The 57,671-nt window shown below is 43.6% G+C and carries 46 protein-coding genes (1 of these 46 running past the window's edge); 16 read left to right on the forward strand and 30 right to left on the reverse strand.

Translation table 11 applies throughout. The features are described from left to right. Nucleotides 1-675 precede the first annotated feature (675 nt). Together secA and AAEZ02_RS00010 are read right to left on the reverse strand one after the other, a co-directional pair. Nucleotides 676-3,396, reverse strand: a complete 2,721-nt coding sequence (gene secA, locus AAEZ02_RS00005; RefSeq protein WP_124012775.1) for a preprotein translocase subunit SecA — start codon at nt 3,394-3,396, stop codon at nt 676-678. Between the two features lie 58 nt (nt 3,397-3,454). After that, a complete protein-coding gene (locus AAEZ02_RS00010; RefSeq protein ID WP_124012776.1) occupies nt 3,455-4,354 on the reverse strand; it encodes a M23 family metallopeptidase in 900 nt (299 codons plus the stop codon). A 27-nt stretch (nt 4,355-4,381) separates the two neighbouring features. On the opposite strand from AAEZ02_RS00010, the gene AAEZ02_RS00015 reads away from it, so the two are divergent. Continuing rightward, nucleotides 4,382-4,834, forward strand: coding sequence for a DUF721 domain-containing protein (locus AAEZ02_RS00015; RefSeq protein WP_101033241.1), 453 nt, complete (start codon nt 4,382-4,384; stop codon nt 4,832-4,834). 4 nt (nt 4,835-4,838) lie between these two features. Here the strand turns inward: AAEZ02_RS00015 and lpxC are convergent, their stop codons facing one another. The 15 genes from lpxC to mraZ form a co-directional block, all read right to left on the reverse strand. Continuing rightward, entirely contained in the window at nt 4,839-5,759 is a 921-nt protein-coding gene (gene lpxC, locus AAEZ02_RS00020) for a UDP-3-O-acyl-N-acetylglucosamine deacetylase (RefSeq protein WP_101033242.1), read from the reverse strand. Between the two features lie 210 nt (nt 5,760-5,969). Further along, complete coding sequence (gene ftsZ / locus AAEZ02_RS00025; protein WP_124012777.1) at nt 5,970-7,148, reverse strand: cell division protein FtsZ; 1,179 nt, start codon at nt 7,146-7,148, stop codon at nt 5,970-5,972. Nucleotides 7,149-7,174: 26 nt separating this feature from the next. After that, on the reverse strand, nt 7,175-8,410 hold the full coding sequence (gene ftsA / locus AAEZ02_RS00030) for a cell division protein FtsA (RefSeq protein ID WP_011639211.1): 1,236 nt from the start codon (nt 8,408-8,410) through the stop codon (nt 7,175-7,177). Further along, complete coding sequence (locus tag AAEZ02_RS00035) at nt 8,407-9,177, reverse strand: cell division protein FtsQ/DivIB (protein WP_124012778.1); 771 nt, start codon at nt 9,175-9,177, stop codon at nt 8,407-8,409. Before AAEZ02_RS00035 ends, ftsA begins: the two co-directional genes overlap by 4 nt. Before the next feature lie 121 nt (nt 9,178-9,298). Next, on the reverse strand, nt 9,299-10,756 hold the full coding sequence (gene murC, locus AAEZ02_RS00040; RefSeq protein WP_124012779.1) for a UDP-N-acetylmuramate--L-alanine ligase: 1,458 nt from the start codon (nt 10,754-10,756) through the stop codon (nt 9,299-9,301). Nucleotide 10,757: 1 nt separating this feature from the next. Further along, on the reverse strand, nt 10,758-11,861 hold the full coding sequence (gene murG, locus AAEZ02_RS00045; protein ID WP_124012780.1) for an undecaprenyldiphospho-muramoylpentapeptide beta-N-acetylglucosaminyltransferase: 1,104 nt from the start codon (nt 11,859-11,861) through the stop codon (nt 10,758-10,760). After that, complete coding sequence (gene ftsW, locus AAEZ02_RS00050; protein ID WP_101033247.1) at nt 11,861-13,075, reverse strand: cell division protein FtsW; 1,215 nt, start codon at nt 13,073-13,075, stop codon at nt 11,861-11,863. Before ftsW ends, murG begins: the two co-directional genes overlap by 1 nt. Continuing rightward, complete coding sequence (gene murD, locus AAEZ02_RS00055) at nt 13,065-14,387, reverse strand: UDP-N-acetylmuramoyl-L-alanine--D-glutamate ligase (protein ID WP_101033248.1); 1,323 nt, start codon at nt 14,385-14,387, stop codon at nt 13,065-13,067. The genes ftsW and murD overlap by 11 nt, the downstream gene beginning before the upstream one ends. Nucleotides 14,388-14,409: 22 nt before the next feature. Beyond that, a complete protein-coding gene (mraY, locus tag AAEZ02_RS00060; protein WP_101033249.1) occupies nt 14,410-15,492 on the reverse strand; it encodes a phospho-N-acetylmuramoyl-pentapeptide-transferase in 1,083 nt (360 codons plus the stop codon). Further along, nucleotides 15,493-16,881 (reverse strand): UDP-N-acetylmuramoyl-tripeptide--D-alanyl-D-alanine ligase, encoded by a 1,389-nt coding sequence (locus AAEZ02_RS00065; protein ID WP_124012781.1) that lies wholly within the window; start codon nt 16,879-16,881, stop codon nt 15,493-15,495. Further along, a complete protein-coding gene (gene murE / locus AAEZ02_RS00070; RefSeq protein ID WP_351078706.1) occupies nt 16,878-18,371 on the reverse strand; it encodes a UDP-N-acetylmuramoyl-L-alanyl-D-glutamate--2,6-diaminopimelate ligase in 1,494 nt (497 codons plus the stop codon). The genes AAEZ02_RS00065 and murE overlap by 4 nt, the downstream gene beginning before the upstream one ends. Then, the gene (locus tag AAEZ02_RS00075; protein ID WP_124012783.1) at nt 18,355-20,094 is read right to left on the reverse strand and encodes a penicillin-binding transpeptidase domain-containing protein; all 1,740 of its coding nucleotides are present in this window, start codon (nt 20,092-20,094) and stop codon (nt 18,355-18,357) included. The genes murE and AAEZ02_RS00075 overlap by 17 nt, the downstream gene beginning before the upstream one ends. Nucleotides 20,095-20,105: 11 nt before the next feature. Then, nucleotides 20,106-20,420, reverse strand: coding sequence for a cell division protein FtsL (gene ftsL / locus AAEZ02_RS00080; protein ID WP_101033253.1), 315 nt, complete (start codon nt 20,418-20,420; stop codon nt 20,106-20,108). 14 nt (nt 20,421-20,434) lie between these two features. Further along, a complete protein-coding gene (gene rsmH, locus AAEZ02_RS00085) occupies nt 20,435-21,376 on the reverse strand; it encodes a 16S rRNA (cytosine(1402)-N(4))-methyltransferase RsmH (RefSeq protein WP_101033254.1) in 942 nt (313 codons plus the stop codon). Between the two features lie 25 nt (nt 21,377-21,401). Beyond that, nucleotides 21,402-21,860, reverse strand: a complete 459-nt coding sequence (gene mraZ / locus AAEZ02_RS00090) for a division/cell wall cluster transcriptional repressor MraZ (RefSeq protein WP_124012785.1) — start codon at nt 21,858-21,860, stop codon at nt 21,402-21,404. A gap of 1,054 nt (nt 21,861-22,914) precedes the next feature. Between mraZ and AAEZ02_RS00095 the strand changes: the two genes are divergently transcribed. Then, nucleotides 22,915-23,235, forward strand: coding sequence for a hypothetical protein (locus AAEZ02_RS00095; RefSeq protein WP_124012786.1), 321 nt, complete (start codon nt 22,915-22,917; stop codon nt 23,233-23,235). Between the two features lie 12 nt (nt 23,236-23,247). Here AAEZ02_RS00095 and glpK read toward each other — a convergent pair whose 3' ends face one another. From glpK to leuA, 6 genes are all read right to left on the reverse strand, one after another. Next, nucleotides 23,248-24,744: a glycerol kinase GlpK gene (gene glpK, locus AAEZ02_RS00100; protein ID WP_351088194.1), complete on the reverse strand. Its 1,497-nt coding sequence runs from the start codon at nt 24,742-24,744 to the stop codon at nt 23,248-23,250. Nucleotides 24,745-25,385: 641 nt separating this feature from the next. Then, on the reverse strand, nt 25,386-26,732 hold the full coding sequence (locus AAEZ02_RS00105) for an outer membrane protein transport protein (RefSeq protein WP_351088196.1): 1,347 nt from the start codon (nt 26,730-26,732) through the stop codon (nt 25,386-25,388). 477 nt (nt 26,733-27,209) lie between these two features. Beyond that, complete coding sequence (gene leuD, locus AAEZ02_RS00110) at nt 27,210-27,815, reverse strand: 3-isopropylmalate dehydratase small subunit (RefSeq protein WP_101033259.1); 606 nt, start codon at nt 27,813-27,815, stop codon at nt 27,210-27,212. 21 nt (nt 27,816-27,836) lie between these two features. After that, complete coding sequence (gene leuC, locus AAEZ02_RS00115; protein ID WP_124013005.1) at nt 27,837-29,237, reverse strand: 3-isopropylmalate dehydratase large subunit; 1,401 nt, start codon at nt 29,235-29,237, stop codon at nt 27,837-27,839. Nucleotides 29,238-29,248: 11 nt separating this feature from the next. Beyond that, a complete protein-coding gene (gene leuB / locus AAEZ02_RS00120) occupies nt 29,249-30,343 on the reverse strand; it encodes a 3-isopropylmalate dehydrogenase (protein ID WP_335688790.1) in 1,095 nt (364 codons plus the stop codon). Then, nucleotides 30,340-31,908, reverse strand: coding sequence for a 2-isopropylmalate synthase (leuA, locus tag AAEZ02_RS00125; RefSeq protein WP_351121510.1), 1,569 nt, complete (start codon nt 31,906-31,908; stop codon nt 30,340-30,342). The genes leuB and leuA overlap by 4 nt, the downstream gene beginning before the upstream one ends. A gap of 534 nt (nt 31,909-32,442) precedes the next feature. Between leuA and AAEZ02_RS00130 the strand changes: the two genes are divergently transcribed. Then, a complete protein-coding gene (locus AAEZ02_RS00130; RefSeq protein WP_351121513.1) occupies nt 32,443-34,284 on the forward strand; it encodes a hypothetical protein in 1,842 nt (613 codons plus the stop codon). A gap of 4 nt (nt 34,285-34,288) precedes the next feature. On the opposite strand, the gene recQ is transcribed toward AAEZ02_RS00130, so the two are convergent. Continuing rightward, a complete protein-coding gene (gene recQ / locus AAEZ02_RS00135; protein ID WP_164839416.1) occupies nt 34,289-36,136 on the reverse strand; it encodes a DNA helicase RecQ in 1,848 nt (615 codons plus the stop codon). 201 nt (nt 36,137-36,337) lie between these two features. Between recQ and AAEZ02_RS00140 the strand changes: the two genes are divergently transcribed. Together AAEZ02_RS00140 and rarD are read left to right on the forward strand one after the other, a co-directional pair. Further along, nucleotides 36,338-36,802: a thioesterase family protein gene (locus AAEZ02_RS00140; RefSeq protein ID WP_351121516.1), complete on the forward strand. Its 465-nt coding sequence runs from the start codon at nt 36,338-36,340 to the stop codon at nt 36,800-36,802. A 125-nt stretch (nt 36,803-36,927) separates the two neighbouring features. Beyond that, nucleotides 36,928-37,836 carry an EamA family transporter RarD gene (rarD, locus tag AAEZ02_RS00145; RefSeq protein ID WP_101033264.1) on the forward strand — a complete coding sequence of 303 codons (909 nt, stop codon included), beginning with the start codon at nt 36,928-36,930 and terminating at the stop codon, nt 37,834-37,836. A gap of 123 nt (nt 37,837-37,959) precedes the next feature. Here the strand turns inward: rarD and argA are convergent, their stop codons facing one another. The 4 genes from argA to radC all read right to left on the reverse strand — a co-directional run bounded on the left by argA (nt 37,960) and on the right by radC (nt 40,973). Then, complete coding sequence (gene argA, locus AAEZ02_RS00150; protein WP_351121520.1) at nt 37,960-39,279, reverse strand: amino-acid N-acetyltransferase; 1,320 nt, start codon at nt 39,277-39,279, stop codon at nt 37,960-37,962. A gap of 478 nt (nt 39,280-39,757) precedes the next feature. Then, complete coding sequence (gene rpmG / locus AAEZ02_RS00155) at nt 39,758-39,931, reverse strand: 50S ribosomal protein L33 (RefSeq protein ID WP_011494790.1); 174 nt, start codon at nt 39,929-39,931, stop codon at nt 39,758-39,760. Nucleotides 39,932-39,937: 6 nt separating this feature from the next. Beyond that, nucleotides 39,938-40,174 (reverse strand): 50S ribosomal protein L28, encoded by a 237-nt coding sequence (gene rpmB / locus AAEZ02_RS00160; protein ID WP_101033266.1) that lies wholly within the window; start codon nt 40,172-40,174, stop codon nt 39,938-39,940. 121 nt (nt 40,175-40,295) lie between these two features. Then, entirely contained in the window at nt 40,296-40,973 is a 678-nt protein-coding gene (gene radC / locus AAEZ02_RS00165) for a RadC family protein (protein WP_101033267.1), read from the reverse strand. A 215-nt stretch (nt 40,974-41,188) separates the two neighbouring features. Here radC and coaBC point away from each other — a divergent pair, with 215 nt between their 5' ends. The 6 genes from coaBC to folE all read left to right on the forward strand — a co-directional run bounded on the left by coaBC (nt 41,189) and on the right by folE (nt 48,642). Next, nucleotides 41,189-42,385: a bifunctional phosphopantothenoylcysteine decarboxylase/phosphopantothenate--cysteine ligase CoaBC gene (coaBC, locus tag AAEZ02_RS00170; RefSeq protein ID WP_124013006.1), complete on the forward strand. Its 1,197-nt coding sequence runs from the start codon at nt 41,189-41,191 to the stop codon at nt 42,383-42,385. Continuing rightward, nucleotides 42,382-42,840 carry a dUTP diphosphatase gene (dut, locus tag AAEZ02_RS00175; RefSeq protein WP_124012793.1) on the forward strand — a complete coding sequence of 153 codons (459 nt, stop codon included), beginning with the start codon at nt 42,382-42,384 and terminating at the stop codon, nt 42,838-42,840. The genes coaBC and dut overlap by 4 nt, the downstream gene beginning before the upstream one ends. 35 nt (nt 42,841-42,875) lie before the next feature. Beyond that, complete coding sequence (slmA, locus tag AAEZ02_RS00180) at nt 42,876-43,469, forward strand: nucleoid occlusion factor SlmA (protein WP_124012794.1); 594 nt, start codon at nt 42,876-42,878, stop codon at nt 43,467-43,469. Between the two features lie 178 nt (nt 43,470-43,647). After that, nucleotides 43,648-45,600, forward strand: coding sequence for an alpha/beta hydrolase family protein (locus AAEZ02_RS00185; protein ID WP_233768642.1), 1,953 nt, complete (start codon nt 43,648-43,650; stop codon nt 45,598-45,600). 261 nt (nt 45,601-45,861) lie between these two features. Beyond that, nucleotides 45,862-47,811, forward strand: coding sequence for an alpha/beta hydrolase family protein (locus tag AAEZ02_RS00190; RefSeq protein WP_351121523.1), 1,950 nt, complete (start codon nt 45,862-45,864; stop codon nt 47,809-47,811). 180 nt (nt 47,812-47,991) lie between these two features. After that, entirely contained in the window at nt 47,992-48,642 is a 651-nt protein-coding gene (gene folE / locus AAEZ02_RS00195) for a GTP cyclohydrolase I FolE (protein ID WP_351121526.1), read from the forward strand. Between the two features lie 107 nt (nt 48,643-48,749). Here folE and pyrE read toward each other — a convergent pair whose 3' ends face one another. Together pyrE and rph are read right to left on the reverse strand one after the other, a co-directional pair. Further along, on the reverse strand, nt 48,750-49,391 hold the full coding sequence (gene pyrE / locus AAEZ02_RS00200; RefSeq protein WP_124012797.1) for an orotate phosphoribosyltransferase: 642 nt from the start codon (nt 49,389-49,391) through the stop codon (nt 48,750-48,752). A gap of 72 nt (nt 49,392-49,463) precedes the next feature. Continuing rightward, on the reverse strand, nt 49,464-50,177 hold the full coding sequence (gene rph, locus AAEZ02_RS00205; protein ID WP_101033273.1) for a ribonuclease PH: 714 nt from the start codon (nt 50,175-50,177) through the stop codon (nt 49,464-49,466). A gap of 166 nt (nt 50,178-50,343) precedes the next feature. On the opposite strand from rph, the gene AAEZ02_RS00210 reads away from it, so the two are divergent. The 5 genes from AAEZ02_RS00210 to AAEZ02_RS00230 all read left to right on the forward strand — a co-directional run. Then, entirely contained in the window at nt 50,344-51,207 is an 864-nt protein-coding gene (locus tag AAEZ02_RS00210; RefSeq protein WP_124012798.1) for a YicC/YloC family endoribonuclease, read from the forward strand. A gap of 387 nt (nt 51,208-51,594) precedes the next feature. Next, nucleotides 51,595-52,881 carry an ATP-grasp domain-containing protein gene (locus AAEZ02_RS00215; protein WP_124012799.1) on the forward strand — a complete coding sequence of 429 codons (1,287 nt, stop codon included), beginning with the start codon at nt 51,595-51,597 and terminating at the stop codon, nt 52,879-52,881. Nucleotides 52,882-52,912: 31 nt separating this feature from the next. Beyond that, the gene (locus AAEZ02_RS00220; protein WP_124012800.1) at nt 52,913-54,928 is read left to right on the forward strand and encodes a CocE/NonD family hydrolase; all 2,016 of its coding nucleotides are present in this window, start codon (nt 52,913-52,915) and stop codon (nt 54,926-54,928) included. A 408-nt stretch (nt 54,929-55,336) separates the two neighbouring features. Then, nucleotides 55,337-56,560: a winged helix-turn-helix domain-containing protein gene (locus AAEZ02_RS00225; protein WP_351121532.1), complete on the forward strand. Its 1,224-nt coding sequence runs from the start codon at nt 55,337-55,339 to the stop codon at nt 56,558-56,560. Between the two features lie 355 nt (nt 56,561-56,915). Further along, a protein-coding gene (locus tag AAEZ02_RS00230; protein WP_124012802.1) for an anaerobic C4-dicarboxylate transporter crosses the window boundary here: on the forward strand, nt 56,916-57,671 show its 5' portion. 561 nt of this gene lie beyond the right edge of the window; only the first 756 of its 1,317 coding nucleotides appear in the window; it begins with the start codon at nt 56,916-56,918; its stop codon lies beyond the right edge, outside the window.

Genomic DNA, 57,671 nt, shown 5'->3' on the forward strand with positions numbered 1-57,671 from the left:
GTTAGGCCTGCCGCCAGCGTTCAATCTGAGCCATGATCAAACTCTTCAATTAAAGTTTTTTGAAAACCCCACTCTTACAAGTAAGAACGACGCTTTCGGCTCAATGAATTCTGATTTCATTAATTAGACTCGGAAGAATCTAAATAATGTTTGTACATATTACTATGAACACTCATCGTTGCATTGAGTTGAAATTTTTTGATTGCCAACATTCCGAAGAACAGAAGACAATTTCGAATAACTCAATACCTGTGAATGTCCACACAGATTACTTGATAAATTGTTAAAGAGCGTTGACCGTTTCAGTAGGTCAGGGGTGCGTATTCTACGCATTCCCTTTATGGCGTCAAGTGTTTTTTCAAACTTCTTTTTGCCTGTTATCAACACTACTAAGTAGTTGTTAATAACGCTAACCGGTTTTTGCTTTCGCTGTATGCCGTGTCAGTGGATGCGCATTATAGGCAGCTTGAGATTTAGTGCAAGCGCTTTTGTGTAAAAAAATGACCTTTTTATGATCTTTTATTCATTTCACCACTTAACTACAAGATACCCACTATTTACCCCCAAAGTTATCCACAATTGGTTAATTTATCAGAGAGTTTTAAGATGACAGAAACAAAAAAGGTAGCGAATAATCGCTACCTTTTTTATCTAATATCAATGATGAACTGATAATTAACTGAGTTTACCGTGACATTGTTTGTATTTTTGGCCTGAACCACATGGGCATGGATCGTTACGGCCTATCTTCTCACCTTCACGGATCACCGTTTTAGGCGCTTTTGCTTGTTGTGTATCTTCATTGCCTAATGCTTCAGCTGATGCGTGTTGATAAGCCAGTTCGATCTTTGCTTCTTCGTCACGGCGACGCTGTTCCATTTCGTCTACATCGGACTGAGCTTGCACTTGGACCTTAGATAGAACACTTATCACATCATTTTTCAATGATTCAAGCATTTGTTGGAATAACTCAAAAGATTCACGCTTATATTCTTGCTTTGGATTTTTCTGTGCATAGCCACGTAAATGAATACCTTGACGCAAATGATCCATAGCAGCTAAGTGTTCTTTCCAGAGTCCATCGAGTGTTTGTAGCATTACCGATTTTTCAAATTGACGTAATACCTGTGCACCGACCATTTCTTCTTTAGCTTTATATAAATCAGTCCATGATGTCACGATACGTTCGCGTAAGGTTTCTTCATGCAGATTATCATCTTTATCTAACCATTCTTGTATCGTTAACGCTAGACCAAACTCATTACTGAGGCGTTGCTCAAGCCCAGGCACATCCCAGAGCTCTTCGAGTGAACGTGGTGGGATATATTGGTCGATAATAGCGCTGATCACATCTTGTTCGATATTCTGAATCGTTTCTTGAATGCTTTCAGCATCCATTAACTCATTACGCTGTGAATAGACGACTTGACGCTGATCGTTAGCAACATCATCGTATTCCAGTAGTTGCTTACGAATATCGAAGTTACGCGCTTCTACTTTACGCTGGGCATTTTCGATAGCACGCGATACCCAAGGATGTTCAATCGCTTCACCTTCTTCCATCCCTAGTTTTTTCATCATGCCTGAAACACGATCTGAGGCGAAGATACGCATTAAGCTGTCATCCATCGACAAGTAAAAGCGTGAAGAACCGGCATCACCTTGACGACCTGAACGGCCACGTAGCTGATTATCGATACGACGTGATTCATGACGTTCTGTACCAAGAATATGTAAACCGCCAGCTTCGAGTACTTTACCATGCTGAATGTTCCAGTCTGAACGAACCTTAGCAATCTGTTCAGCCGTTGGATTTACTAATTCTTCAATTTCAACTTTCCAGTTACCACCCAGAACAATATCCGTACCACGGCCAGCCATGTTTGTTGCAATGGTTACTGCGCCAATACGCCCGGCTTGAGCAATAATCTCTGCCTCTTTCTCGTGGAATTTGGCATTCAATACACTGTGTGGAATTTTTGCTTCTTTTAGTAATGATGCTAAAACTTCAGATTGTTCAATTGATACGGTACCAACAAGCACTGGCTGACCACGTTCACGACAAGCTTCAATGTCTTTAACAATAGCTGCATATTTCTCTGGCGCGGTGAGATAGACCAGATCAGGCATATCGTTACGCACCATAGGCTGATTGGTCGGTACAACAACAGTATCTAAACCATAGATATGTTGAAATTCAAATGCTTCAGTGTCTGCAGTACCTGTCATACCGGCAAGTTTGTCATACTGTCTAAAGTAGTTTTGGAAAGTAATAGAAGCCAGAGTTTGGTTTTCATTCTGGATTTTAGCGCCTTCTTTGGCTTCGACAGCTTGATGTAAGCCTTCAGACCAGCGACGTCCAGGCATAGTACGACCTGTATGTTCATCGACGATAATGACTTCATCATCTTTGACAATATAATCGATATCTTTTTCAAACAAGGTATGTGCGCGAAGTGCGGCATGAGCATGGTGCAACAAAGAGATATTCGACGCAGAATAGAGTGAATCACCTTCTGCTAACATGCCTTTCTCAATTAAGAGTAGCTCAACTTTTTCTTGCCCACGTTCAGTTAAATAAACCTGCTTACCCTTTTCATCAATTGTGTAATCACCTTCGCCAACATAGTCTTCGGTATCTTCTTTGTCTTGACGGATTAAACTTGGGATTAATAAATTGATTTTAGCGTATAGCTCAGAACTGTCTTCGGCCGCACCAGAAATAATCAACGGTGTACGGGCTTCATCAATTAAAATTGAATCGACTTCATCAATAAGGGCATAGTGCAATGGTCGCTGAACACGTTCTTGGGGAGAAAACGCCATGTTGTCACGAAGGTAGTCAAAACCAAATTCATTATTGGTGCCGTAGGTGATATCGGCAGCATAGGATTCTTTCTTTTCAAATTGGCCTATACCAGAAATGTTAATCCCGACACTTAAGCCTAAAAACTCAAACAGTGGGCGGTTATTTTCAGCATCACGCGTTGCTAAGTAGTCGTTCACAGTAATGATGTGAACACCTTTGCCCGTTATTCCATTAAGGTAGGCTGGCAGGGTTGCCGTCAGGGTTTTACCTTCACCGGTTCGCATTTCAGCAATACGATTGCTGTCTAATACCATGCCACCGAGTAATTGAACATCAAAGGGACGCATTTCAAACACACGCTTTGATGCTTCACGTACAACAGCAAAAGCCTCTGCCATGATATTATCTAACGTTTCACCATTTTCTAGACGGGTACGGAACTCTGCAGTTTTAGCTTTAAGTTCTTCATCAGAAAGTTTTTCGTAATCAGATTCTAATGCATTAATTTGATTAACAATTTTTCCAAGACTTTTCAGGGTGCGGTCGTTGCGACTTCCGAATACTTTTGTCAGTAGTTTGCCTAACATCTTAATCACTTATCTGTTGTAGGTTTGGCTCATTTGAGCGCATTAACCGTTAATATTATTAACTTGCTTTGCGGTAGACGTATTTCTGTGGATCTATTTGTTGTTTACCGCGCAGCACTTCGTAATGCACATGGGGGCCGGTTGAACGGCCTGTGCTTCCCATACTGGCAATTTTATCGCCTTTGGCAACGACGTCACCTACGTTTACTGACAGAGATTTATTATGTCCATACCGAGTGCGAAGACCATTTCCATGATCAATTTCGACTAACTCACCATAGCCAGACATCCTTCCTGACCATGTTACTACGCCTGCAGCAGTCGCAGTAACATCTGTCCCTTCTTTACCGGCGAAATCAATACCTTTATGCATTGTTCGTCGGCCATTAAAAGGGTCATTTCGTAAACCATAGGACGAAGATAACCAACCTTTATCGATTGGCCGCCCTGATATAAAACGCTCTTCATCTATATGGAGATTAGATGCTACTGTTTCAAGTAGTGATAGCTGAACGTTATTATTATCAATTCTAGATGCCAGCTCACTCATTTCATCGATAAGCTGACTTAATTCGACACCATTGCCTATTTCGCTTAAACCGCCGATACCAACTTCTGTAGAGAAATCAAATTGATCATCAAGGAGGTTATTTTGCGCTACTTGTTGCCCCAGGGCTTCAAGACGGGTGATTTTGGCTTGCATCTTGGCCACATGAACAACCAAAGTTGTCAGCTGGGTTTCTGTTGCAGTTTTGAGTTCTACCACTTGTTGCTTTTGCTGTTGGCGCAGTTGTTTATTTTCATCAACTTTCGCTTGTTGGTTAGCAAAACGCTCAGTGCTATATTGATATATTCCTGTGCCTGTGGCCATTAGAATAATAGGTAGGAGTAACCAACGCTTGCTAGGTTGCCAGCGCGTTACACCATTTCGACCTTGGATAAAAACTGTTACACTCATAGCTTCATTCAGCCATCTAATTATCATATGAAAAAGCCCCCTCAAGATCTCAGTAATTTAGTTCATCTGTCTGGGAGACTGCCTGAACTGGCCGAGAAAGCAGAACTACTTAATAATCTGAATCGTTATGTAAAACAGACGTTAAATGGTCCTGTGGCCGAGCAGCTCAAAGTCGCCAATCTCCGCCAGGGTGTTCTTGTTATTGAAACTACATCAGCAGCATGGGCTGCTAGAATAAACTTTCAAAAGCAGAAGCTATTAAAACAGCTTCAAACTGATACGCTTCCGATGCTTACCGGTATTGAGGTGAAAGTCAATCCTGGACTTGCCTTAGCAAAACCACAATCTCAACCTAATCAAAATATGATCAGCACCACTGCTGCAAAACATATTGAAGCATTAGCAGAACATATCGATGGTTCTTTAGGTGAAAAACTAAAACGGCTGGCTGCATTAGCCAGCCGTAATAGGCAATCTTAACCAGTTAAGCGAGTGTTAACGCACCTGGAACCATGAAACTGACAGGTACATCAGCCTCTTTGTCAAAGCTCACTAATTCCCACGCATCTTGCTGAGCAAGTAATGCACGGACAAGTTGGTTGTTTAACGCATGACCAGTTTTATAAGCCGAAAACTCACCGACAATGGCATGGCCAGCAACATATAAGTCACCAAATGCATCGAGAATTTTATGCTTAACGAATTCGTCTTCATAACGCAGACCATCAGGGTTTAATACACGATATTCGTCAAGTACAACGGCATTTTCCATGCTGCCACCCAGTGCAAGATTATTCGCACGTAGATATTCAATATCTCGCATAAAACCAAATGTTCTGGCACGACTAATGTCTTTCACGAACGCTGATGTCGAAAAGTCCATCACCATGTGTTGCTGACTGCGAGCAATTTCTGGGTGAGCAAAGTCAATTTCAAAATCAACTCTAAACCCTTTGAAAGGTTTTAACTCGGCCCATTTATCGCCATCTTCAACACGCACAGGTTTGGTGATTTTTAGATATTTCTTCGCGGCTGCCTGTTCTTTAATACCTGCACTTTGCAGTAAGAACACAAATGGACTTGCACTGCCATCCATAATCGGGATTTCTGGAGCGTCAACTTCGATAATAGCATTATCGATGCCTAAGCCAGCAAGTGCAGCAAACAAATGCTCAATAGTTGATATTCTTATACCGTCATCGTTTACCAGGGCTGTACACATTGTTGTTTCACGAACCATATTGGCCTTTGCTGGTATAGACACAGCTGGGCTAAGATCGGTACGCTTTAGCACAATCCCGGTATTCACAGGTGCAGGCTTAATGCACAGAGTCACTTTGTTGCCAGAATGTAATCCGACACCAGTGCTCTTCACCATTTTTTGAACAGTTCTTTGAAAAATCATTCAGAAGCCCATAAATATCAATATTAAACAAATAGTTGCAATTATAGCCTCAGGCTATCATGCATAACTGGTACAACATCTTACCATAAATTTGGCTTTTCACAAAAAAAACGCCAAACACATAGCAAATTATAAACCTGTTTACAAAATAACCCTTGTCAGCACATCGCGCTCATTAGTCACGCAAAAACATAGCGTTTTATCCGTGTACTAATCAGCTTGTTTACGCAAGAATGCTGGAATATCAAGATAGTCAGCATCTGTGCGCGGTACTGGTTGTGTCTGTGTCTGTGTCTGTGGAACAGCATTACCTTTTGACGCAGCATAACTTTGTTGTGATACAACTTCATCAACAGGTTCTGGACGAGGCTCCATTACAACGGGCTCTGGACGAGCAACAGGCTTAGACACTAATTGAATGTCTGGCTTTTTCTCTGCACCAATACCTGTCGCAACAACGGTTACTCGCAATTCGTCACTCATTTCTGGATCAATAACAGCACCCACAACAACAGTTGCATTCTCAGATGCATAGGCTTTAACGTGATTACCCACAGTTTCAAGCTCTTCAATGGTGATATCCATACCGGCGGTAATGTTCACTAACACACCGCGAGCACCTGCTAAATCGATATCTTCAAGTAATGGGCTGGCAACAGCTGCTTCTGCAGCTTCTTCAGCGCGATCATCACCACGAGCAACACCGGTACCCATCATGGCATTACCCATTTCAGACATAACGGTTTTCACATCGGCGAAATCGACGTTGATAAGACCTGGGCGAGTAATTAGCTCTGCGATGCCTTGAACGGCACCAAGCAATACGTTGTTAGCAGCAGCAAAGGCATCAAGTAGTGATGTGCCACGGCCAAGTACTTTTAATAACTTTTCGTTTGGAATCGTAATTAAAGAGTCAACATGTTTTGCTAATTCTGCAATACCAAGTTCAGCGTAGGCCATACGCTTTTTCCCTTCGAATGGGAAAGGCTTAGTCACTACTGCAACCGTTAGAATACCTTCTTCGCGAGCAATTTCTGCCACGACTGGAGCAGCACCAGTACCGGTACCACCACCCATACCGGCTGCGATAAAGATCATATCAGATCCTTTAATCGCCGCACGAATATTCTCGCGGTCTTCTTCAGCGGCTTGACGACCGACATCTGGGTTTGCACCCGCACCGAGCCCTTTGGTCACGTCGCGACCAAGCTGAATAGTTGAACCCGCACTTGATTTACGCAGTGCTTGTGCATCTGTATTTGTGACGATAAATTCAACACCTTCGATGCTGTGCTTTACCATATGTTCGACAGCATTTCCGCCGCCGCCACCGACGCCGATGACTTTAATCACCGCTTCGTCTGAATGTGTATCCATGATCTCAAACATTGTCTGATCTCCGATTGTCTGCGTTATTAAAATTCACCTTTAAACCAACTTTTGACCCGATTCAAAAAGCTGGTAACCCCTTGTCGCTCAGGTCGTTCGAACTGACGTTCGATAACTCGCCTTGCTCCATAATGAAGCAACCCTATTCCTGTCGAATAAATAGGTTGATCCACATATTCGTATAATCCTTTTACTGGTAGCGGTGATGCGACACGAACTGGCATGCCAAAGGTTGCTTCAGCAATTTCAACGGCACCCGATATCGAGGACGTTCCCCCAGTAAGCACAATCCCTGCTGCAATTTGATCTTCTAAACCGCTATCTTGTAACTGCTTGAGAACAAGCTCAAACAGCTCTTGGTATCTTGGCTCTACCACTTCTGCCAGAGTATGTCGTGACATGCTGCGTGAAGGACGACCACCCACCGATGGCACTTCAATACTGTCTTCACGACTTACCGTTGAACTTCTGGCACTAGCAAACTGCACTTTAATTTGTTCTGCATGGGTTAACGGTGTTCTGAATATCTTGGCGATGTCACTGGTGACTTGATTACCCGCGACAGGGATCACCGCACAATGACGTAATGCGCCGTTGGTATATACAGCAATATCGGTCGTTCCACCACCAATATCGACAATGCAGACACCTAAATCTTTCTCATCATTTGTGAGTACTGAATCCGCTGAGGCAATACCCGAAAACACGAGGTCATCCACTTTTAAGCCACATCGTTCAACACTTTTAGTAATGTTCTTTGCCATGTCATTGGCACACGTCACAATGTGAGCTTTGGCTTCCATACGCATGCCCGACATTCCAATTGGGCTCTTAATCCCGTCTTGAACATCGATAGAATATTCTTGCGGTAGTACATGCAAGATACGACGTTCTGTCGGGATCTTAACCGAGCGCGCAGTATGGATGACATTATCAACGTCTTCTTGAGTCACTTCTTCGTCGTTAATCGACACCATGCCGTTTTCATTTTGGCAGGCAATATGTTTACCCGAAATACTTAAGTACACCGATGACACCTGGCAATCCGCCATTAACTCAGCTTGATCTAACGCTCGTTGTACACTACGTACAATTGAGTCGAGATCATTTACACCGCCTTTATCCATGCCACGAGAAGGATGATTACCTAAACCAATGACACTAATCTCACCATCAGGTAATACTTCGCCAATGATCACTGCGACCTTGGATGTCCCTATATCTAACCCCACGATGAGGTTTCTTTCCTGATTTTTGGTCATTTATTGTCGACTCTCTGTTTTGAATCATCCCAACCTACGGCGAAACCGGTATCGTAACGTAAATCAACGGTCGCAACGGGTTTATTACTTTGCTTCAAAGTAGGATACACATTAATAAAACGTTGTATCCGTGACATTTTATCTTCTCGCCCAAGCTCAATTTCAATTCCATTTGCTAGTACGGCATGCCAGGCATGGCGTGGGCTTAAGCGTAAACTAGCCAACTTAAACTCGTTTATTGTCAATAAATCATCTAACTGCTGATAACTGGTCAAGACTTCTATTTCAGTCCCTTCTGGGCCAGATAACTTGGGTAGAGCATCATGTTCGGGATGCGCTAGCGCATCAAATATCTCACCGTTAATATTGAGCCACGACACTTCATTCCAATGCGCTACAGCTTGTTGCTCTTGCAAGGTGACCTTAAACTTTGCCGGCCATTCTCGTCTCACTGATGCATGATAAACCCAAGGCAAAGCCTCTAATGCTTTTTGTACATCCACGACATCGGCGTTAAAAAAACTACTTTGCATTAATGACTGCAATGCGTTTTTAATTTCGTCATCGGTGGTATAAATTCGCTCGCCTTTAATAGCAACCGCTTCAATTGGCAGTGTATCTGCATCATTTAACAGATCGTGTAGTTGCACACCGCCCCAGACTACGGTGCCAAGCACACTGCATAAAAACACTACACCAGTGCAAAAATACCAATTAACACGAGCCAGTTTATGTTTTAGTTGCCGCCCTTTATCGCTCCACGACACCTTAAATCCGCCTCTGACGTTGTTCTGACATTAGCCGCAAAAGATCGGTCATTATATAGGCCAATTTAGAAGGATTAAAGCCCGATTTTCACACTCAATAATGGGTGAGAAATCAATCACTTTATTGACCTTCTGCAGGCACTTTACAACCCAGATTATTCTGGGCTAATTCTTTCGATAAGCTACCAATATTACCTGCGCCTTGAGTCAGAAATAAATCCCCATGTTGCAATACATCAGATAATACTGACGCAAGTTGATCTGGGCTGGCGATAAAAATAGGGTCTAATTGGCCACGTAGTCGAATTGAACGGCACAATGAGCGCCCATCGGCACCGGGTATTGGCGCTTCACCTGCTGCATAAACATCTAATAACAATAAACAATCTACTTGTGATAATACGTCAACAAAATCTTCATATAGGTCACGGGTACGGCTGTAACGATGCGGTTGATATGCCATCACTAAGCGTTTATCTGGCCAACCTGCTCGCGCCGCTTTAATCGTTGCTAATACTTCACTTGGATGATGGCCGTAGTCGTCTACGAGCATCACACTGCCATTAGGCGTATCGAATTCACCTACATGCTGAAAACGACGGCCTATGCCTTCAAATTTTGCAAGTGCTTCTACAATCGCACTATCATCAATGTCATCTTCACTGGCGACAGCTATCGCGGCTAATGCATTAAGTACGTTATGCTCTCCAGGTAAATTAACCACAAAATCGACATTCTCTTTACCATGGCGCTTAACGGTAAAACTTGATTGGTAGCCATTCTGGGCAAAATTAATCGCCTGAACATCAGCCTCTTCGCTAAAACCATAAGTGACAATTTTACGACCTATTCGCGGCATAATTTCACCAATAACCTCATCGTCAATGCACATAACTGCCACGCCGTAAAAGGGTAAATTATGCAAAAAATCGACAAAAGTGTTTTTCAACTTTTCAAAATCACCACCATAGGTATCCATGTGATCGGCTTCGATATTGGTGATCACACTCACCATTGGCTGCAAATGTAAAAAGCTTGCATCGCTTTCATCGGCTTCGGCAATGAGATAACGACTTGTGCCTAAACGTGCATTAGTACCTGCACTATTGAGCAAACCACCAATCACAAATGTTGGATCTCGTCCAGCTTGACCATAGACACTGGCGATTAGACTGGTTGTCGTGGTTTTACCATGGGTGCCAGCAATCGCAACACCATGACGATAACGCATTAACTCGGCCAGCATCTCTGCACGGCGCACGATCGGAACGCGTAACTCTTTAGCAGCAATAATCTCAGGATTTTGCTGGTTAATGGCAGTCGAAACGACAACCACATCAACCTGTTCAACACTTTGGGCCTGATGGCCAATAATGATTTTTGCGCCTAAACTCGCCAAACGTTCAGTGACTCTATTGATGGCGATATCCGAACCACTGACTTGATAACCTTCGTTCAAAAGTACTTCCGCAATACCCCCCATGCCAGCACCACCGATGCCAACAAAATGAATGCGCTTGATCCGCCTCATTTCAGGGATCATGCTACGAAGCTGTGCGTATCTTTCTGTCTTTGTCATTTCAACCCTTTATCGCAAATGAGGCACAAATATCTGCTACTCGTTGAGTCGCATCTAATACTGCCACGCCTCTTGCTTTGTGACCCATTTGGACCAGTTCTTGTCTATTTTTAGCAAATAACTGCAATTTCTCTGCAAGATTATCTGCATTTAAAATGGTTTGAGGTAATAAAAAACCTGCACCTGCATCAACAAGCACTGATGCATTAACGGTTTGATGATCATCAACCGCATGGGGGTACGGAACTAAAATACTCGGTAAGCCCACTGCAGCAAGTTCTGATACTGTAAGAGCGCCTGAACGGCACACCACTACATCGGCCCAACGATAAGCCGCTTCCATGTCATCAATAAATTCAGCAACATTTACACTGTCTGATTGTCCGAGTTGTTGATAGCTCGCTTTCACAGTGGCGAGGTTATTTTTACCCACTTGGTGCCAAACTGTCAGTGAATGGTGCTTGCTTAAATGAGCAACCACTGCTGGCATGACATCATTCAATACTTTGGCGCCTAAACTGCCACCCACCACCAGTACTCTTAACGCATCAGCTTGTGACGCTTTAATTTGTCCGCCTAACTCTATCAATTCTTGGCGAATTGGATTGCCCACAACCTCCACATTAGCCACGTGGCTGGCAAAGGTATTTGGGAATGCACACAATACCTTTTTGGCAATCTTAGATAACAATTTATTGGTTAATCCTGGAATCGCATTTTGCTCATGCAATACTAAAGGAATACCTGATAATCTCCCTGCCACGCCACCAGGGCCACTGGCAAAACCGCCCATGCCTAAAATCACGTCGGGCTGGAAATCATCAATCACGGCTTTGGCTTGAATGATTGAACGAATAATTTTAAACGGTGCCGCTAATTTGCGAATAAGTCCATTACCACGCACGCCTTTAATATCAATAAACTCAATATCAAATCCATGTTGCGGAACAAGGCGAGCTTCCATCCGCTCAGCAGTACCTAACCAGCGAATTTGCCAACCTTTGTCTGCTAAGTACTTAGCCACCGCAAGTGCTGGGAAAACATGGCCGCCAGTGCCGCCAGCCATAATCAATATCTTAGGAGAGCTACTAATATTACTGTTCATTAACTCGTTCTCCCTTGTACTGCTTGCACCAAACTAACTCGACGTTCATGATCTATCCTAACAAGCAACATCACAGCAGCGGTCATAATCCACAAACTACTGCCACCATAGCTAATAAACGGTAGGGTAAGCCCTTTGGTTGGTAACATACCAATACTGGCTCCCACATTCACTACGGTCTGAAAACATATCCAAATACCCACACCATAGGCGACATAACTTTCAAATGGTCGCTGCATTTTCAAACATAAATTACCTAATCTAATCGCACGAATAGCAATAAAAAATAATGTGGATAACACAATAATAATACCGATAAACCCCAGTTCTTCACCAATCACCGCAAAAATGAAATCAGTATGGGCTTCGGGTAAATACGCTAACTTCTGAATACTGTTACCCAATCCCTGACCAAACCAATCACCGCGGCCATAAGCCATTAATGATTGTGTTAATTGATAACCACTGCCAAATGGATCTTCCCACGGGTCCATAAATGAGGTCACTCGTCGCATACGATAAGGCTCAAATAGCACCAGTAATACGAATGTTGCTACGCCAAGTAAAACCAACACCATAAAGTCAGTAATGCGGGCACCAGCTAAAAACAGCAAGCTTACCGTACACACAAATAGCACCACCACGGTGCCAAGGTCGGGTTGTAATAAAATCAACACGGCGAACAGACCGTAAACCCCAATCGGTTTATAAAAGCCTTTACGGTTTTCACGAAGCTCACCATGGCGACGCACCAAGTAACCCGCCATGTAAACAATAAATACAAACTTGGCTATTTCGGCTACTTGGATCCTAATCGGACCGATAGACAACCAACGACGCGCACCGTTAACAGATGTGCCGATAAACAGCACTGCTATCAATAAGACCAACACGGCGAGCATCAACATGCCGCTATTTTTTTCCCAATAACTGACTTCGAACTTAAGTACCACATACGAAATAATCACGCAGCCCACAAGATAAAGCACATGGCGGTACATAAAATAAAATGGATCGCCAGTCAGTTTGGTCGCTTCAGGCATCGAAGCGGACATTACCATTACAAAGCCAAAACATATCAAGCCGACAATCGCGACTACAAAACTTCGGTCGTACAGCAGCATATCAGGAGCATGCTCATCCGATAATAACGAGGGTAAAGACCAATTAAGACCTCGTTTAAACAAGCTCAGTTGCGGCTCGTTATTCGCCATTGGCTAACAACTCCACACACTGCCTAAAATCATCACCGCGGGCCATAAAGTTCTTGTACATATCTAAACTGGCACACGCAGGAGACAATAGTACTATGTCTCCCGACGACGCTAATTCAGCAGCTTTGGCGACAGCATCGGCCATTGTTGCCACCTGAAGAGTGCCTTTTTTTAATTTGGCTATCTTGGGGCCATCTCGCCCCAAGGTAATCAATTGAGTAATATTACTCAGCGGTTTTGTCAGTGGACGAAAGTCGCTTCCTTTGCCCGCGCCCCCTGCGATCAAGTACAAATCGCCTAAGTGTGAATTAAGCCCCTCAAGTGCGGCAACTGTTGCGCCGACATTAGTGGCTTTGGAGTCATTGATGTACGACACACCTTGTTTAACCGCAATCAGCTCACAACGATGGCTTAAGCCGACAAAGTTTTTGGCCACTTTAATCATGGCCGCTTTACCCACATCACAAGCATCGGCTAATGCCATTGCTGCGACTAAGTTTGCATGGTTGTGGCTACCAATTAAGGTCACATCAATTAAATTAATAATCTCACTGTCACCATGAAAAATTTTGCCATCACTTAATCCCCATGCATCACCCTCTGGCACGTCTAAACCAAAATTATTTTGATTCATCGGCTCAAAAGGATAAGTCAGCTGATCGTCACGGTTGTACATCACAAACCGACTTTGCGGGTATAAACGTAATTTGGCTTCGCGATATGAATTCAAATCGCTGTAACGATCCATATGGTCTTCGCTAATATTAAGGCACGTTGCCGCAATACAATTTAACGAATAAGTCGTTTCCAATTGGAAACTCGACAACTCAAGCACATAAATTTCAGCATCTTGAGCTAATAAATCCAATGCGGGTGTACCAATATTGCCGCCAATCGCAACAGACTTACCCGCAGCGAGCAGCATTTCGTATACTAATGTGGTGACCGTGGATTTACCGTTTGATCCGGTGATGCCGACAACACACGGTTTTTTGTCTGCAATGTGGCGCGCAAATAGCTCAACATCACCGATAACTTCAATGCCCATATCCAATGCAGCACGCACTTCAGGCGTATCAACCGGTACACCTGGACTGATAATAATTTGGCTGGCCTGAACTAAATAGCGACAATCAAACCCACCAGCTAATAATTCAATATCGGCAAACTCTTGTGCCAACGTCTCAGCACCAGGCGGATGACGACGGCTGTCCATCACTAAAGGTTTAATGCCTTTAGTCGCTAAAAAACGCACGACCGAGAGCCCTGTAGCCCCTAAGCCTAAAACAATGTGCGTGTATTGAGTGTGCATAATACTGACCTTTATTAATTGCTTAGCGTAATTTTAGAGTCGCAAGACCCAGTAACACTAAAAACAACGAGATAATCCAGAAGCGCACAATAACCCGCGGCTCTGGCCACCCTTTTAACTCATAGTGATGATGAATAGGCGCCATACGGAAAATACGTTGACCACGTAACTTATACGAGCCCACCTGTAAGATCACCGATACCGTTTCCATCACAAAAACGCCACCCATAATAACCAACAAAATTTCTTGGCGAACTAAAATGGCAATCACACCCAATGCGGCGCCCAATGCTAATGACCCCACATCCCCCATAAACACTTGTGCGGGATAAGTGTTAAACCATAAAAAGCCTAAACCAGCACCGACTATTGCAGTACACACAATCACTAATTCGCCCGCTAAAGGTAAATGAGGAATGTGTAAATAATTGGCAAATTGAGCATGGCCAGATAAGTAAGCAATTAATGCAAAGGCAGCCGCGACCATCACAGTTGGCATAATCGCCAAGCCATCTAAACCATCGGTTAAGTTAACCGCATTACTGGCACCAACTATGGTGAAATACGCTAAAACGATAAACATGATGCCTAATTGAGGCATTATATCTTTAAAAAATGGCACCACTAGTTGGGTTTCGCCGACCATGGTCGATGTACTGTACAAATACACTGCCACCACTAAAGCGGCGATAGACTGAAAAGCATATTTCCAGCGAGCAATCAGACCTTTAGTATCTTTTTTTACCACTTTACGATAATCATCAATAAAGCCAATAAGCCCAAAACTAGCCAATACAAACAAAGTCACTAATACGTAACGGTTGGATAAATCACCCCATAACAACACGCTGATAAAAATACCCGCAAGGATCAATATGCCACCCATTGTCGGCGTACCGCGTTTGCTAAAATGAGACTCTGGGCCATCACTTCGAACCACTTGACCAATTTGCAACATCTGCAAACGATTGATCAAAATAGGTCCCCACCACAAACTAAATACCAACGCGGTTAACAAGCCTAAAATAGCCCGGAACGTTACATATGAAAAAACGTTAAACCCTGAATAAAACTGGGTTAAATACTCGGCTAGATAAACCAGCATTTACACTAACTCCCCACGCCCGTAGGCATCTAATAAACTGTCCACAACTCGCTCCATAGCCGCGCTGCGGGAACCTTTAACTAAAACGGTGATATTACCTGTGATACTTGCTAACTGTTTTTGTAATGCCACAATTAATGCCTCTTGAGCAATAAAGTGTTTACTACCAAATGCTTCACTGGTATTTGCCGATAGCTGGCCGCAACAAAATAACGACTCTATGGTTGCATTTTTAACCTGCAATCCAATACTGGCGTGTAAAGGGGCAGCATTGTCGCCTAATTCGCCTAAATCTCCCAGCACTAAACAACGATATCCATCTCGTTGTTGCAACCAATTAATCGCTGCACTGACCGATGTTGGATTAGCGTTATAACTATCATCAATTAATAACACTCTACCAAGGTCGTGAGGTTGCATTCGGCCCTTTACGGGTTGGAGTAATGCAAAGCCTTGGGCAATTTCAACAAGCGATAGTCCTAAAGCAATACACATAGATGCCGCGGCAAGCGCATTACTCACTTGATGCATACCAGCAAGTGGTAACTGCACCACTTCACGCTGCCCAGCAAAGGTTAATGTAAACTGAGAACAACCATTGGTATCTGTCACTATGTCTGTCGCGGTAACATCGGCATCAACATTTATCTCACGGGAAAAACGCAGTTGTTTTCGCCCAGTGGACCGTTGCAACATAAAATCGGCAAATGTGTCATCAGCATTGATAACTGCGGTGCCATCTTGTGAAAGATGATTAAAAATTTCAGATTTAGCCTGAGCAACACCTTCAAGCGAACCAAACCCCTCAAGGTGAGCATTGCCAATATTATTAACCAATGCGACTCGGGGTTGAACTAATGATGAGGTGTAATCAATTTCGCCACGATGGTTTGCACCAAGCTCAAATACCCCATATTCATCACCTTCAGTTAACCGCAGCAAGGTTAACGGCACGCCAATATCGTTGTTAAAATTACCCGCGGTAAACAACACTTGGTGATGTTGAGATAAAATAGTGGCCAGCATTTCTTTAACGCTGGTTTTGCCGTTTGATCCGGTTAAGGCCACACAAATAGGTGCAACGGTTTGGCGAACTAAAACGCCCATTTCGCCCATAGCTTTTTGGGGATCAGCGACCACAATTTGCGCAATATCTGCTGTAACAGAGTTATCGACTAATAGATGATCAACCAAAAGTGCTACCGCACCATTTTTTACCGCTGTAGCAGCAAAATCATGGCCATCAAAACGCTCGCCTTTTAATGCGATGAACAAACATTGAGCGGCAATATTGCGACTATCTGTACTAACACTGGTGATGACGCTATCTTGACCTGTTAACGTGCCATTAAGGTGCTGCGCTAATGCTAAGAGATTGACACTTATCATAACGTCTCCTGAGACAACTTGAATGCTAAGGCACGTTCATCATAATCAATTCGCTCGCCAGCCACTTCTTGATAGGTTTCATGACCCTTACCCGCAAGCAGCACTATATCGTCAGCTTGTGCCAATGAGACAACATGGGTAATGGCTTGAATACGATCAACCTCGGTGAGTACGTTTTGAGGCTGACTAATACCTTGTAAAATATCATTGATAATGGCTTGTGGATCTTCGCTTCTGGCATTGTCACTCGTGATCATCACTTTATCTGCATATTGCTCAGCGGCTTGTGCCATCAAAGCACGTTTACCTTTGTCACGATCGCCACCGCAACCAAATACACACCATAACGTCCCTTTGCAGTGCAGTTTTAATGCTTTTAAGGCTTGTTCAATGGCATCAGGAGTATGAGCATAATCAACAACCAAAGTAGCTTTATTAACCGATGAAAAGCGTTCCATACGCCCCGCAACAGGGATCAACTGTGGCAGCACGGCTAATATGGATGCCATTGCCATTCCTTGTAGATATAACACCGATATGGCTGCTACAAGATTAGACAAATTAAAGGCACCTAATAGCGGTGAGCTAAGCGTCCCACTTAGCGGGCGCCCACTGTCAATGTCGGTGAAATGCAGTGTCGCCGTCACCCCAGCATCATGGTATTGGATGGCATCACAGTAAAAGTCCGCTGTGGTATTAGCTTGAATGCTGAAGGATTTATTCTTTTGGTTCGCCAGTTCTGTCAACCATTTGGCGCCGACGGTATCATCAAGGTTAATCACACCATGTTGTACACTGGGGAATTGAAATAAGCGTTTTTTAGCTGCGGCGTAGTTATCCATATCACCATGATAATCTAGATGATCACGGCTTAAATTAGTAAAAACAGCTATCTTAAATGGCGCCGCTTCGACGCGTCCTTGGACTAAACCATGGCTTGACACTTCCATCGCACACAGTTCAGCGCCTTGAGCAACAAACTCTCCAAGTTGGCGCATAATAGTCACCGCATCTGCAGTTGTATTGCCGCTATCAACAAGTTGCCCCCACAAACCATTACCTAACGTCCCCATCACAGCGGCTTGATGGCCGAGTAAATGAACAATTTGAGCGATAATTTGGCTAACAGAGGTTTTGCCATTGGTCCCCGTTATTCCAATTAAAGACAACGATTGACTATTAGGTAAATAAAACTGTGCGGCAACGGCCGATAATTGACGGCTTAACTGGGAAAAATACACTAATGGCACAGTATACTGAAGGCGATCGACCCTGCCATGTTCATCAGAATTATCAGTATGAATCAGTATTGCCGCAGCTCCCGCTTGGATCGCTTGAGGAATGAAGACTCGACCATCGACTTTATGACCGGGCAAGGCCACAAATAAACCACCCGCTTTAACATCACGGCTGTCTAGCGTTAATCCATTAATGGATTCGCCGCCAGAATAATGAAACCACGGTGCTAATAGATCATTTAATAACATCATGGTGGACTCCTTGCACAGCGGCCAAGTGAATAGCATCCCTCGGTTCAACATTAAGCATTTGTAAGGCACCAGACATAATTTTAGCAAATGCGGGGCCAGCAACGTCACCACCGTAATATTTGTCACCTTTGGGCTCATTAATCACCACCGAAATGGCCAAACGCGGTTTATGAACCGGCGCAACGCCCGCAAATATAGCCACATAGTCATCGCCATAGCCACCAGCAACGGCTTTACGGCTGGTACCGGTTTTACCGGCTACAGGGTAACCATCAATATGAGCTTTCGTCGCCGTTCCTCCAGCCTCAGTCACACCCACTAACATTTCCATTACGTCGTGAGCAACTTGAGTTGAAATCACTTGTTCACCCTTGGGTGCTTTCCTTAGCTTTAATATCGACACAGGATAAAGAATGCCGCCACTGCCTAGCGTGGCGTACATACGTGCAATTTGTAACGGCGTCGCAGTCAAGCCATACCCGAAAGACAGGGTGGCACGCTCAAAGTCAGACCAGCGATGACGAACATGAATTAACCCAGCACTTTCACCGGTTAAATTAATACCTGAATAATTACCTAACCCCATTGATTGATAAGTGGCTAATAACTGTTGTACAGGTATCGACAACGCCAGTTTACTAATGCCAACGTTACTCGACTTAACCAGAATTTTAGCTAATGACATTTCACCGTAATTATGGGAGTCACGAACTTGACGCCCACCGAGCCGGATCCAACCTGGTGATGTCGATATCAATTCATTCACTTTCACTGTGCCAGCTTCAAGCGCTGCAGCAACAACAAAGGGTTTTATGGTTGAACCAGGTTCAAATGTGTCAGTTAACGCGCGATTACGCATTCGATGTGGCTGTAAATTATCTCTGGCATTGGGATTATATGATGGCGTATTCACCATCGCTAATACTTCGCCAGTATTAACATCAATAACCACCACAGACCCAGAAGTCGCTTGGTATGTTTCAGTCGCACGCTTCAGTTCGCGATAAGCCAATTGCTGAATACGTTGATCAATACTGAGCACTAAATCATTAGAGCTTTCGCCTTCTTGTACTATATCTAACCGCTCAACAACGCTACCATCGCGGGATTTACGGACTTTTTGTTTAGATGGCGTCCCGGTTAACCACGTATTATACGTGTTCTCAATGCCTTCAATACCCACATCGTCAATATTGGTAATGCCAATTAATTGAGCGGCTATTTCACCTGAGGGATAATAACGGCGAGATTCTGGTTTAAGATAAATACCGCCAATTTTAAGCTCCTCAATATAGTCAGCAACCGCTGATGTGACCTGACGTTTGAGGTATACAAAGCGTTTGTCAGGGTTGTTTTTAACTTTATTAACCAGCTCATCAACAGGCTCTTGCAATACATCGGCGAGGGCTTGCCAACGGCGCATATCTTTAAACGCATCTTGATCATAGGCATGTTTGGGATCCGCCCACACCGCTCTCACGGGCACACTGACCGCCAGCATATCGCCATTGCGATCGGTTATTAAGCCTCGCTGAACTTGGTTACTGGTTGTGCGTAACGTGCGCATATCACTTTCGTGACGAAGCCTGTCTGGTTCAATAATTTGAATATAAGCTGCACGTGCAACTAGACTGCAAAATAATAACAATACAAAACCCACCACAACGTATAAACGCCATGGAATAAGTTCGTGATTTAATTTTTGTTTTGCTTGTCTAGCCATATTCCCTATGCTCACTTGACTCGAATCATCACTTCCTCCTTAGGAAGCGGCCGAGTCATATTTAATTCTTTGGTTGCAATCCGAGTCACGCGACTGTGCTCAGATTGCGATTGTTCTTCTAATAATAAATTTCGCCATTCAATATCCAAGCGATCTTGCTCTTGCAGCAACTGATCCCATTGGGTAATCAACTTACGCGTTACATGGCTGGTGTAAACTACGGCTACGCCATTCATCACAACCAATACACTCAACAGCAATATCCACTTGTGGTGCCAAATGTCGTGTAACACAATCTGAGGCAAATTTAATGGTGATTGGCTCACATTACCCTCAGTGGTTAATAATCCAGACGCTCGGCAACTCGTAACACAGAGCTGCGCGCGCGTGGATTTTGCTCTAATTCCGCATCAGAAGGCTTCATCGCCTTACTCATGGCTTTTAATTTACGAGATTTATTAATTTCAGCTTCTGTGATCGGTAAACCATGTGGCACGCTATCACCTTGACTATGACGACGAATAAAACGTTTCACCATACGATCTTCTAGGGAATGGAAACTGATCACTGATAGACGGCCCTGGGGAGCTAACACCGCTAAAGCACCTTCTAACGCTTGATTTATTTGTTCTAATTCGCTATTGATGTAAATACGAATCGCCTGAAACACTCGCGTCGCTGGATGCTTATTACGCTCTTTCTTTTTGGTAATACGCGCGATTAAATCGGCTAAGTCTTTGGTGCGTAAAAAGGGTGTCTTCTCACGATCAGCTGCAATACAACGTGCAATATGGCGCGAATTCTTTTCTTCACCGTAGGTTTTAAATACCCATGCCATATCTTCAATTTCTGCACGCGCTATCCACTGGGCAGCGGTTTGACCTTGACTGTTATCCATACGCATATCGAGCGGGCCGTCACGTAAAAAACTAAAGCCACGTTCCGCATCGTCTAATTGTGGCGACGACACGCCAAGATCAAGCAATACACCATTAATCTGGCCTGTTAATCCAAGCTCATCGACATACTCAGCTAATTGACCAAAGCCACCGTGGACAATTTGGAATCGAGGGTCATCAGCAAACTGCTTAGCAGCCTCGATGGCTTGCGGATCTTTGTCTATCGCAATTAAGCGACCATTTTCACCCAAATGACTCAACACATGACGCGAATGCCCACCACGGCCAAAAGTGCCATCAATGTAGATGCCATCACTTTGGATATTGAGACCATCGACGGTTTCATTTAGTAATACAGATAAATGGGCAAACTCTTGGCTCATTGGATTCTTCTAACCTTTTTGGTCACTACAGTGAAAAGTATGCCAAGCGTTCATTGCTGGCTAAATCTTGGCTTTGAATGAGCGTATTGCCATCATCCATTTGTTGTTGCCAAGCACTCTCTTCCCATAATTCAAATTTATTCAGTAAGCCCACCAGCATGGTTTTCTTTTCTAAACTGGCGAAACTTCGTAATGCCGGCGGGATCACTATGCGTCCGTGGCTGTCTAGTTCGCAATCTTGTGCGTGACCTAGTAATTTTCGTTTAAAGGAGCGCTCAAGTGGATCGGTATCAGAAAGCAATCTTAGCTTTGCTTCAATCTGCTCCCATTCGTGTAGCGGATAAATCAATAAACAAGCGGCTTCAATGTCTACGGTAATAATCACAGTACCGGCATGTTCGACACGCAACGCATCACGGTATCTCGCTGGAATAGCGATCCGCCCTTTAGCATCCATGTTGATTGCACTGGCACCACGAAACACGTTATTGAGTCCTTATTGTTATCATTTGATCCACAATGATCCACTTCTTCCCACAAATGCTAAGTTTAGGGACTCTATGCAAGTTTTGTCAAGGGATGGACAGATATATTAAATCCAGACACCAAGCGGGTTAGCAGCAAATTAATATCAAGCAGGATGAATGACAGAGCCATTTGTAGAAAACAGCTAAAAATCAGGGTAAATGAGTTAAACCAGACACATAACGGTCGTTTTATCGGCAAAAATAAACACGTGATCTTTTTAATTAATCTTATTTTATGCTTCGAATACTCCATCTTTACGTCGTAATCTTGCCCATAAACGCCATTTTAATCACATTAAAGATCAACAAATAGTCGACTGAGTCCACTTTATATCGTTAAAAACCGCCTTATCTTATGCAATGTCTTGCGACTGTATTCAATCTCAGCATTGATCGCCGCGTTATTGAGACGTAAAAGCCTCTTTATTCACCTTGATGTGCATTGTACTGATGAAATGAATAACAATGCTTAAACGACTTGGTATCATTAGCTTATGCTAAAACGCTATCACTCAAGATCACGGTATTTGTCTTCGATATCTTAATGTTGAGCGCAGCATTTTATCAATTTATCTGGCAATCACAGTTAATTATGTTTAATGCCTTAAGGGTCATGCGGTTGTGATGACTCAATGAAAACGGTTAAAGGCAGTGCTCGAAAGTGAATAACGCGGTGATCACACTAAATCTAAATCCAACCAGAAGTTACACCTTCTTTGGTCAGCTAAGATCAAAGCGATGCGTTGTTGACGTCACTCTGTTAGTAACGCTCTGTTAGCATTATTCTGTTAGTGTTAATGCATCATTGAAATAACGCATAACAATAATGAAATGAGCATATTTGCTGATACCCACCACAAGCAAAGGGCCAGTCTAAATGCATCAATCAAGAGTATGAAAATGTCAGCCAAATTATTCTTAACCTAAAAAGATTAAATTTTAACCAACCTGAGTCGATAAACAGTTATGATGATTAACATTAGCGTCATTTCATCGTTACAGGAGAGCAACATGAGTATTGACAGCATTTATGCCATGCTAGCCAGGCCAGTACAGGCTGTGAGTGAACGTAAACGGATTGTTGAACAAGTCAAAAATGCCAGTGCGATTAGTGCTGACAGTCACGAGGCGCCTCAGTCACAATTACCACCAAACATTAGCCATAAAATGCCTATTCAACGGCAGGAAGCACCTCGACAAGATAGACGAGCCAAACCGCGAACGGTTAATGAGAAAAAAAATGTCGGTAACAAAATTAGACTAATGAAAAGTGATAAGCGATTCTCCACTCGTGGAGAAACCGCCAGTCAGCATATTGATATTGAAGTGTAACGCTTGCCTTAGTTAAGCAAGGTTACCATTAGGACTCACTTGAGATACTGCTTGCTTCCAACCATGGTACAACTTTGCACGGATCTCTATATCCATTGTCGAGGTAAATTCCCGCTCGGTAGACAGCATGGTTTGTAATTCATCCGTCGACTTCCACACACCAACGGCCAAGCCCGCTAGAAATGCCGCCCCCATCGCGGTGGTTTCAGTTACAAGGGGACGAATAACTGTTGCCCCAGTAATATCTGCTTGAAATTGCATTAAAAAATCATTTGCCACCGCACCACCATCGACTCGAATTTGTGTCAGTGGTACATTAGAATCTTTACTCATAGCATCAAGCACATCACGTGATTGGTAAGCAATCGCCTCTAACGCCGCACGAATAATATGATTCCGATTGGCGCCACGGGTTAAGCCAATGATGGCACCACGGGCATCGGCATCCCAATAAGGTGCACCTAAGCCCACAAATGCAGGCACTAAGTACACGCCATTGGTGTCACTCACTTTGTCGGCAAAATATTGAGTGTCGCAGGCATCGGTAATAAGACCTAGCTCATCACGCAACCATTGAATCACGGCCCCGCCCATAAATACCGAGCCTTCTAAGGCATAATTCACTTTTGCATCAGTACCAATAGCAATGGTGGTTAATAAACCATGGGTTGACTCGACAGCTTTGACACCGGTATTCATTAACAAAAAACACCCTGTGCCATAAGTATTTTTAGCCATCCCAGGTTCGATACATAATTGGCCAAACAAAGCCGATTGTTGATCACCCGCCATCCCCGCCACAGGAACAGGATTGCCTGCAAGTTCGGTATAACCGTATATTGCGCAAGAAGGTTTCACTTCAGGTAACATTGCCCGAGGTATCGTAAACAAATCGAGTAATTCTTGGTCCCACTGTTGATCGTGAATGTTAAATAACATGGTCCGAGAGGCATTAGTCGGTTCGGTCACATGAACGTTACCTTGTGTTAGCTTCCACACCAACCAAGTGTCAACGGTGCCAAACAATAGATCGCCCGCTTCTGCTTGTTCACGAGCACCGTCAACATTATTCAAAATCCACTCAATTTTTGACGCCGAAAAGTACGGATCAAGTACTAGCCCGGTTTTCTGACGCACCATCTCTTCAGCACCTTGTGCTTTATGATGTTGGCATATTGCTTGGCTGCGGCGGCATTGCCATACAATGGCGTTATATACTGGCTTACCTGTGTGTTTATTCCAGACTATCGTGGTCTCACGTTGATTGCTAATACCAATCGCGGCAACATCATGATGACTTATCCCTTTACGAGTCAGTACTTCAACCAGTACTGAACTTTGTGAAGACCATATCTCCATGGGATCATGCTCTACCCATCCCGCTTGCGGATAATGTTGGGTAAATTCACGCTGAGCCACGGCGACGATATTGGCTTGATGATCAAACACAATGGCACGAGAGCTTGTAGTGCCTTGGTCTAACGCGACAATGTATTTATTGGCAACCATCTGACTTCCTATCTCATGTAGATGTGATCTTTTATGTGGTTTTATTATTCAATTATTTACATAATTGTTTTATCTGAATTTTATAATTTTTTATATCGTTTCTGTACTGACTAATCCAACATTACATCCTAAATCGATATATAAAATCAATGCAAGTAAATGTCCTCTGTTAGCATAAACCCAAACCACTTCAACATGCTCGTGTCAGTACTCCCGTAGGAAAACGAACAAGGCAGTAATTGAAGGTAATGGTGACAGCCTTACCGAGAGCGTCGCTTCGCGACTGATAGGTTCTAGGAACTGGCAAGCTCGCCAGAGGGCGGACTTCGTCCTACTAGATCCTAGCAGCCGCAGGCTCTCTAGCACCTAGAAGCGACCCTAGGCCGCACTATCCGTGAGCGCAGCGTTCGCTTGTTATCCGTTATCAGCTTTCCGTAAGCATAGCGCCCTATTCCTAGCACCTTAAACCTTGTCTCTTCTCGACATGCTATATACTGCATCTAGGGGTCGTTTAGACATAAACCTCATCATGATTTTAGGCTATTTAATGATGTTAGTAGCTTAACTGCATCACGTAAATAGCAGACTAAAAGGCCCCGCAATTGCGAGGCCCTTTGATCAATGATATCCAACGACATCGATTACATTTTATAGTTTAACTGCACGCCTGTTATCCAGACATCACCGGTGGCTTCACCAGTATAGCTAACAGCAGCAAGGCCTAATAGGTCTTGTGTTTCAGTAATAGGCGCATCACCGTGGGTTTTAATATACGTCACCCCTAAATCTACATTCAGATTTTTAGTCAATTGATAGCCTGTACCAACGCTGAACCATAAACGGTCAGAATCAGGGATTGTGGTGGTGCGATCTTGATCGTCAACTGCGGTTTTATCTAATGCCATACCTGCACGTAATGTCCACTGATCATTAAGGGTATAGGTAGTACCGAGCGCATAACGCCAGTTATCATTAAAGTTCTCTTCTTTTACTATGTTTGACGTTAAGTCACCGACAGGCTTAACATCTCCAGGGAAATACGCCACTAGTTGCTCAAACACATTCCATTCAGTCCAGTTTACGCTGGCATGCATTGCCCAATTTTCAGTTAACTGATGATAAGAAGCAAGTTCGGCAAAGGCAGGTAACTCAACCGGTAAATAACCTTCAATTTCGATATCTTGACCACCAGTATAAACCACGCCATCAACATGACCGTCGAGTTTAAGGTCGACGCTACTGTGGTAAGCCAAACCAATGCGGTTAGCGGAGTTAATTTGCCAGCTCGCGCCCGCTTTCCAACCATAGCCAACATCATCACCTTCCATTGACTTTAGATTCGTCCCACCCGCGGGTAAACGTGCGCTAATGCTTGCGGGTAAACTCGTTTTAATCGTATCAATCCAACCTGGCGCAGTAGCACCCACTTCACCTTCGCCGTACACCACACGAAGGCCAGCGCCTACGGTAAATGCATCATCAAGACGGTAGGCAACATTCGGGTTAAATTCGACTGTCGTAATTGAAGTTTTACTGCCAAAAATAGCCGCCGCATCCGCCACTGGAATATTGGTTTCTAAACCATAATTTGAATTGACGGCTAAACCCCAAGTCCATTGGTCATTCAACTGGTTTGAATAGTAAAAGTTTGGCACGAGTGCATTATCAGCAACATCGTAGTCATCTGCACCGATCACTAATGGCTCTGAGCCTAATAGTGGTGAAGAAATGCCAACATCACCCATCACATCCACATTTGGCATGACATAGATGCCGCCTGATGACACCTGGCGGCCTTCGAGATAAGCCAGCATCGCAGGATTACGCGCTTGAGTTGACGCATTATCTGCAATGGCGGCTTCACCAGCAAATGCACGGCCTAAACCTGTCGCTGAATATTCTGCAAGTTGGAAACCTGCCGCATTCACTTGAGTCGTTGCCCCAAATACAATGGCGCTAATCGCCAGTGTTAACACTGTTTTTTTCATTATAATTCTCTGTGTTTAGATTCAAACTGCATAAATCGGCTTATATAGAGTTAAAGCTCGACTTAAATGAAGCTGTCAGTGTACTGATCCAAAAAAGCATTGCAACAGCCGCAAGGGACTGAACAAGAAGTGAGTGATTCAATTTTAAATTGTGATCGTGATCAAACTTTTGATTTAATGATGTAAAAGACAACCCGAAAAACAGGGTAACGGTAAATCTAATGGACCTCACCTTACCAATAGTTAATTTTTTGCATTAATAAACAGTATCTTAAATAAAAACTATCGTATAACAATAAGCTTAAATGGTTAAAAATATTGGCCTAAAATAAGCCTAGCTTGTTTTTGTGTACAAAATGGTTACATAAAAGTTTTTACAATTAAAAACAAAAAAAACCTCTTCATGACAAGATGAAGAGGTTTTAATTCATTGTTTACACAATATTAACGACACACTAAACACTCAGTGATAGCCGATTATGCATACCAATCGGGTATATGAGCTTCATAGTCACTGATCTGTTGCTCAAATGACAATGTCAATCCGATAGCATCCAGACCATTGAGTAATTTATGCCTTGCAGACTCAACCATGGCAAAATCAAACACACAACCAGAGGGTGATGTGACCGTTAGCGCATGTAAATCTACTGTAATCTGCGCTCCTTCTTGGGCTGCCACTTCATCCATCAATTGTTGTACTTCAGCAGAGGTTAGCGTTACCGGTAGAAAGCCATTATTTATCGAGTTGCCGTAAAATATGTCCGCAAACGTCGGGGCAATGATGACCCTAAGACCAAAATCAGCTAATGCCCAAGGTGCATGTTCACGTGATGACCCACAACCAAAGTTTTCTTGCGCTAATAAAATAGAAGCACCTTGGTAACGAGGCTGATTGAGCACGAACTCAGGATTAGGCTGATCACCCGCATCATCTAAATAACGCCAATCATGGAACAAGTGCACCCCAAAACCGTCACGAGTCACTTTTGACAAGAACTGCTTAGGAATGATTTGATCAGTGTCAACATTGGCGCTGTTAATGGCTACCGCTAAACCGGTATGTGCTGTAAAAGCTTGCATAAAATATCCTTGTTTAGCTGATTAATAAGGTTGACGAATATCAACAAAGTGGCCCGCAACTGCTGCAGCTGCAGCCATAGCAGGGCTAACCAAATGGGTACGACTGCCACGACCTTGACGACCTTCGAAATTACGATTGCTGGTTGATGCACAGCGATCACCCGCGTCTAAACGGTCATCATTCATTGCCAAGCACATCGAACAACCTGGTAAACGCCATTCAAAACCGGCTTCAATAAAAATCTTATCTAAGCCTTCAGCTTCTGCTTGCCGTTTGACTGGGCCCGATCCCGGCACCACAATCGCCACCACGCCGTCAGCCACTTTACGATTTTTAGCCTGCGCAGCAGCAGAACGTAAATCTTCAATGCGCGAGTTAGTACAAGAACCAATAAACACTTTATTAATGCTAATGTCGGTCATTTTAGTACCCGGCGTAAGGCCGATATACTCTAACGCTTTGACCATACTCGTCCGATTGGTAATATTGGTTTCTTGTTCAGGATTAGGCACCACACCGTCAATAGCCACCACTTGACCAGGGTTAGTACCCCAGGTTAACTGCGGCGCTATATCGTTTGCGTCAAATACCACTTCAGCATCAAATACCGCATCAGCATCGGTCTTCAATTGTGACCATGTGGCAACCGCTTGCTCCCACAGCGCATCTTTAGGAGCAAACTCACGGCCTTTAAGATAGTTAAATGTGGTCTCATCAGGCGCGACCATACCGGCTTTGGCACCCATTTCGATGGCCATGTTGCACAAGGTCATTCGTCCTTCCATGGTTAATGCCTCAATGGCATCACCACAAAACTCAACCACATAACCTGTGCCGCCATCCATACCTAATTTACCAATAATGGCTAATACGATATCTTTTGCTGTTACGCCATCGGTCACTTGGCCGCGAACATCAATCTTCATGGTTTTGGCTTTTAACTGGCGTAGGGTCTGGGTGGCCAATACGTGCTCAACTTCTGAGGTGCCAATACCAAACGCCAATGCACCAAATGCACCATGGGTCGCGGTGTGCGAATCACCACACACAATAACGGATCCCGGTAGAGTAATCCCCAATTCAGGCCCCATTACATGGACAATACCTTGATTAGGATGATGAATATCATACAAACGCACGCCAAACTCTTTACAGTTTTGCGCCAGGGTTTCAACTTGAGTGCGGGCCATAGGGCTCAGTGCATCTAAACTGGCACTGCGGGTCGAGGTATTATGATCCATGGTGGCAAAGGTTTTGTGTGGTGCACGTAGTGTGCGTCCAGCCACTTTTAAGCCACTAAATGCTTGAGGTGATGTCACCTCATGCACTAAATGCCGGTCAACATACACGACGGGGGCTTCGCCTTCAGGAGAGGCGACAATGTGTGCATCCCACACTTTTTCATATAAGGTTTTACCCATAACTTGAGCCATTACACACCTTCCTTTATCGCTTGGGCAATAAAATCGCCCATTTGTGCGGTCGACTTTGCTTCACTACGTTTATCTGCTGCCATAAGTTCGCCGGTTAAATAACCACTGGCGAGTGCTTTTGTCACCGCGCGTTCAATGGCATTAGCGGCGTCTTCTTGCTTTAAGCTATGACGTAACATCAGTGCGGCAGATAAAATCTGCGCCACCGGATTAGCGATACCTTGACCAGCAATATCGGGGGCACTGCCGCCGGCCGGTTCAAATAAACCAAAGCCTTTACTGTTCATGCTTGCCGAAGACAATAGCCCCATAGAGCCGGTTAACATGGCAATTTCATCGGATAAAATATCACCAAATAAATTAGAACATAACATCACGTCAAACTCATCTGGACGACGCAATAGCTGCATAGTCGCATTATCGATGTAGATGTGTTCTAAGGTGACATCAGGGAAGTCTTTAGCCACTTCTTCTACCACTTGACGCCATAGCACTGAACAAGCCAGCACATTGGCTTTATCTACAGAAGTGACTTTGTTTTTACGTCCTCGCGCAGCTTCAAAAGCAATACGAGCAATGCGGCTAATTTCGCGGCGACTATAACGCATAGTGTCGAAGGCTTCTTCGTCGTCACCTTCACCTTGACGCCCTTTTGGCTTACCAAAGTAAATACCGCCGGTTAACTCACGTACGCACAACACATCAAAACCACGAGCTGAAATATCGCTGCGCAGTGGTGACATATGCTCTAAGCCGTCATGTAATTTGGCTGGGCGTAAATTACAAAATAGCTCAAAGTGACCACGTAACGGTAATAATGCGCCACGTTCCGGTTGATCATTGGGTGGTAAATGTTCCCACTTGGGGCCACCAACGCTGCCAAATAAAATGGCATCGGCAGCTTCACAGCCTGTTAATGTTGCATCAGGTAATGGACAACCATGGTTATCAATCGCAATGCCGCCAACATCATATTCGGTATAGTTAATATCTAATCCAAAACGCGCTTCTACCGCACTCAGCACTTTACGCGCTTCTGCCATCACTTCAGGACCGATACCATCACCCGACAAAACTGCTATTTGATAACTCATACGCCACCTAACTCCCTATTTTTATGGATCTGTTGTTTAAAATCAGCAACCTTGTCTGCGCGGTACACTAAATTCATCACATGAACTAACGCTTGGGCTGACGCCTCAACCACATCGGTGGCTAATCCGACACCGTGGAACGTCTGCTCGTTGTATTTCGCGGTAATATCAACCTGCCCTAGGGCGTTTTGGCCTTCACCTTTGGCACTTAATTTATAGTTGGTAATATTGATTTGACGACCGGTTGCCCGTGCAATGGCATTATAAGCGGCATCGACAGGTCCATTACCTGTCGATGCTTCGGTAAGATCTTTGCCATCTACCGCAATACGCACCGTCGCGGTTGCCACACTTTCAGTCGAATCTGAATGCACCATCATATGTTGTAGTTGATATTTATCATCATCTTGAGCTTGCGACTCCACGAACACTAACGCTTCTAAGTCGTAATCAAATACCTGACCTTTCTTATCTGCCAAGGTTAAAAACTGCTCGTAAAGGCTGTCCATATCATAATCGCTTGGCTGGTAACCCATTTCTTCCATGCGATGCTTAATCACATGGCGACCAGAGCGTGAAGTCATGTTCATATTATTACGATTCAAACCAATGCTTTCTGGGGTCATGATCTCATAGGTATTTTTGGCTTTTAGCATACCATCTTGATGGATACCCGATGAATGAGAAAATGCATTAGTCCCCACGATGGCCTTATTAGCTTGAATAGGCATATTACATAGTTGACTGACCAACGACGACGTACGATGTATTTCTTTGGCGTTAATACCACACTCTACATCAAGCAAATCTTTGCGTGTTGCAAGGATCATGGCAATTTCTTCTAACGAACAGTTACCGGCTCGTTCACCAATGCCATTAATAGTACATTCTACTTGGCGAGCGCCCATCTCTACTGCAGCAATCGAATTAGCAACCGACAAACCTAAATCATCATGGCAATGAACCGAAATCACCGCTTGGTCGATATTTGGCACTCGATTAAATAAGGTTTTAATAATGCCAGCAAACTCGCTTGGCACAGTATAGCCAACAGTGTCTGGAATATTAATGGTACGGGCACCGGCTTTAATTGCCGCCTCTACCATACGACACAAATTGTCGATTGGCGTGCGGCCAGCATCTTCACAGGAAAACTCAACGTCATCCGTAAAACGTCTGGCGTACTTAACCGCGTTAACGGCCATCTCTAACACATCGTCAAAAGAGCGCTTTAATTTACTTTCAACATGAATGGTCGAGGTTGAAATAAAAGTATGGATCCGAAATTGATCGGCTACCGATAAGGCTTGGGCTGCGGCATCAATGTCCTTTTCAAGTGCACGGGATAACGCGCACACTCGGCTATTTTTAATGGTTTTGGCAATGGTTTGCACCGATTTAAAATCACCAGGAGAAGACACCGGGAAACCCACTTCCATTACATCAACGCCTAAACGTTCCAGCGCCAAGGCAATTTGTAGTTTTTCTTTAACGGTTAAACTCGCTGCCAGTGCTTGCTCGCCATCACGTAGCGTAGTATCAAAAATTATAACTCTATTGGACATCGAATTTCTCCATCGACCATCATGTATCTATTTACCCAACTGCAAACAGCACAATTGGTACATTTCAAAAGGGCTAGAAACAAAAAACCCCGCGACTGTTAGCGCGGGGTTTGTGTATGCTTAATGAATTATTTTGCATGTAACACAAAGGATTCCGCGCAGGGTATGCGAGAGAGGAGAAGGAGTCCGAGTAAAAACAATTGTGTGTTCATGGCGTTAATATTCACTTTTAATAACTAAATATGCTAAATGTGCTAAATGTGTGATGCAAAAAATATGTCTATACCTAATATGTAACTCGACCAGCCTTCTGTGTCAACCCTAATTTAACCATCGTGAAAAAGATGATAGTGTACTAGTGCCTCATTACAGTTAACCAACAACGTGATCAGCCAATATTGATTCGCTTTCAATTAATGAACTTACCTCTCAAAGTACAAATAAACATCAACCTAAGTGGCTGCATCAATTATATTTTTATGTATCTCAATATAAATAATCGTATACTGCTACCACCCCATGTTAAGTAGATATATGACGATGATGTTGTCGAAAAAGAGTATTGAATATAACTTTAGTCGCATTTTTGCTTTAATCTTTGGCATCACACTATATTTAGCGACTACGGTAGTTTTTGCTCAACCAGCGCAACGTTTATTACTCTCCGGCGATATCATTGCCCAAACTCAACAACTGAGCGCTCGTGAACAGCTCGATGTGATCAACAGTATCAATTCTCAACGATCTACAGACGCAAAATCACTGATTGATTCACTTGAGCAACAACATGCTCAACAACCATTAGCCAATATCGATGCGCTACGATTAACGCTGTTACGTTGTGTTAATTTATTGGAATTTGGTGAGTTCAATCAGGCTATCACCTTGGCAAAACAAGGGGAAATAAAGGCCAGACAATTTAAGTACGACACAGCTCGTCCCTACTTCATGCAATGCCAAGCCGCAGCACATCAAAGCCTTGGCAATACACTACAAGAACAACAACTCACCGAAGAAGCGCTACGCTTGGCAAAGCGTTACTCTGAAAAGCAAGCGATTGTAAATAGCCTTTTTTTAAACAGTAGCCAAAACACCAGCCTAGAAAACTACAATCAATCGATTGAGGATTTACGCTTAGCATTAGCTATTTTTGATGAGGCTCAAGCACAGTTCCAGGATTGGTATTTGGTCCCTAAATCCTATTTACTCTCTGAAATTACTAATGTATTTTTCTCCATGGGCGATCTTGAAGAAGCATTACACTTTGCAGAACTCGCTTATAATGACCCATCTACCTTCGGTAAACTTAACTTTGCATTTGCGATTAACTTAGCCCGAATTAATATGGCACAAAAAGATAAAGCGCAAGTGTTGTATTATCTTAACAAGGCAAAAACTGAAAATAGTAAAAATACATCGGAAAAAGACTTTGCAATCGGTAATGCCTTACTGGCCAGTATTCATTTATACGTTGGTGATTATGACATCGCCGAGCAACTCGCCCACTCAAGCATCAGCCTTTTAACAAAATACCAAGAACCTATTTATGTGATGCGCATTAAGCGAACATTAGCCAAAGTGTATTTTGCACAACACAAAGACACCCTCGCCTTGTCGCTATTAAATGAGATTATTGAACAAGCTACTGAACTAAAACAATTTTATGACTTAGAAGAATTTAATCAAATAATCAGCCAATACTACGCTGAACAAAATCAATTCGAGTCGGCTTATCAATTTCAAATGCAGCGTTTTGATGCTGCTAAACAAGCAGCGGCCAAGTTAAACAATGCCCACTTTATGCAGTATAAAGCCAGAATAGCAGCACAAAGGGAAGTCAGTACAGCACCCGAAAAATCTACCAGCAACATTAATCAAAATTTGACCATTACGGCTTTAATCATTTTGTTACTGTCCGTTGGATTAGTGCTGTTTTTGGCCCGAAGACCACAACGCCTCAATGCTGATACTCAAGAAGAAAACCAGCAGCAACGTATTGATCATATGCTGAGCAATGCCAAACAAGGGCAGTATCAACTGAGTCTATTACTGATTAATATCAATCATATTAATCTCGAGGATATACCGTTTATGATCCCACGACTCAAACTCACACTGAGAGAACAAGACCAATTATTTCGTCACAACACTGACGAACTCATTATTATCCTGCCACACACCTCGTCAATGGGAGCGGCGAGAGTCGTAACCCAAATAGAACGAGTACTCAGCGAATGGAAAACGGGGATCAAAGTAAATATTGGTATGGCGAGTTTACAACAACTTGACAACTTTGACGTGCTAGTAAAAAAAGCCGTTATAAATCAATTAAACAAAATAAAACTTCAAGAGACTCCGCCTAATGATGAACATTAAATGACTAACTTTTGGTCAGATAATCAGAGATTTCATCTAAAAAATCTCCGCCAAATCGGTCAAGTTTAATCTGCCCAACCCCGTTTACCGCGAGCATCTCTCCAGGACTTGTGGGCAGCATGACACACATTTCAACCAAGGTAGCATCGTTAAAGACTAAATAAGGTGGAATGTCATTCTTTTCAGCCAGTTCACGGCGCAGTAATTTTAAACGCGCAAATAATTTACGATCATATTGCTGCGGCCCACGCGCACTGGGCTTACGTTTAACATTGATTAATTGAATTCTGGGTTCCGCTAACTTTAACGATAGCTCAGCCTTTAACACCGGCCTCGCGGCAGGATTAAGCTTAATCGCAGATCCCCGAGTAATATCCTGACTCATCAAACCTAAGTGAATTAACTGGCGGATAACACTGAGCCAAAACTCTGTTGATTTATCTTTACCAATGCCCCATGTCGATAACTTATCATGGCCTCTATCAACGATATTAGCCGCTTTAGACCCGCGTAATACTTCAATAACATGGTGGATACCAAAACGTTGCTGCAAACGATAAATACAAGAAAGCACTTTTTGTGCATCTTCAGTACCATCATATCGTTTAGGTGGGTCAAGACAGATATCACAGTTACCACAAGGCTTAGAAGCCACTTCATCAAAGTAGTTTAATAGCACTTGGCGACGACAAGTCTGCGCTTCAGCAAAGGCTGCCATGGTATGCAATTTATGAAATTCGACTTGCTGTTGAGGACCCGGTTCAGATTGCTCAATCAAATGTCTGACTCGGCCTATGTCAGCAGGGTCAAACAACATATAAGCTTCAGCGTCTAAACCATCACGACCAGCTCGGCCTGTTTCTTGGTAATAAGCTTCAATGCTTTTGGGAATATCGTAATGCACCACAAAGCGCACGTTAGACTTGTTGATCCCCATGCCAAAAGCCACGGTTGCCACCACAATATCGATTTGATCTTTTAGAAATTTATCTTGAACGTTGCCTCGATCTTGCTGGCTCAATCCAGCGTGATACGCTTGGGCATTAAACCCCTGTAGGCGTAAACGCTCAGCCACCTCATCAACTCGTCGCCGGCTGCTGCAATACACAATACCACTGGTGCCGTTTTGCACCGTTAAAAACTGACGCAGCTGATTCGCCGCATTCAGTTTTTCAGCCACGGTATAACGAATATTGGGGCGATCGAAACTCGACAGCAAAGTATAAGGTGTTACCCCTAAACGTTCGCAAATGCTTAAACGCGTGGCGTGATCTGCCGTCGCGGTTAATGCCATTAAAGGTAGGTAAGGAAAATATTCTTTTAATTGACCTAATGCAGCATATTCAGGTCTAAAATCATGGCCCCATTGACTAATGCAGTGCGCTTCATCGACGGCAAACATTGAAATATCAACTGATTGCAGACGCTCAATAAAGTCAGGACGTAACAAACGCTCTGGCGACACATACAACAGCTTAATCTCGCCGGCATGAAGCTTGCGCAACACCTCAGCACTTTGTTCGCGCGGTAAAGATGAATTGAGATAAGCTGCCGATACCCCGCTTTGCAATAAACTGTCGACTTGGTCCTTCATCAACGAAATTAATGGCGACACGACCACAGTAACGCCAGGCAACACAATAGCAGGCAATTGATAGCACATACTTTTGCCGCCACCAGTAGGCATAATCACTAAGGTATCTTGGCCTTGTAAACTTTGCTCAATGACTTCTCGCTGCCCTTCACGAAAGGCGCGATAACCAAACACTTGCTGCAAGCTTGCAGCAAGTACATCTTGCTCTGTCGTCAACACATCTGAGGACGCAATATTGGCCGAAATCGGAGTATCCATTACACTACATCATCATTCAAGGGGCACTCATTTTAAAGCACTCAGCCACAGATGTCTTGAACCAAAACACCTTTACGATGTTTTCACCCAAGATAGAAGATTGAGTCAATGTCACTTTAGGGTTAGATTAAATACTCTTTAGCAGTAAGCCGCCCCTATAAACAACAAGCATAATAATTATAAAACAGACAAGGATTGCTCATGACCACCGCTATTCAAACTCAAGTATTACAAAAAGTTGCACAAATATTCGATCAACAAGTTCCGTTTCACAACCTGCTCGGATTAGACATAAAACATTACGACATCAATGGGGTTGAAGTGGTAATAAAAATGAAGCCTGAGCTTATTGGTAATATTCATCAAAACATTTTACATGGTGGTGTCACAGCAACCTTACTCGATGTTGTCGGCGGGCTCACGGTATTTGCTGGGCTAGTTGCCAGTAAAGAAAATTGGACAATAGAGGAATTACAACAACGTTTAACCACCTTAAGCACTATCGATATGCGCGTCGACTTTCTTCGTCCGGGTCGCGGTGAAGTCTTCACTGGCACAGGCAGTGTTATCCGAGCGGGTAATCGCGTATCAGTTTGTCGGATGGAGTTACATAATGAACAAGGGGTCCACATCGCCTTCGGCACAGGGACTTATATGGTGGGATAAGCTAAACGCGCTGCCATTTAAAGCTGACAACCGGTTTATAAAAGAATTCGCTTAATCACTTGTGTCATCCAAAATGGCGACCTACAATCGCCATCTATTATTGTTCTTCCCACTGTTGACTCACTATGCCTGATTTAGAATACCGTAAAGGGGTTTTACTGGCCGTTTGCGCTTACACCATTTGGGGTGTCGCACCGCTGTATTTTAAACTTTTACATAACGTCCCCGCGACAGAAATATTAATGCACCGTGTGATTTGGTCATTTATTTTTATGATCATCATGATGCAGTTTATCGGTGGTTTTGATCGTCTGCGCCTTATTCTCAAACAACCTAAACAACTTGCGGTACTGTTTGTCACCTCGGTGCTAATTGCAGCAAATTGGCTGATTTTTATTTGGGCCGTCAACAACGACCATATGCTCGATGCCAGTCTAGGTTACTTTATTAACCCGCTGTTTAACGTATTGCTTGGGATGGTATTTTTAGGTGAGCGTCTACGTAAATTGCAATGGGTTGCGGTAGGTTTAGCCAGTACCGGAGTGCTGGTACAATTAATTTCTTTTGGCTCTATTCCACTGTTGTCATTAGCCTTGGCGGCCAGTTTTGGTTTTTATGGTTTATTACGTAAAAAAGTTAATATCGATGCTAAATCAGGATTATTGGTCGAAACGGCCATTTTATTACCTATTGCCTTAGGGTATTTACTCATCACCTTAGACAGTTCGACAACGAGCATGCTAACCAACACTCTCGACCTCAATTTACTGTTAGTCGCTGCCGGTATTATCACAACGATTCCGTTACTATGTTTTGCAGGTTCCGCTGTCAGAATTCCATTTTCGATTTTAGGTTTTTTCCAATATATTGGCCCCAGTATCATGTTCATCTTGGCGGTAAAACTCTTTAATGAACCGTTTGATATTGAAAAAGGCATTACCTTTGGCTTTATTTGGGGCGCGTTAGTTATCTTTGTTGGCGACATGATATTGCAACGTCAACGACGTAACGCCTTAGCCAAAGCGTCAGCTTGATAATTCAACATTGGTTAGTTTAAGCCACTAAAATAATTGATAATTGATAATTGACTCACAAAAATGCCAGATTACTTTATTCAGTAATCCGGCATTTTTTATGTGTTAACTGTCTTGTTACTTCTACAAATCTAACGCAAGAATTTTTGAGCGACGTTGATAGTTATACAGCTGCTTTTTCATATTCGGGAGCACATCGACATCGACAATATTAAAGCCATGCTCTAAAAACCAATGAATACTCCGAGTTGTCAGTGCAAATAAACGCGAATAACCACGAACACGGGCCTGACCAATAATATTATTTAGCAGTAAACTACCTCGGTCAGCATCACGATAATCGGGGTGCACCACCAGACACGCAAACTCACCCGCATTGTCTTCTTCAAATGGATACAATGCTGCACAGCCAATAACCAAATTGTCACGTTCAACCAACATAAACTGCTCGATTTCCATTTCAAGTTGCTCACGAGAGCGGCGCACCAAAATACCTTGCTCTTCCAAAGGCCGAATAAGATTTAAAATACCGCCGATATCGCTAATGGTTGCCCGGCGTAAACGTTCGGCGCTTTGGGTCACAATTTGAGTACCAATACCTTCGCGTGAAAATAATTCTTGTAATAATGCGCCATCTTCTAAATAGCTCACCAAATGACAACGTGGCACGCCTCGGCGACACGCTTCAACGCTGGCTTTTAAGAAAGCCATCGTCCCCACAGAAGCATGCGTATCTGTAGACATCGTCTTAAGCATTTCTTCAACTTCGTCTGGCATCAGTTCAGCAATCACGTCGCCATTTTCATCCAAAATACCGTGACCATTACTAAAACCAATAATCTTATCAGCCTTTAGCTTTATCGCGACTTGGGTCGCGACTTCTTCTGCCGTAAGGTTAAAACTTTCACCGGTAACTGAAGCCGCAATCGGTCCCATCAAGACTATGCCATTATTGTCTAATTGACGACGAAGACCCAACGCATCAATACGGCGAACCTTACCACTCAAACAGAAATCAACACCGTCTTCGATGCCTAACGGTTGCGCAATCACAAAATTGCCACTAACAAGGTTAATTTGGGCATTTTGCATTGGCGTGTTGCCTAAACACATCGACAACCTTGCGGTGATATCAAATTGAGTCGCTCCCGCAACCTGTTTGATAATTTTAAGGGTTTCATCATCAGTAATGCGTATACCGTTATGATAGGCGGGTTCAATTCCAGCAGCCTTCAACCCCTCATCAATCTGTGGCCTGGCCCCGTAAACTAATACCACCTCTATTCCAAGTGAGTGCAACATAGCCACATCATTTAAAATACCGCGAAACTGCGGATGTGCTAAAGCCTCGCCACCGAGCATGACGACAAAAGTTTTACCTCTATGTGCATTAACATAAGGAGCAGAATGACGAAATCCATCAACCAGTTCAGTGGTTCTCACAGGCAAATTCACCTCAGGATAAGTTTGATATTCATTAATAGTTATGACAAAGAACATCACATGATTTTTTATTACGTTAAAAGGAATGGTATTGCATTTTAATTCACTTTTAAAGCATTTTATTTCACTTTTAATAAAATATAGTGTGTCACTTTAGTGTGAAAAAATCATGACAGCCAAAAAGTTAACTCATTTTAGCCGCTAATAGCCCTTTACGCATTTTTTATATCGATTGGGTTACATTTTTACATCAAAATATTAACGAAATAGCAGGTTACCAATGTTGAGGACCCAATCAAAATAGAATGATTTTATGATGAGCACATTAGATCAACGCTGTAAATTAGCACAACTTGGGATAATAAACGCTTATCAAACATTTTTGTGGCCAGTCTAAGGTGTTATTCAGTATAGACTATTTTTAAACGGCCATAAAAAAAGCCCCTATTAAGGGGCTTTTTTAAGAATCAAAAATCAATTACTTGATTTTAGCTTCTTTGTACATAACGTGCTGACGAATGACTGGATCAAATTTCTTGATTTCCATTTTTTCAGGCATGTTACGCTTGTTCTTTTCAGTAGTGTAGAAGTGACCAGTTTTAGCACTAGATACTAATTTGATCTTCTCACGATTACCTTTAGATTTAGCCATTTTCTATTATACCTTCTCGCCACTGGCACGAAGTTCAGCAACAACTACTTCAATACCTTTTTTGTCGATAATACGAATACCTTTAGTAGATACACGTAATTGCACGAAACGCTTTTCTTCTTCTAACCAAAAACGATGGTTTTGTAGGTTAGGTAAAAAACGACGACGAGTCGAATTTTTTGCGTGCGAACGGTTGTTACCAACCATTGGCTTCTTGCCAGTTACTTGGCATACTCTTGACATGTCAATCTTCTCCAAAACAATTTTTTAACGCTCGAGCATTAATGTGCCTCGTATGGCCGTCGCCCGAGGCACAAAGAGGGCGCATTTTATACACGATTGACCATATAAGATCAAGCAGTGTTTATACTATCCACCCTCGCTCAGCAAAGGAGACTATCTCCTGATCACCTACAACCATATGATCTAACAAAGAAACATCTATGGTTGCCAATGCATTTTTTATTCGCTCAGTTATTCGCCGATCAGCCTGACTTGGCTCTGCGATGCCAGACGGGTGATTGTGACACACTATTACTGCCGCTGCTTTTTTCTCCAAAACAAGGCTTACAACCTCGCGAGGATAAACAGAAGCGGAATCGATGGTGCCACGAAATAATTCTACAAATTGAATGACTCTATGTTGGGTATCCAACAATAGTAAGGCGAACACTTCATAGGATCGGTCGCCTAATTGTCTCATTAAATAGTCCCGAGTTAAATCAGGATTTGTCAAAATTTGCCCTCTTTGTAGATTTTCATGGGCAATTCGCTTAGAAATCTCGGCCGCGGCCTGTAATTGAGCGTATTTTACCGGTCCAACGCCAGCTAATTTACACACTTGGCTTTTCGATGCACTCAGCAAACTGCGCAAACCACCAAACTGACTGATCATCTCTCGGGCTAAATCCACCGCATTTTGCCCCGCCAGACCATTACGCAATAACACCGCAAGCAATTCTGCATCAGACAAATGTCCAGCGCCTTTGAGCAGTAACTTGTCTCGAGGTCCTTCTCCTTGAGGCCAATCTTTAATTCCCATGAATGTCCCTTATATTCAATGTGGCGATTTAATTGCACGCATTAACTCGACGCTATACCCGATGACCACACCCACAACGGCTGGTTATCTTTTTCAACAACAGAGTTCGAATTAATGACTACAGTATGGTTGATATTTTTGAGATTGGATCTGCGCCACTTGTCATAGGTTTGTGATATTGTTAGCCGTAATTAGATTTGAGTCGGATAATGTGCATCATGCTGACAAATAAAAAAGTATTACTCGGAATTGGTGGCGGCATTGCCGCCTATAAAAGCGCGGACCTTATTCGCCGTTTAAAAGAGCGTGGCGCGGATGTGCGAGTCATTATGACTCAAAGCGCCATGGCGTTTATCACCCCGTTAACCATACAAGCGCTTTCTGGCAACCCAGTGGCCTCTGACTTGCTTGATCCCGCAGCAGAAGCGGCTATGGGTCATATCGAACTCGCTCGTTGGGCTGAGGTGGTATTAATTGCTCCAGCAACAGCAAACATAATCGCGCGGATCAATGCCGGTATGGCTAATGACTTATTAACCACAACCTGCTTAGCCACCAGTGCGCCTGTCATTGTATGCCCAGCGATGAATCAACAGATGTACCAAAATATTGCCACCCAAGAGAACATGGCCAATTTAGTCCGTAAAGGCCTGATAATTTGGCACCCAGCATCGGGTAGCCAAGCCTGCGGTGAAGTCGGCCCCGGCAGAATGCAAGAGCCCGTGGTGATGGCAGAACAACTGGTACAATTTTTTGGTCCTAAAACACTTCAAGGTCATCAACTACTCATTACTGCCGGGCCAACGCGCGAAGCGATAGACCCTGTGCGTTATATTTCCAACCACAGCTCAGGGAAAATGGGTTTTGCCTTAGCCCAAGCCGCAGCAGAAATGGGCGCCAGCGTAACATTAGTGTCTGGTCCAGTTAACTTGGCAACCCCAGCAGGTGTGACTCGTATTAACGTTGATTCTGCACAGCAAATGCTTAACGCAGTGATGGAACAGGTTGAGCAGCATGATATTTTTATCGGCTGCGCCGCAGTAGCGGATTATCGAATTGCCGATATAGCAGAGCAGAAAATCAAAAAATCAGCCGACAAAATGCAGCTTGCACTAGTACGTAATCCTGATATCTTAGCCACGGTTGCCGAGCACACACCTCGACCTTTTACTGTCGGTTTTGCAGCAGAAACTAACGATGTGGAGCAATACGCTCGCGGTAAATTACAACGCAAAAAGCTCGATATGATTGCCGCTAACGATGTTTCTATTCAAGGCTTAGGCTTTAATGCCGATAGCAATGCACTACAGGTATTTTGGCAACACGGCAGCCAACAACTACCAGCAACAGACAAACTAACACTGGCGCGCCAATTACTCTCATTAATAGAAAAACAATTAAAAAAATCATGAAAACACCCATTGAACTAAAAATTCTCGACTCGCGTATTGGCAGTGAATTTCCATTGCCAGCCTACGCAACTCCCGGTAGCGCAGGCATGGACTTACGTGCCATGACCGACACCACTATGGTGATTGAACCTGGCCAAACGGTATTAATTCCAACGGGTATTGCCATTCATGTGGCCGACCCAAGCCTTGCCGCGGTTATCTTGCCACGCTCAGGTATGGGTCATAAACATGGCATCGTTTTGGGTAATTTAGTGGGCTTAATTGACTCCGATTACCAAGGACCATTAATGGTGTCATGTTGGAACCGAAGTGATAAACCATTCACGCTCGAAATAGGCGATCGTTTAGCCCAATTGATGTTTGTACCCGTGGTACAGGCAACATTTACCTTAGTGGATGAGTTTAATCGCTCAGATCGTGGAGAAGGCGGATTTGGTCACTCAGGAACCAAATAATCTTTTCTAGTAGTCACTGAGCCAAGGAACAGATAATGGCTGAAAGCCCTAAAATGAATCGTCGTGAGCATATTTTACAATGCTTAGCAAAAATGCTCGAAAGCAGCCCAGGCCAACGTATTACCACAGCTAAACTTGCTGCCGAAGTCGGTGTATCAGAAGCGGCACTGTATCGTCATTTCCCCAGTAAAGCGCGAATGTTCGAAGGCTTAATCGAGTTTATTGAAGACGCTATTTTGTCACGCCTCAATATCATCATGGACGAAGAAAAAGACACCATGGCCCGCTGCCAATTGGTACTGCAGCTGTTATTGGTGTTTTCTGAACGTAATCCTGGTATTTCACGCGTATTAAATGGCGATGCTCTGCTGGGTGAAAACGAACGTTTACGTAGCCGAATCGATGTGCTATTTGCCAAAATTGAAACCCAAATAAAACAAATTCTGCGCGAAAAAACTTTACGCGAAGGCGTAGGCTTTAACCTCGACGAAGCCGTTCTCGCCAACCTATTACTGGCCTTTGTAGAAGGGCGTATTTCACAGTTTGTTCGCAGCGAATTTAAACAAAAACCAACGCTCCACTTTGATGAGCAATGGACCTTTATTCAGCAGCAATTATTAAGAAGTTAATATCGCATAGATAAAGGATCTAGTTCGGTCCTTTTTCGGCCAATGCTACTGACTCTTCCTTTACCCTTAAACCGTATCAAATCGAATATTTATACCACATAAAAACAAAGTAAGAACGAAGTAAGATCGAATGATTAAACAAGGATGTCTCATGATTTTCACCAAATACCTAACCATTATGTTACTTGTCTGTGGTGGCCTATTCACCCATGCATTTGCTGCAGAAAGTCTTTCCACTGCACAGCTATTTAGCCGAGGGGCTGAATTTAGCAATGTAAAAATATCTCCAACAGGCGAATATATTAGTGCAATAACCAAGCACAATGGCAAAGACAAACTACTGATATTAAATGCTAAAACAAAACAAATACATCACGCGATATTTTTCCCTAGCAATGCCCAAGTGGGTGATTACGCTTGGGTAAATAATGAACGAATCGTCTTGCAAAAAGAATACTTAAAAGGTTGGAGTGACGTACCGCTGTATTATGGTGAGCTAATGGCTGTTAATGCCGATGGATCAAGAGCAACTTACCTTTTTGGTTTTAATAGCGGCGAGCAACAAACTGGCTCACATCTGAAAAAAAATACCCCGATAAGAGCAACTGCTTTTATTTTAGATCCCCTCCCCGATGACGACCGCTATATGCTCGTCAATGCAATCCCATGGAATGAGTCTAATTCTTTAAACTATGAATTATCACAAACTGTATACCGTGTAAATTTATACAAAGGGTTCCGCAGAAAAGTCACCACTTCGCCTATAGGTTACTCTCGATTTTTAACCGATCATGATGGTGAAGTACGCTTTGTTGTAGGCGAAGATGAAAACAACATAACAAAAGTATTTTATCGTCAAGACCGCGAATGGCTTAACACCGATAAGCTCAAACTCAATTTAGATGATTTCTACCCAATATCTTTTGCCGAAAATAAAAACAGTATTTATGCAGCTGCTCGGGTAAAAGGCGAAACCTTAGGGATTTATGAAATCAATCTAGAAACAGGTGAAAAAACACAAATTATTAAAGATGACAAAAGTGATCCCAGTAATTACTGGATAAACCAAACGACCAAAAAACTCTATGCAGTTGAATTTGAAAATGGTTATCCGTCTTACGCTTTCGTCAATCCAGAAGACAGTCATTCAAAATTGCTAAAACAGTTGCTCGCATCATTACCTGGCCATCAAGTTCGTATCGTTAGCGAAACTCGTCATTCAGAAAAACTCATCGTGGTGGCATTTAACGATCGGAATCCTGGTGATTATTATATATTTGATACCGAGGCGCTCACACTCCAACACTTAGCCTCTGCCAAGAAATGGCTCGACCCAGCGCGAATGTCAGAAGTGAAGCCAATTAGTTTTACCAGCCGAGACGGTAAAATAATTAACGGTTATTTAACATTACCTTATGGTAAAGAAGCGACAAACCTCCCTCTTGTGGTCAACCCCCATGGTGGTCCGCATGGAATAAGAGATGAATGGGGATTTAATACTCAAAACCAAATGCTAGCAAATCAAGGGATGGCGGTATTACAAGTCAATTTCCGTGGTTCAGGTGGTTTTGGACAAAATTTTGAACAAGCTGGATTCCAAAAATGGGGTTCAGAAGTACAATATGACATTCTCGACGCCACTCATTACGTCATTGAGCAAGGTTATGTAGATAAAAACCGTATCTGTATTTCTGGTGGTAGTTTTGGGGGTTATAGTGCATTGCAAAGCGCAATACTTGAACCAGATCTGTTCAAATGCGCTATCGGTTTTGCAGGGATTTATAATTTAGAGTTAATGTTCGATGAAGGAGATATTGCAAGTAGTGCTTCGGGAACTAGTTACCTTAAAAATGTTTTAGGTCAAAATAGTGAAGTACTAAGAGCGATGTCTCCCTCAGAGAATGTAGATAAGCTTAAAGCAAACTTGCTTCTAGTACATGGCGGTGACGATGAACGAGCGCCCATTGAACAGCTAGAATCATTAGAAAAAGCCCTTAAAGCACGTGATTATCCCTATGAAAAACTGGTGATGGATGATGAAGGCCATGGTTTCTACAATGATGACAATCGTGCCCAATATTATGAAAAAATGCTTCTATTCCTTAAAAAGAACCTAAACATTAAATCGTAATGAGCTAATAAATATTATTTCAACAAGCCGAGACTCAGTTAACGGGGGGGTCGGCTTTTTTGTGCCTGTTTTATGACTTTCAAGCAAATTCTACTGCGCAAAGAGGCCAATAAAATGGGTATTAACATAAATTAAAAGTCGTAATATACGTTCATATTCTACCTCATTTCAATGAATAAATAGTGAGTACGTATTGCTCTGATCACTTGAATTAAATACAATACCGTTACACTTTTAACATTTATTACACGGATTGTAGTCATGCTGCGTATTTTATATCTCACTTGCTGTTTGCTTATTCTTTTTACCTCTCACACTTTTGCTAGTCCTCAGATCAAAAATTTTAGTGCTGATTCCGAATTCTCTGAAGTCAAAATATCACCCGATGGTAAACACCTTGGCGTTATTTTAATTGAAGCTGAAAAGCGCACCCTATTAATCCTAAACCTTGAAACCATGAAGCCGACTAATGCAGTCAAATTTAGTGGTGATGAAGAAGTTGGTAGTTACTATTGGGTGAATAATGAGCGGATTGTATTACAAAAACTCTATAAGCACGCACAACGTGAGGTTTCTGATTATTACGGGGAGTTACTGGCGGTAAATTATGACGGCAGCAAATCTAAGTACCTGTTCGGTTATAATGGCGGTTCCTCAACTGGCACAAGCATTTCCAGTAATGAAACTATCCGAGCAAGCGCATTTGTCTTAGACACGTTAAAAGATGATGATAAATATATCTATGTTATGGCATATCCTTGGAATGGCCTTAACTATTCTTACACCCTTGTATACCGCGTCAATGTCTATTCCGGTAAACGCAAACGCCTTACCACGTCACCTATCGCCAATGCAGGTTTCCTGGTTGATAATAAAGAAGACGTTCGCTTTAGCTTTGCACGAGATAACAAAAACGATGATCAGCTCTTCTACTATGAAAATGGTGAATGGGTTGATGCTGAAAGAATTAAAGGCGGACTAACGGATTTCTACCCTATTTCGTTCACCGAAGACAACAAATCAATTTATGCTATTGCACATGGTGAAGGCGCTACTCAGGCGATTTATGAAGTAGAACTTGCAACGGCGAAACATAAAAAAATCATCCAACATGATGTTGTTGACCCATTTATAACTTGGATTAGCGAACAAACAAACTCACTCTACGCGGTAGAGTTTGAAAACGGTTACCCAGAATACCAATTTGTCGATACCGAAAGTGCTAAAGCCAAAGCATTGCAGCAGCTTATGGCAGCAATTCCTGATCATCGTATTCGTATCGTAAGCGAAACCATCGACGGTAACACACTCATCGTTGCGGCAATGAATGATAAAAATTCGGGTGACTACTATCTGTTTGATCGTAAAAAACTCAAACTCAAATTCCTGTTTGCTGGAAATGCAGCACTTGACCCAAGCGAGATGTCCGAAGTACGCCCCATCAGTTTCACAAATCGTGACGGTGTAACGATCCATGGTTATTTAACCCTTCCAAGTGGCATTAAAGATCATAAAAATATGCCACTTGTAGTTAACCCTCATGGTGGCCCGCACGGTCCACGCGACTTATGGGTATTTAATCCAGAAAATCAATTACTCGCACAAAATGGAATAGCGGTATTACAAGTTAACTTCCGAGGTTCAGGTGGATACGGTAAAGCGTTTGAGGAGTCAGGCTACCTCGCATGGGGAAGTAAAATTCAATATGACATTATCGACGCAACTCAATATGTTATTGACCAAGGTTATGTAGATAAAGATAGAGTGTGTATTTCTGGTGGTAGTTTTGGCGGATATTCAGCACTAATCAGCCCGATGTTAGCACCCGATATGTTCAAATGCGCCATTGGTGTTGCCGGAGTATACGACTTAGAACAAATGTATAACACAGGCGATATTCCAGACTCTTATGGTGGGGAAGCATTTTTAAAAGAAGTGCTCGGTACAAATACCCAACAACTACAGACAATGTCGCCAACCCACAATGTCAGCAAGCTCAAGGCCAAAGTGTTATTAATTCATGGTGAAGAAGATGAACGTGCACCCATAGAGCAATTTGAAGCAATGGAAAAAGCCTTAAATCAAGCCAATTACCCATTCCAAAAAGAAATCTGGGAAAAAGAAGGTCATGGCTTCTACAATGCCGAAAATCGCGCTAAATATTATGAAATAATGCTTAAATTCATCAAAGAGAATCTAAACGTTAAATAGTCATAGCCAAAGCGTTTACACCTCAAAAAGCCGATACCCGACTAAAAGGGTCGGCTTTTTTATCGTCTACAGTGTTAATTTGCAACGAATCACGTTATTCTCCATTCCCCTTATGGCATAAGCGTCCTAAGGCTTTTTAAGATATACTTATCGCAGTATGACAGGGTTGTTGGAGGATATATGGCACTAAGTGAAGCCGCAATAAAAGTACAAGCCGCGCTGAAAGATCGTGGGCTAGAAACACCTATGTTGCCAAAAACCTCGACGCCAGAACAACGTAAGATAAAAATTGAGCATCATATGAGAGAGATCCTGACATTAATGTCACTGGATTTATCAGATGACAGCTTAGTCGATACCCCTCGGCGTATTGCAAAAATGTATGTCGATGAAATATTCTCAGGCCTAGATTATGAAAACTTCCCCAAGATCACTGTTATCGAAAATAAAATGGGTGTCGATGAAATGGTGCGGGTGCAAGACATCAGTCTGACCAGTACCTGCGAGCATCACCTAGTGACCATTGATGGATTAGCCACAGTAGCCTACTTACCCCGCAGCAAAATTATTGGCTTATCGAAAATTAATCGTATCGTACGATTTTTTTCCCAACGCCCACAAGTGCAAGAGCGCTTAACCCAGCAAGTGTTAGTGGCACTGCAAACCCTACTTGAAACCAAAGACGTGGCGGTAAAAATGGATGCAGTACATTACTGCGTTAAATCACGTGGCGTGATGGATTCAACCAGCTCAACGACCACCACGGCATTGGGAGGCGTGTTTAAATCAAACCCTGCGACACGTGCCGAGTTTTTACATCTGGTAAAATAGGCTATGACTCAGTGTTATTGCCAATAAAAAAACGCAGCCGACTAACGCAGCCATCTAAGGCTGCGTTGTTGTTTAGGATGATTAATAGAAAAGATTAACAGAAAAGATTAAATCCCGTATTGCTCACGATAAGCGCTAACGGATGCTAACTCAGCTTCCATGCCCGGCTTTTCAGACAAGTAACAGATTAAATCAGCCAGCTTAATAATCGACACAATTTGGCAGCCAAAGTCGCGCTCAACTTCTTGGATAGCCGACAACTCACCCTGGCCTTTTTCTTGACGATCTAATGCAATCAATACACCGGCAAGCTGGGCATTATGGGCATTAATAATCTCCATCGACTCACGAATAGCGGTACCTGCAGTGATCACATCATCCACCAGCATCACTTTGCCTTTGAGCTCGCTGCCCACCAAACTGCCACCTTCGCCGTGGGTTTTGGCTTCTTTGCGGTTGAAGCAATAGGGAATGTCCACATCGTGATGATCGCACAAGGCAACGGCGGTGGTGGTCGCAATCGGAATACCTTTGTACGCAGGGCCAAATAACAAATCGAACTCAATACCCGAGTCCATTAACGCCGCGGCATAAAAACGGCCTAAACGTGCCAAGTCTTTACCCGTATTAAACAGTCCAGCATTAAAGAAGTACGGGCTAGTACGGCCAGATTTAAGGGTAAACTCACCAAAACGTAACACTTGGCGGGCTAAAGCAAACTCAATAAATTCGCGTTGATAGGCTTTCACGGTTAGTCCTCTATGATCAATTTTCAGGCTAAAAAAAAGGACCGTAATCGGTCCTCATTTTTCAACTGCATATTAACTTAATGCGGCTTTTTGCACATCGACAATTTCGCGAATACTGTTTTTAGCTAACACTAACAACTCAAGCAACTCTTCATGGCTGAATGGTTCGCCTTCTGCGGTACCTTGAATTTCAATAATTTTACCGGTTTCGGTCATCACTACGTTCATATCAGTTTCTGCAGCGCTGTCTTCAATGTATTCTAAATCACTGATCGTTTCGCCTTTATAAATACCCACGCTCACAGCGGCAATTAAAAACTTAAGCGGGTTAGCTTTAATAATACCTTTGCCACGCGCCCAGTTAAGCGCATCAACCAATGCCACACACGCACCCGTAATGGCAGCAGTACGCGTACCACCATCAGCTTGAATAACATCACAATCGATAACGATGGTGTTTTCACCCAATAATTTCATATCAACCGCAGCACGTAATGCGCGGCCGATTAAACGTTGGATCTCTTGAGTACGGCCAGATTGCTTACCACGAGCGGCTTCACGGTCCATACGGCTATGAGTTGAACGCGGTAACATACCGTATTCAGCTGTTACCCAACCTTGACCCTGACCTTTAAGAAAACGCGGCACGCCTTCGGTAAAGCTGGCGGTACATAACACTTTTGTGTCGCCAAATTCGACTAAAACAGAGCCTTCAGCATGTGCAGTAAAAGAACGCGTAATAGTGATCGGGCGAGTTTGAGCAGGTGTACGGTTACTTGGGCGCATGAAAAGTCCTGTAGTCGATTTTAGATCATATTTGAGGGCGTATTATAGAGCTTCATGCCGTTAGATACTATGCCAAGCCAAAAATCTATCGACTAATCCTTTAACCTAGTCACCTAAAACGGCTATAATCAACTCACATTCGCGTAATAATATAACAGGACATTTCATGATCCAAAGCATGACAGCCTACGCTCGTATCGAGCACAAAGCACAATGGGGTACCGCCTCATGGGAAATCCGCTCAGTCAACCAGCGCTACTTAGAAACCTACCTGCGCCTACCTGAGCAGTTTCGCAGCTTTGAACCTGTCTTACGCGATCGTCTACGTAAACGCCTCAACCGCGGCAAAGTAGAAGTTAATTTACGTTATGAACTCGTCGACAGCAGCAATAATGAATTGCAACTTAATCAAGATTTAGCCAAGCAATTGCTTAACGCTGCCAATTGGTTAAAGCAAGAAGCCGGACAAGGCGAACTTAGCCTAACTGACGTATTGCGCTGGCCTGGAGTTCTCTCCGCAGCGGAACAAGATATGGACAGCATGGGTGCCGAGCTAATGACCGCGTTTGACAGCGCTGTCGATCAGTTTATCGAAGCCCGCGGCCGCGAAGGCGAAGCCATTAAAGACATGCTACTGACCCGCTTAGACGGCGTAATGAAGCAAGTGACGATTGTGCGTGAACACATGCCAACCGTGATGCAGTACCAACGCGAAAAACTCACTAATCGCTTAGCAGACATCGTCGGCGAATTAGACTCTACCCGTGTAGAACAGGAAATGGTGTTATTGGCGCAAAAACAAGATGTCGCCGAAGAAATGGACCGTCTTGAAGCTCACGTCACCGAAGCCCGCCGTATCCTCAAAAAAGGTGGCAGCGAAGGCCGTCGTTTAGATTTTATGATGCAAGAGTTTAATCGCGAATCAAATACCTTAGCCTCAAAATCAATCAGCGCAGAAATCACTTCTGCCGCAGTAGAGTTAAAAGTATTGATTGAGCAAATGCGCGAGCAGATCCAAAACGTCGAATAAGCTTTCACCCTGCTCCCAAACGCTAAAAAATCCGTAATGACTTCTGTTATTAGGGATTTTTTGCTTTTACCGTTTGGTGTGTGACGGTTTGCTATTGAGTGAAAAAGGGAGACTAAAGTAGTGACTAAATTGATTAGTTACCACTTTTAAAAAACGCTAGTTCCCCATTTGAACTTAAGCTAATAAATATCAATGCCTATTATGTATAAATGTGCTAGAGCCCAAAGCACATCAGGCATTGAGCATTATAGTTAGGCCAATTCGCCCCATTTATTAGACAAGAAGATCGCCATCAACTACCCTCATATATGCCATTAAAGTAAACAGTATCTCGTTAAGCGCTGCTATTAATGGCAATGAAAAGATAACAAAGCAGGGGGCCGGAAAATGAAAAATATTTTTGTTTTTGCTGCGGACGAATTCAACCTTTCCCTAATGCGTTCGCTCGATTCTGCCCATGAATATTGTTTTCATGAGCTTTATCAATATTCAGAGGTAAAAACAGGAAAAGAATTTCCGGTCAAAACCTTGTATGAAGGCGCTCTAGCGCGACTCAAAAGCTATCCTGGCTCCGTAGATGCCATTGTCGGCTATTTGGATTTTCCCGTTAGCACCATGCTCCCTCTATTGTGTCAATCTTTAGGCTTGCCCTCTCCCAGCTTTGAAGCCGTACTCAAATGCGAGCATAAATACTGGAGCCGGTTGGAGCAGCGCCGCGTGATCCCAGAATATATCCCCGATTTTTGCGTAGTGGATCCTTTTAAAGAAGATTATAAGCAGCAAATCACCCTCGATTACCCTTTCTGGCTTAAGCCGGTAAAAGCAGTTTTATCACACCTCGGGTTTATGGTGCGCAATGGAAGTGAACTCGACATGGCGATTACGGAGATCCGCAAAAAAATCTACTGCTTTGCCAAACCCTTCAACTACTTACTCCAATTTGCCGACCTGCCAGATGAAATTGCCGCTATTGATGGCTATCACTGCATCGCCGAAGGCATCATATCCGATGGCCAGCAATGCACCCTTGAAGGCTATGTTTTTGATGGCAAACTGTGTGTCTATGGGGCCGTTGACTCAATACGTGAAGGTGAGCATGATTCCAGCTTTTCTCGCTATCAGTATCCATCATCGATCCCACAGCCTGTTCAAGACAAAATGATCGCCGTCACCGAGCGCTTCCTTACCGCTATCGATTTTGATAATGGCCCATTTAATATCGAGTATTACTGGGACAAGGAGAGTGACCATATCTGGTTGCTGGAGATCAATACTCGTATTTCCAAGTCCCATTCGCCATTATTCCGCAACGTCGATGGCATGTCACATCACCAGGTCATGCTGGCTTTGGCCTTAGGAAAACAGCCTGTCTTTCCCTATCGTAAAGGCTTATATCAATATTCGGCCAAGTTTATGTGGCGCACACATGCAGATGCAATGGTTAACAAGGTACCCACAGAGCAAGAAGTACAGGCAATTACCCAGCGCATTGCGGGTACTGATATCGAGCTGCATGTCTGCAAGGGAATGCGTTTGTCTGAGCTTAATTATCAAGACAGTTACAGCTACGAGTTAGCGACCGTGTTTATCGGCGCTGATAGCGAGCAAGAACTGTTGCACAAATACCGTGATGTGCAACAAGCGTTACCGCTGGAACTTGTGCCACTGCTTTAAATGATCTGCATGATAACCATAAGGAGGAAATATGACGGTTGCCAAGCACTGCGCCTACAAAATCCGCCATATCGAACATTGCTGGATCCCGATGGCCGACGGCATTCGTCTTTCTGCCCGCATCTGGATGCCAGAAGGTGCTGAAACAGAGCCAGTGCCAGCTATTTTCGAGTTTATTCCTTATCGTAAACGTGATGGCGTCAGATTGCGCGACGAAACCATGCATCCATATTTTGCCGGACACGGCTATGCCTGTATCCGTGTGGATATCCGTGGAAGCGGCGACTCAGAAGGTGTGCTGACGGACGAATATCTGCAGCAAGAACTCGACGATGGAGTCACAGTTATTGAGTGGCTAGATAAACAACCATGGTGCGACGGTAATATTGGCATGTATGGGATCTCATGGGGGGGATTCAACGGCCTGCAAATTGCGGCAATGCAACTGCCGCAACTTAAGGCTATCGTTAGCGTGTGCTCTACCGATGATCGCTATGCCGATGATGTGCACTATATGGGAGGTTGCCTGCTCGGTGATAATCTTTCTTGGGCCTCGACGATGTTTGCCTACAACTCCTTACCGCCGGATCCGCAAATTGTCGGTAGCAAGTGGCGCGACATGTGGTTTGAACGCCTTAAAGGCAGTGGCTTATGGCTCAATACCTGGCTTAATCATCAACACCGTGACGAGTACTGGCAGCATGGCTCGATTTGCGAAGATTTTTCTAAAGTGCAGATCCCGGTCATGGCAGTCAGCGGCTGGGCCGATGGCTACAGTAATGCAGTTTTTCGCCTGCTCACCAACTTGCCCGGCCCGAGGCAAGGATTGATTGGCCCCTGGAGTCATAAATATCCGCATATTGGCGTGCCCGGCCCGGCGATCGGTTTTTTGCAGGAGTGCCTACGCTGGTGGGATAAATGGTTGAAGGGGATTGAGACCGGCATTATGGACGAGCCCATGCTGCGGGCATGGATGCTTGACAGTATGCCTCCGTCAACGTCTTACCATCAACGCTACGGCCGCTGGGTTAGTGAACCATCTTGGCCGACACCCAATATTGGCACGCTTGTCTTCAAGCTTGATCGATATCGTCTAGTAGACGAATTCGCAGACGTTGCAGAGGAAGAGCTGTGTTTGCAATCACCCTTGAGTAACGGTCTGTTTGCCGGTAAATGGTGTTCATATAGCACCACGCCGGATCTCCCCCATGATCAGCGTGAAGAAGAAGGTGGCGCGTTAGTTTTCACAAGTCAGCCTTTGGACACTGCACTTGAGATCATGGGGGCTGCGGTGATTGAGTTAGAATTATCGGCCAGCAAGCCAGTGGCAATGATCGCTGTGCGTCTATCGGATGTGCATCCTGATAACAAGAGCTCAAGGGTAACATACGGCCTGCTGAACCTGACCCATAGGGATAGCCATACTAATCCGACACCGCTGCAACCAGACAAGCGCTATCGGGTAAAAGTTCAGCTTAACGGTACCGCGCAGACCTTTCCCAAGGGCCACCGGATTAGGATTGCCATTTCGTCCTCTTATTTCCCGCTGGCCTGGCCTTCACCTGAGTCGACGCGGATCAAAATTTACACTGGTTGTAGCCGAGTGATATTGCCGAGTCGAAATCCTCGTCATCAAGAGACGATCTCTTTCCTTGCGCCTGAGGCTTCCACCAGCGGTGCCAAGCAGCAACTTATTGAGGGACATCATAACTGGCGAGTGATCCGCGAACTGGACAAGGATTTGTCTACTTTGGAAGTCATTAACGACAATGGTACTTATCACCTCGAAGATATCGACCTGATTGTAAATCGCGAGGCCAATGAGTGGTACACCTATCAGAGTGATGACTTCCAGTCTGCACAGGGCAAGACTCTCTGGCGATGGGGATTTAAGCGAGGAGACTGGGCAGTACAGACCGTCACCCGCACCTTACTGCACTGCGATGAGTTTTATTTTTATCTGGATGCTGAGTTAGACGCTTATGAAGGAGACAAGCGAGTTTATTCGCAAAACTGGAATCTTCGTATTAATCGTAACTTGGTTTGATGTTAAGGTTGAGGATAAGGTTGAGGCCGGTATTATGTATCGCCTCAATTGATCCTAGTATTATCCACAATCATGCTGCCACTTCACAGTGTCCATTACCCAGTACCCAGAACGATTTGTTAAGGGCATTAAGGACGAAACTCAAGATGAAACAAACTTAGCCTTTTATGGCTTAATGAATCTGTACACCAATATATGGTCGACTGCGAGGGAATGAATAATGAGAGGGAATACCAGATTAAGCCTGTTTAAAAAAGGTAAAACGGACTAAGAAATGATTATCTATCCACGCCAACATCAACCAGCCTTATCATCAACAGCTTGTGTACTCTGCGGTAAATTTCAGTCTACAATGCAATGCATCACTTGCGCATCCATACGCATTAGCACTTACAGCAAAGGCGTTTAATGACCAACCCTTACTCCGCTAAACAGTGGCTCCAACTCAATATGCAGCAACAAGGGTTATTACAACCAGCCACCTCGTTAAGCGCATTACTGCAGCAAATAAGCTATGTGCAAATCGACTCGATTAATGTGGTCGAACGCGCGCATCATCATGTATTACACACTCGCCTGCCCGATTATTCGACCACCATGCTTGACCAGGCAATGCGCAATAAAACCGTATTTGAATATTGGTCACATGCGGCCGCATATCTGCCCATCGATGATTACCGTTTTAGCCTATATCGCAAGCAGCATTTACAACAAGGTGGCACACATTGGTTTGAACCCGAACATAAAGTCATGCGCGAAGTTAAAGCCCGTATTAGCAGCGAGGGTCCATTAAAATCCAGTCAGTTTACCCATAGATCAGATACCCCCAATGGCACTTGGTGGGACTGGAAACCGGCAAAAAAAGCCCTTGAGCAATTGTTTATGCAAGGCGAGTTAATGGTCGCTAGGCGCGACAAGTTTCAAAAGGTGTACGACTTAACCGAGCGAGTACTCCCCAAGCATATCGACACTACAGTACCTAGTGATACCGAATTTGCCCAACACTTGATCCACCGTTATTTATCCGCCCACGGCTTTGGTAATTTGCAGCAAATACAATATTTACGCAAAGGCCTTAAACCGCTACTCAGTAAAACATTGGCGCAAATGTGCGAGCAAGGTGATATCGCCAGCTTTACTGCATCCAGCTCCAACACACAACAAGTTTACTTTTACCAACCTCAGCATCAATTACCGATAAAGATACCCAATAAAGTCTGGCTGCTTAATCCGTTTGATAATTTAGTCATTCAACGCCAAAAGCTTAAGCAGTGGTTTGGGTTTAACTATCAAATCGAAGTGTATGTGCCTGAAGCAAAACGTCAATTTGGCTATTACTCACTGCCTATCCTCTGGCGCGACCGCTTTGTTGGCCGTGTTGATGTTAAAGCCGACCGTAAAAATCAGTGCTTGTTACTGCAACAAATCAGCTTTGAAGCAGATGCTTTTGATGATCACTCTACAGATATAAGCATGAGTGACACTACCGATAGAGAGGCGTTTATAGCCGCATTTGTCGATGCCATTGAACACTATGCAACATTCAACAACTGCCAGCGCTGGCAACTGGTGCAATGTAACGACGCAGCCATTCGTTATTTATTGGTTAAAGCCAGTAAGCATAGGCCGTGATTGACAGATAAAAACGGCTTGTGTGACTTATCAATCGTAATGAATCGTTGTTCAGTATTTAGCTTGTTTAACGAAAAACGTCCACTCTTACTGTAGATTTTGATTCAATCTACACGTTCCACATTGCCGTTAGATAGTGACTTTCGAATAACGTAAACCGATTAAATGCACTGCTCAAGACCTACGCGGATCGAGTACAAATAAAAGTACCCTAAGGTTTGTCATATCGTTCACATTTATAACCTTTGCAATAACATACAACTCAATTACTTGAATTAAATCACTAACGGAAAAATACATTGTGATATACCTTCTCAAGGCTAACTAATGCCTAAATCCATTGGGAGAGAACACAATGTTTTATATACACATGCTGCTGTTATTGGCGGTGATATTTGTTGGTATACGCCACGGCGGTATTGCCTTTGGTTTACTTGGTGGATTAGGCGTTTCGGTACTCGCATTTGTCTTTGGTATTGCACCAGGCACACCTCCGGTCAGCGTAATGTTAATTATTCTGGCGGTTGTAGCTGCCTCGGCGACATTAGAAGCCACCGGCGGTTTAAAGCTGTTGGTAACGTTTGCGGAAAAGCTGTTACGTAAACATCCTGAACATATCGTTTTTTTAGGCCCACTTTGTACTTATTCTTTAACAGTACTTGTTGGCACCGGCCATTCCGTTTATCCCCTTCTTCCTGTTATTTACGATGTGTCATACAAGAAAGGTATTCGACCTGAACGTCCATTAGCCATGGCAACCGTAGCTTCACAAATGGGTATTACTGCTAGCCCAATTGCAGCCGCAGCGGCTGTGGTGCTTGCCACTGCCGTTGATAATAATCTTGATATTAACTTAATTGATGTACTGATGGTGACCATTCCAGCTACCTTAACGGGTTTGCTATTGGCGTGTACTTGGAGTTTAAAGCGCGGTAAAGATTTAGATAAAGATGAACAGTTTCAGGCGCGCCTGACTGATGAAGAATTTCGTGAAGCATTAACAGATCCAACCACTGACGCAGAACAAACCCCACAAGCTAAGTCGACGGCAAAGAAAGGCTTAATCGTGTTCTTACTCGGTATTCTTGCCGTTATCATGGTGGCGATGTTT

This window comes from Shewanella sp. T24-MNA-CIBAN-0130 (assembly GCF_040310185.1).
In the GTDB taxonomy this organism is placed as follows: domain Bacteria; phylum Pseudomonadota; class Gammaproteobacteria; order Enterobacterales; family Shewanellaceae; genus Shewanella; species Shewanella psychromarinicola.

Excerpts from the sequence above, each read along its gene's own strand:
- secA (WP_124012775.1), bottom strand. The coding sequence starts at position 3,396 with ATGTTAGGCAAACTACTGACAAAAGTATTCGGAAGTCGCAACGACCGC.
- AAEZ02_RS00010 (WP_124012776.1), bottom strand. The coding sequence starts at position 4,354 with ATGAGTGTAACAGTTTTTATCCAAGGTCGAAATGGTGTAACGCGCTGG.
- AAEZ02_RS00015 (WP_101033241.1), top strand. The coding sequence starts at position 4,382 with ATGAAAAAGCCCCCTCAAGATCTCAGTAATTTAGTTCATCTGTCTGGG.
- lpxC (WP_101033242.1), bottom strand. The coding sequence starts at position 5,759 with ATGATTTTTCAAAGAACTGTTCAAAAAATGGTGAAGAGCACTGGTGTC.
- ftsZ (WP_124012777.1), bottom strand. The coding sequence starts at position 7,148 with ATGTTTGAGATCATGGATACACATTCAGACGAAGCGGTGATTAAAGTC.
- ftsA (WP_011639211.1), bottom strand. The coding sequence starts at position 8,410 with ATGACCAAAAATCAGGAAAGAAACCTCATCGTGGGGTTAGATATAGGG.
- murC (WP_124012779.1), bottom strand. The coding sequence starts at position 10,756 with ATGACAAAGACAGAAAGATACGCACAGCTTCGTAGCATGATCCCTGAA.
- murG (WP_124012780.1), bottom strand. The coding sequence starts at position 11,861 with ATGAACAGTAATATTAGTAGCTCTCCTAAGATATTGATTATGGCTGGC.
- ftsW (WP_101033247.1), bottom strand. The coding sequence starts at position 13,075 with ATGGCGAATAACGAGCCGCAACTGAGCTTGTTTAAACGAGGTCTTAAT.
- murD (WP_101033248.1), bottom strand. The coding sequence starts at position 14,387 with ATGCACACTCAATACACGCACATTGTTTTAGGCTTAGGGGCTACAGGG.
- mraY (WP_101033249.1), bottom strand. The coding sequence starts at position 15,492 with ATGCTGGTTTATCTAGCCGAGTATTTAACCCAGTTTTATTCAGGGTTT.
- AAEZ02_RS00065 (WP_124012781.1), bottom strand. The coding sequence starts at position 16,881 with ATGATAAGTGTCAATCTCTTAGCATTAGCGCAGCACCTTAATGGCACG.
- murE (WP_351078706.1), bottom strand. The coding sequence starts at position 18,371 with ATGATGTTATTAAATGATCTATTAGCACCGTGGTTTCATTATTCTGGC.
- AAEZ02_RS00075 (WP_124012783.1), bottom strand. The coding sequence starts at position 20,094 with ATGGCTAGACAAGCAAAACAAAAATTAAATCACGAACTTATTCCATGG.
- rsmH (WP_101033254.1), bottom strand. The coding sequence starts at position 21,376 with ATGAGCCAAGAGTTTGCCCATTTATCTGTATTACTAAATGAAACCGTC.
- AAEZ02_RS00095 (WP_124012786.1), top strand. The coding sequence starts at position 22,915 with ATGAGTATTGACAGCATTTATGCCATGCTAGCCAGGCCAGTACAGGCT.
- glpK (WP_351088194.1), bottom strand. The coding sequence starts at position 24,744 with ATGGTTGCCAATAAATACATTGTCGCGTTAGACCAAGGCACTACAAGC.
- AAEZ02_RS00105 (WP_351088196.1), bottom strand. The coding sequence starts at position 26,732 with ATGAAAAAAACAGTGTTAACACTGGCGATTAGCGCCATTGTATTTGGG.
- leuD (WP_101033259.1), bottom strand. The coding sequence starts at position 27,815 with ATGCAAGCTTTTACAGCACATACCGGTTTAGCGGTAGCCATTAACAGC.
- leuC (WP_124013005.1), bottom strand. The coding sequence starts at position 29,237 with ATGGGTAAAACCTTATATGAAAAAGTGTGGGATGCACACATTGTCGCC.
- leuB (WP_335688790.1), bottom strand. The coding sequence starts at position 30,343 with ATGAGTTATCAAATAGCAGTTTTGTCGGGTGATGGTATCGGTCCTGAA.
- leuA (WP_351121510.1), bottom strand. The coding sequence starts at position 31,908 with ATGTCCAATAGAGTTATAATTTTTGATACTACGCTACGTGATGGCGAG.
- AAEZ02_RS00130 (WP_351121513.1), top strand. The coding sequence starts at position 32,443 with ATGACGATGATGTTGTCGAAAAAGAGTATTGAATATAACTTTAGTCGC.
- recQ (WP_164839416.1), bottom strand. The coding sequence starts at position 36,136 with ATGGATACTCCGATTTCGGCCAATATTGCGTCCTCAGATGTGTTGACG.
- AAEZ02_RS00140 (WP_351121516.1), top strand. The coding sequence starts at position 36,338 with ATGACCACCGCTATTCAAACTCAAGTATTACAAAAAGTTGCACAAATA.
- rarD (WP_101033264.1), top strand. The coding sequence starts at position 36,928 with ATGCCTGATTTAGAATACCGTAAAGGGGTTTTACTGGCCGTTTGCGCT.
- rpmG (WP_011494790.1), bottom strand. The coding sequence starts at position 39,931 with ATGGCTAAATCTAAAGGTAATCGTGAGAAGATCAAATTAGTATCTAGT.
- rpmB (WP_101033266.1), bottom strand. The coding sequence starts at position 40,174 with ATGTCAAGAGTATGCCAAGTAACTGGCAAGAAGCCAATGGTTGGTAAC.
- radC (WP_101033267.1), bottom strand. The coding sequence starts at position 40,973 with ATGGGAATTAAAGATTGGCCTCAAGGAGAAGGACCTCGAGACAAGTTA.
- dut (WP_124012793.1), top strand. The coding sequence starts at position 42,382 with ATGAAAACACCCATTGAACTAAAAATTCTCGACTCGCGTATTGGCAGT.
- slmA (WP_124012794.1), top strand. The coding sequence starts at position 42,876 with ATGGCTGAAAGCCCTAAAATGAATCGTCGTGAGCATATTTTACAATGC.
- AAEZ02_RS00185 (WP_233768642.1), top strand. The coding sequence starts at position 43,648 with ATGTTACTTGTCTGTGGTGGCCTATTCACCCATGCATTTGCTGCAGAA.
- AAEZ02_RS00190 (WP_351121523.1), top strand. The coding sequence starts at position 45,862 with ATGCTGCGTATTTTATATCTCACTTGCTGTTTGCTTATTCTTTTTACC.
- folE (WP_351121526.1), top strand. The coding sequence starts at position 47,992 with ATGGCACTAAGTGAAGCCGCAATAAAAGTACAAGCCGCGCTGAAAGAT.
- rph (WP_101033273.1), bottom strand. The coding sequence starts at position 50,177 with ATGCGCCCAAGTAACCGTACACCTGCTCAAACTCGCCCGATCACTATT.
- AAEZ02_RS00210 (WP_124012798.1), top strand. The coding sequence starts at position 50,344 with ATGATCCAAAGCATGACAGCCTACGCTCGTATCGAGCACAAAGCACAA.
- AAEZ02_RS00215 (WP_124012799.1), top strand. The coding sequence starts at position 51,595 with ATGAAAAATATTTTTGTTTTTGCTGCGGACGAATTCAACCTTTCCCTA.
- AAEZ02_RS00220 (WP_124012800.1), top strand. The coding sequence starts at position 52,913 with ATGACGGTTGCCAAGCACTGCGCCTACAAAATCCGCCATATCGAACAT.
- AAEZ02_RS00225 (WP_351121532.1), top strand. The coding sequence starts at position 55,337 with ATGACCAACCCTTACTCCGCTAAACAGTGGCTCCAACTCAATATGCAG.